General features: G+C 41.4%; 56 protein-coding genes. 19 read left to right on the plus strand and 37 right to left on the minus strand.

Annotated features, from left to right (window positions below; all coding sequences use genetic code 11):
• The coding region (locus CWB80_RS18640) for an HvfA family oxazolone/thioamide-modified RiPP metallophore (protein ID WP_502705015.1) at positions 1-231 on the minus strand (231 nt) is incomplete at its 3' end.
• A gap of 173 nt (positions 232-404) precedes the next feature.
• Here CWB80_RS18640 and CWB80_RS18645 point away from each other — a divergent pair.
• Both CWB80_RS18645 and CWB80_RS18650 read left to right on the plus strand, forming a co-directional pair.
• On the plus strand, positions 405-1,382 hold the full coding sequence (locus tag CWB80_RS18645) for a tRNA-dihydrouridine synthase (RefSeq protein ID WP_138601652.1): 978 nt from the start codon (positions 405-407) through the stop codon (positions 1,380-1,382).
• Positions 1,383-1,433: 51 nt separating this feature from the next.
• Complete coding sequence (locus tag CWB80_RS18650; protein WP_138601654.1) at positions 1,434-1,769, plus strand: TraR/DksA family transcriptional regulator; 336 nt, start codon at positions 1,434-1,436, stop codon at positions 1,767-1,769.
• Between the two features lie 14 nt (positions 1,770-1,783).
• Here CWB80_RS18650 and CWB80_RS18655 read toward each other — a convergent pair whose 3' ends face one another.
• The 10 genes from CWB80_RS18655 to pyrC all read right to left on the minus strand — a co-directional run bounded on the left by CWB80_RS18655 (position 1,784) and on the right by pyrC (position 10,903).
• Complete coding sequence (locus CWB80_RS18655; protein WP_138601656.1) at positions 1,784-2,788, minus strand: hypothetical protein; 1,005 nt, start codon at positions 2,786-2,788, stop codon at positions 1,784-1,786.
• Between the two features lie 56 nt (positions 2,789-2,844).
• A complete protein-coding gene (locus CWB80_RS18660; protein WP_054551555.1) occupies positions 2,845-4,104 on the minus strand; it encodes a tetratricopeptide repeat protein in 1,260 nt (419 codons plus the stop codon).
• 11 nt (positions 4,105-4,115) lie between these two features.
• Positions 4,116-4,733 carry an energy transducer TonB gene (locus CWB80_RS18665; RefSeq protein WP_054551556.1) on the minus strand — a complete coding sequence of 206 codons (618 nt, stop codon included), beginning with the start codon at positions 4,731-4,733 and terminating at the stop codon, positions 4,116-4,118.
• Positions 4,733-5,137: an ExbD/TolR family protein gene (locus tag CWB80_RS18670; protein WP_054551557.1), complete on the minus strand. Its 405-nt coding sequence runs from the start codon at positions 5,135-5,137 to the stop codon at positions 4,733-4,735. The genes CWB80_RS18665 and CWB80_RS18670 overlap by 1 nt, the downstream gene beginning before the upstream one ends.
• A 14-nt stretch (positions 5,138-5,151) precedes the next feature.
• Positions 5,152-5,676, minus strand: coding sequence for a MotA/TolQ/ExbB proton channel family protein (locus CWB80_RS18675; protein WP_054551558.1), 525 nt, complete (start codon positions 5,674-5,676; stop codon positions 5,152-5,154).
• Positions 5,676-7,040, minus strand: coding sequence for a MotA/TolQ/ExbB proton channel family protein (locus tag CWB80_RS18680; protein WP_054551559.1), 1,365 nt, complete (start codon positions 7,038-7,040; stop codon positions 5,676-5,678). Before CWB80_RS18680 ends, CWB80_RS18675 begins: the two co-directional genes overlap by 1 nt.
• 6 nt (positions 7,041-7,046) lie before the next feature.
• A complete protein-coding gene (locus tag CWB80_RS18685) occupies positions 7,047-7,817 on the minus strand; it encodes a DUF3450 domain-containing protein (RefSeq protein WP_054551560.1) in 771 nt (256 codons plus the stop codon).
• A gap of 466 nt (positions 7,818-8,283) precedes the next feature.
• Positions 8,284-8,898, minus strand: a complete 615-nt coding sequence (locus CWB80_RS18690; RefSeq protein ID WP_082389172.1) for a response regulator transcription factor — start codon at positions 8,896-8,898, stop codon at positions 8,284-8,286.
• A gap of 408 nt (positions 8,899-9,306) precedes the next feature.
• On the minus strand, positions 9,307-9,516 hold the full coding sequence (locus tag CWB80_RS18695; RefSeq protein ID WP_036967526.1) for a cold-shock protein: 210 nt from the start codon (positions 9,514-9,516) through the stop codon (positions 9,307-9,309).
• Positions 9,517-9,856: 340 nt separating this feature from the next.
• Positions 9,857-10,903, minus strand: a complete 1,047-nt coding sequence (gene pyrC / locus CWB80_RS18700; RefSeq protein ID WP_054551562.1) for a dihydroorotase — start codon at positions 10,901-10,903, stop codon at positions 9,857-9,859.
• Between the two features lie 191 nt (positions 10,904-11,094).
• On the opposite strand from pyrC, the gene CWB80_RS18705 reads away from it, so the two are divergent.
• Positions 11,095-13,467, plus strand: a complete 2,373-nt coding sequence (locus CWB80_RS18705; RefSeq protein WP_138601658.1) for an EAL domain-containing protein — start codon at positions 11,095-11,097, stop codon at positions 13,465-13,467.
• 58 nt (positions 13,468-13,525) lie between these two features.
• Here the strand turns inward: CWB80_RS18705 and CWB80_RS18710 are convergent, their stop codons facing one another.
• Positions 13,526-15,805: an acyl-CoA dehydrogenase gene (locus tag CWB80_RS18710; protein ID WP_138601660.1), complete on the minus strand. Its 2,280-nt coding sequence runs from the start codon at positions 15,803-15,805 to the stop codon at positions 13,526-13,528.
• Positions 15,806-15,973: 168 nt separating this feature from the next.
• On the opposite strand from CWB80_RS18710, the gene CWB80_RS18715 reads away from it, so the two are divergent.
• Entirely contained in the window at positions 15,974-17,824 is a 1,851-nt protein-coding gene (locus CWB80_RS18715) for a M2 family metallopeptidase (protein ID WP_138601662.1), read from the plus strand.
• Positions 17,825-17,881: 57 nt separating this feature from the next.
• On the opposite strand, the gene CWB80_RS18720 is transcribed toward CWB80_RS18715, so the two are convergent.
• The 11 genes from CWB80_RS18720 to CWB80_RS18770 form a co-directional block, all read right to left on the minus strand.
• The gene (locus tag CWB80_RS18720; protein ID WP_054551566.1) at positions 17,882-18,670 is read right to left on the minus strand and encodes a putative porin; all 789 of its coding nucleotides are present in this window, start codon (positions 18,668-18,670) and stop codon (positions 17,882-17,884) included.
• Positions 18,671-18,890: 220 nt separating this feature from the next.
• On the minus strand, positions 18,891-19,265 hold the full coding sequence (locus tag CWB80_RS18725; protein WP_054551567.1) for a PH domain-containing protein: 375 nt from the start codon (positions 19,263-19,265) through the stop codon (positions 18,891-18,893).
• A 2-nt stretch (positions 19,266-19,267) separates the two neighbouring features.
• A complete protein-coding gene (locus tag CWB80_RS18730) occupies positions 19,268-20,176 on the minus strand; it encodes an ABC transporter ATP-binding protein (protein WP_054551568.1) in 909 nt (302 codons plus the stop codon).
• Positions 20,173-20,991 carry an ABC transporter permease gene (locus tag CWB80_RS18735; protein WP_138601664.1) on the minus strand — a complete coding sequence of 273 codons (819 nt, stop codon included), beginning with the start codon at positions 20,989-20,991 and terminating at the stop codon, positions 20,173-20,175. The genes CWB80_RS18730 and CWB80_RS18735 overlap by 4 nt, the downstream gene beginning before the upstream one ends.
• 115 nt (positions 20,992-21,106) lie before the next feature.
• A complete protein-coding gene (locus CWB80_RS18740; protein ID WP_054551570.1) occupies positions 21,107-22,285 on the minus strand; it encodes a cystathionine beta-lyase in 1,179 nt (392 codons plus the stop codon).
• A gap of 19 nt (positions 22,286-22,304) precedes the next feature.
• Positions 22,305-23,222, minus strand: a complete 918-nt coding sequence (gene nudC / locus CWB80_RS18745; RefSeq protein ID WP_138601666.1) for an NAD(+) diphosphatase — start codon at positions 23,220-23,222, stop codon at positions 22,305-22,307.
• 114 nt (positions 23,223-23,336) lie between these two features.
• Entirely contained in the window at positions 23,337-24,131 is a 795-nt protein-coding gene (gene nagB, locus CWB80_RS18750) for a glucosamine-6-phosphate deaminase (protein ID WP_063705946.1), read from the minus strand.
• A 210-nt stretch (positions 24,132-24,341) separates the two neighbouring features.
• Entirely contained in the window at positions 24,342-25,472 is a 1,131-nt protein-coding gene (gene nagX, locus CWB80_RS18755; RefSeq protein ID WP_138601668.1) for a transmembrane glucosamine N-acetyltransferase NagX, read from the minus strand.
• Positions 25,473-25,535: 63 nt separating this feature from the next.
• A complete protein-coding gene (gene nagA / locus CWB80_RS18760) occupies positions 25,536-26,648 on the minus strand; it encodes an N-acetylglucosamine-6-phosphate deacetylase (RefSeq protein WP_138601670.1) in 1,113 nt (370 codons plus the stop codon).
• A complete protein-coding gene (gene nagK / locus CWB80_RS18765) occupies positions 26,648-27,562 on the minus strand; it encodes an N-acetylglucosamine kinase (protein ID WP_138601672.1) in 915 nt (304 codons plus the stop codon). Before nagK ends, nagA begins: the two co-directional genes overlap by 1 nt.
• 369 nt (positions 27,563-27,931) lie before the next feature.
• On the minus strand, positions 27,932-28,426 hold the full coding sequence (locus CWB80_RS18770) for a LabA-like NYN domain-containing protein (RefSeq protein WP_138601674.1): 495 nt from the start codon (positions 28,424-28,426) through the stop codon (positions 27,932-27,934).
• A gap of 155 nt (positions 28,427-28,581) precedes the next feature.
• Here CWB80_RS18770 and CWB80_RS18775 point away from each other — a divergent pair, with 155 nt between their 5' ends.
• Both CWB80_RS18775 and CWB80_RS18780 read left to right on the plus strand, forming a co-directional pair.
• Positions 28,582-29,196 carry a hypothetical protein gene (locus CWB80_RS18775; protein WP_171041557.1) on the plus strand — a complete coding sequence of 205 codons (615 nt, stop codon included), beginning with the start codon at positions 28,582-28,584 and terminating at the stop codon, positions 29,194-29,196.
• Positions 29,193-29,945 carry a DUF3307 domain-containing protein gene (locus CWB80_RS18780; RefSeq protein WP_138601678.1) on the plus strand — a complete coding sequence of 251 codons (753 nt, stop codon included), beginning with the start codon at positions 29,193-29,195 and terminating at the stop codon, positions 29,943-29,945. The genes CWB80_RS18775 and CWB80_RS18780 overlap by 4 nt, the downstream gene beginning before the upstream one ends.
• Before the next feature lie 42 nt (positions 29,946-29,987).
• On the opposite strand, the gene CWB80_RS18785 is transcribed toward CWB80_RS18780, so the two are convergent.
• The 7 genes from CWB80_RS18785 to aspS all read right to left on the minus strand — a co-directional run bounded on the left by CWB80_RS18785 (position 29,988) and on the right by aspS (position 36,667).
• A complete protein-coding gene (locus CWB80_RS18785; RefSeq protein ID WP_138599710.1) occupies positions 29,988-31,436 on the minus strand; it encodes a DEAD/DEAH box helicase in 1,449 nt (482 codons plus the stop codon).
• 203 nt (positions 31,437-31,639) lie between these two features.
• Positions 31,640-32,482 carry an isopenicillin N synthase family dioxygenase gene (locus CWB80_RS18790; protein ID WP_054551580.1) on the minus strand — a complete coding sequence of 281 codons (843 nt, stop codon included), beginning with the start codon at positions 32,480-32,482 and terminating at the stop codon, positions 31,640-31,642.
• Positions 32,483-32,650: 168 nt separating this feature from the next.
• Positions 32,651-33,385 (minus strand): alpha/beta fold hydrolase, encoded by a 735-nt coding sequence (locus tag CWB80_RS18795; protein WP_054551581.1) that lies wholly within the window; start codon positions 33,383-33,385, stop codon positions 32,651-32,653.
• On the minus strand, positions 33,379-33,963 hold the full coding sequence (locus CWB80_RS18800; RefSeq protein WP_054551582.1) for a GNAT family N-acetyltransferase: 585 nt from the start codon (positions 33,961-33,963) through the stop codon (positions 33,379-33,381). The genes CWB80_RS18795 and CWB80_RS18800 overlap by 7 nt, the downstream gene beginning before the upstream one ends.
• Positions 33,964-33,994: 31 nt before the next feature.
• Complete coding sequence (locus tag CWB80_RS18805; protein WP_235373734.1) at positions 33,995-34,585, minus strand: pentapeptide repeat-containing protein; 591 nt, start codon at positions 34,583-34,585, stop codon at positions 33,995-33,997.
• Positions 34,582-34,788, minus strand: a complete 207-nt coding sequence (locus CWB80_RS18810) for a hypothetical protein (protein ID WP_054551583.1) — start codon at positions 34,786-34,788, stop codon at positions 34,582-34,584. Before CWB80_RS18810 ends, CWB80_RS18805 begins: the two co-directional genes overlap by 4 nt.
• 109 nt (positions 34,789-34,897) lie before the next feature.
• Positions 34,898-36,667, minus strand: coding sequence for an aspartate--tRNA ligase (gene aspS, locus CWB80_RS18815; protein ID WP_054551584.1), 1,770 nt, complete (start codon positions 36,665-36,667; stop codon positions 34,898-34,900).
• 227 nt (positions 36,668-36,894) lie between these two features.
• Here aspS and CWB80_RS18820 point away from each other — a divergent pair, with 227 nt between their 5' ends.
• Together CWB80_RS18820 and CWB80_RS18825 are read left to right on the plus strand one after the other, a co-directional pair.
• Positions 36,895-37,743: a DUF72 domain-containing protein gene (locus tag CWB80_RS18820; RefSeq protein WP_054551585.1), complete on the plus strand. Its 849-nt coding sequence runs from the start codon at positions 36,895-36,897 to the stop codon at positions 37,741-37,743.
• A 22-nt stretch (positions 37,744-37,765) separates the two neighbouring features.
• The gene (locus CWB80_RS18825; protein WP_054551586.1) at positions 37,766-38,260 is read left to right on the plus strand and encodes a M48 metallopeptidase family protein; all 495 of its coding nucleotides are present in this window, start codon (positions 37,766-37,768) and stop codon (positions 38,258-38,260) included.
• A gap of 37 nt (positions 38,261-38,297) precedes the next feature.
• On the opposite strand, the gene CWB80_RS18830 is transcribed toward CWB80_RS18825, so the two are convergent.
• The 3 genes from CWB80_RS18830 to CWB80_RS18840 all read right to left on the minus strand — a co-directional run bounded on the left by CWB80_RS18830 (position 38,298) and on the right by CWB80_RS18840 (position 40,102).
• The gene (locus CWB80_RS18830) at positions 38,298-39,314 is read right to left on the minus strand and encodes a DUF5924 family protein (RefSeq protein WP_166339430.1); all 1,017 of its coding nucleotides are present in this window, start codon (positions 39,312-39,314) and stop codon (positions 38,298-38,300) included.
• A gap of 132 nt (positions 39,315-39,446) precedes the next feature.
• Complete coding sequence (locus CWB80_RS18835; RefSeq protein ID WP_138599711.1) at positions 39,447-39,749, minus strand: immunity protein TriTu family protein; 303 nt, start codon at positions 39,747-39,749, stop codon at positions 39,447-39,449.
• A gap of 74 nt (positions 39,750-39,823) precedes the next feature.
• A complete protein-coding gene (locus CWB80_RS18840) occupies positions 39,824-40,102 on the minus strand; it encodes a hypothetical protein (RefSeq protein WP_138599712.1) in 279 nt (92 codons plus the stop codon).
• Between the two features lie 343 nt (positions 40,103-40,445).
• Between CWB80_RS18840 and CWB80_RS18845 the strand changes: the two genes are divergently transcribed.
• The 4 genes from CWB80_RS18845 to CWB80_RS18855 all read left to right on the plus strand — a co-directional run bounded on the left by CWB80_RS18845 (position 40,446) and on the right by CWB80_RS18855 (position 42,418).
• A complete protein-coding gene (locus CWB80_RS18845) occupies positions 40,446-40,838 on the plus strand; it encodes a hypothetical protein (protein WP_138599713.1) in 393 nt (130 codons plus the stop codon).
• A gap of 258 nt (positions 40,839-41,096) precedes the next feature.
• Positions 41,097-41,222, plus strand: a complete 126-nt coding sequence (locus tag CWB80_RS23140; RefSeq protein ID WP_267237894.1) for a lysozyme family protein — start codon at positions 41,097-41,099, stop codon at positions 41,220-41,222.
• Positions 41,223-41,234: 12 nt separating this feature from the next.
• Positions 41,235-41,567: a hypothetical protein gene (locus CWB80_RS18850; protein WP_138599714.1), complete on the plus strand. Its 333-nt coding sequence runs from the start codon at positions 41,235-41,237 to the stop codon at positions 41,565-41,567.
• 149 nt (positions 41,568-41,716) lie between these two features.
• A complete protein-coding gene (locus CWB80_RS18855; RefSeq protein ID WP_138599715.1) occupies positions 41,717-42,418 on the plus strand; it encodes a hypothetical protein in 702 nt (233 codons plus the stop codon).
• Positions 42,419-42,556: 138 nt separating this feature from the next.
• Here CWB80_RS18855 and CWB80_RS18860 read toward each other — a convergent pair whose 3' ends face one another.
• Positions 42,557-43,237, minus strand: a complete 681-nt coding sequence (locus CWB80_RS18860) for a DUF3334 family protein (protein ID WP_054551591.1) — start codon at positions 43,235-43,237, stop codon at positions 42,557-42,559.
• A gap of 118 nt (positions 43,238-43,355) precedes the next feature.
• Between CWB80_RS18860 and cmoA the strand changes: the two genes are divergently transcribed.
• The 5 genes from cmoA to CWB80_RS18885 all read left to right on the plus strand — a co-directional run bounded on the left by cmoA (position 43,356) and on the right by CWB80_RS18885 (position 47,737).
• Entirely contained in the window at positions 43,356-44,081 is a 726-nt protein-coding gene (gene cmoA, locus CWB80_RS18865; protein WP_054551943.1) for a carboxy-S-adenosyl-L-methionine synthase CmoA, read from the plus strand.
• 27 nt (positions 44,082-44,108) lie between these two features.
• On the plus strand, positions 44,109-45,077 hold the full coding sequence (gene cmoB, locus CWB80_RS18870) for a tRNA 5-methoxyuridine(34)/uridine 5-oxyacetic acid(34) synthase CmoB (RefSeq protein WP_054551592.1): 969 nt from the start codon (positions 44,109-44,111) through the stop codon (positions 45,075-45,077).
• Positions 45,078-45,277: 200 nt separating this feature from the next.
• Positions 45,278-46,330 (plus strand): phosphoribosylformylglycinamidine cyclo-ligase, encoded by a 1,053-nt coding sequence (gene purM / locus CWB80_RS18875; protein ID WP_054551593.1) that lies wholly within the window; start codon positions 45,278-45,280, stop codon positions 46,328-46,330.
• Positions 46,330-46,977: a phosphoribosylglycinamide formyltransferase gene (gene purN / locus CWB80_RS18880; protein ID WP_138599716.1), complete on the plus strand. Its 648-nt coding sequence runs from the start codon at positions 46,330-46,332 to the stop codon at positions 46,975-46,977. The genes purM and purN overlap by 1 nt, the downstream gene beginning before the upstream one ends.
• A complete protein-coding gene (locus tag CWB80_RS18885) occupies positions 46,922-47,737 on the plus strand; it encodes a DUF3108 domain-containing protein (RefSeq protein ID WP_082389175.1) in 816 nt (271 codons plus the stop codon). The genes purN and CWB80_RS18885 overlap by 56 nt, the downstream gene beginning before the upstream one ends.
• Positions 47,738-47,752: 15 nt before the next feature.
• Here the strand turns inward: CWB80_RS18885 and CWB80_RS18890 are convergent, their stop codons facing one another.
• Entirely contained in the window at positions 47,753-48,517 is a 765-nt protein-coding gene (locus tag CWB80_RS18890; RefSeq protein WP_138599717.1) for a class II glutamine amidotransferase, read from the minus strand.
• A 336-nt stretch (positions 48,518-48,853) separates the two neighbouring features.
• Between CWB80_RS18890 and fadE the strand changes: the two genes are divergently transcribed.
• Complete coding sequence (fadE, locus tag CWB80_RS18895) at positions 48,854-51,310, plus strand: acyl-CoA dehydrogenase FadE (protein ID WP_054551597.1); 2,457 nt, start codon at positions 48,854-48,856, stop codon at positions 51,308-51,310.
• Here fadE and CWB80_RS18900 read toward each other — a convergent pair.
• On the minus strand, positions 51,307-52,401 hold the full coding sequence (locus CWB80_RS18900) for a DUF6136 family protein (RefSeq protein ID WP_054551598.1): 1,095 nt from the start codon (positions 52,399-52,401) through the stop codon (positions 51,307-51,309). The genes fadE and CWB80_RS18900 overlap by 4 nt on opposite strands.
• On the minus strand, positions 52,398-52,988 hold the full coding sequence (locus CWB80_RS18905; RefSeq protein ID WP_054551599.1) for an ATP-binding cassette domain-containing protein: 591 nt from the start codon (positions 52,986-52,988) through the stop codon (positions 52,398-52,400). Before CWB80_RS18905 ends, CWB80_RS18900 begins: the two co-directional genes overlap by 4 nt.
• 149 nt (positions 52,989-53,137) lie before the next feature.
• Between CWB80_RS18905 and CWB80_RS18910 the strand changes: the two genes are divergently transcribed.
• Positions 53,138-55,063, plus strand: a complete 1,926-nt coding sequence (locus tag CWB80_RS18910) for a S9 family peptidase (RefSeq protein ID WP_054551600.1) — start codon at positions 53,138-53,140, stop codon at positions 55,061-55,063.
• The last annotated feature ends 54 nt before the right edge of the window (positions 55,064-55,117 follow it).

Consider the following 55,117-nt stretch of genomic DNA (forward strand, 5'->3'; position numbering starts at 1 on the left):
TTTGACGACGCCGCACTTACCTTCACCGCACTTGCCTTCTTTTTCAGCTTTTTTATCGCCGCCACATTTACCTTCACCGCATTTACCTTCTGCGGCATCTAGTTGATAGCCTGCTTGCATTTGCTGAAATTCAAATGGGTTTGCACTCGCATCAGTTGCTACAAAACTTGACGCACCTACTACAACCGCACCTAATGTTAATGCAATTGAATTTTTCTTAACTGTGTTCATTCGATGACTCTCTTTTTTATAAAGGGTTATTAAACAAGACCCGAGAACTAAAAATTACTTTCAAAATTTTTATAATTATTTTCTGAAAGTGCCAAGAATGCAAATTACGATTTATAAAACAATCCAGAAAAGCTAGAATACGCGTCCTAATTTTTGATGAGTTAACAGGTATCATGCGACTAGTTTTAGCACCGATGGAAGGCGTTGTGGATTTTAAAATGCGACAACTCTTAACTGATTTAGGTGGATTTGATTTATGCGTAACAGAGTTTGTTCGTGTCGTTGAAGACACACTGCCCGAACGCGTGTTTCATCGCTATTGTCCTGAGCTAAAAACAGGTGGCTATACCCGTGCAGGTACGCCAGTGCGTATTCAGTTGCTAGGTCAAGTTGCTCATGCTTTGGCAGCAAATGCCGTCAAAGCAATACGCTTAGGCTCCCATGGCATTGACTTAAATTTTGGTTGCCCAGCTAAAACAGTGAACAAAAGTAAAGGTGGTGCGGTACTGTTAAAAGACCCTGATCACATGTACGAAATTATTAAAGCCGTACGTGATGCTGTTGATCCTTGCCATGAAGTTAGTGCCAAAATTAGGCTTGGTTTTGATGATGATAGTAATAGCCAAGAAATTGTTGATGCTGTTGTTAGCGCGGGTGCTTCAAGTCTTGCTATTCATGCCAGAACTAAAAGAGATGGTTACAACCCTCCGGCATACTGGGAAAAAATCCCCCCGTTAATCAAAGATAAAAATATTTCGGTCGTTGCTAATGGCGAAATTTGGCAAGTTGAAGATGCCATGCTTTGTCAAAAGCGCAGTCATTGCCAAGATTTAATGCTTGGTCGTGGTGCATTAGCGATGCCTGATTTAGCAAAACAAATAAAATCTCATGCAGAAAACGAGCATTACACTCCGATGTTATGGGAGCATGTGATATACCACATTATTCATTCATCTATGCACCAAGACGAGAGCAAATGTGAAAAGTATTTTGCTTCTCGTACTAAGCAATGGCTCGGCTATTTAAAACGCCAATATCCTCAAGCTAACGCACTTTTTGATGAGATCCGCCGCCTAAAAGCCAAAGACGAAGTTGCAGATGTACTAAGAAAGTACGCGAAAGCGCCGAGTATTGATACAAATCATAATTAGCAAATCGATTTTGTTTGATAATACCAGTATTGCCCACTTGGAAGAAAAGCGATGAACAATACTGAAATTCAAACAAAGTTATCTGCGGAACTTGCGCAGGTTCGACAACGTTTACTGGATATGCTGGCTAATTCTGATCAAGCCTATCATCAGCAACTGCTATCGCAACTCAAGGATCATTCCCCTTCAGACTGGTTAGAGCTGACAGCAAATAATCTCGGTTCTGAGTATCAAATATTGATTGCTCGAATAGAAAAGTTAGAAGCAGCACTATGCCAAATCGATATTGGGCAGTATGGCTATTGCTGTGATTGTGAAGAAAAAATTGATGACGAACGTTTACTTGCAGATCCTGCAAGCCAACGCTGTCGGCGATGCGCTCCATAGAGCGCAGCGCTGTACTAATTTATAAAAATAAAGCTCATCGCAGGATAAAGCACGATATCCTCAATTAACCAATCAGCTTGTTGCTGATTTACCCCTAGACGCTTCATCAAACTAACACGTGCTTGCTGTTCACTCCATGTGTGATAATGAATTCCTAAGTCGGTTTCCATCATAACTTGCCAGAAGTATTGCTCATCTTGTGTGAGTTTACGCTTACTTTTAAGCGGGTCGAGATAATCAAGCTGCCAATCAAGACCTGTGTGCTGATGACTTTCTACAAAATAGTTCATTACTAATGGTTTAGCGTGAGAGTCTGATACAGGTAATACAAAATCTGCATTCTGCGATTGCTTTAACGAAGCCTGGATTTCACTTAACCAAGTTAAAGGCGGCTTAGTCTCACCACTAAAGTAATTAAGTTTACTTTGATACCAATCTTTACCATTTGCCAAACCGACTAAACCAAGTTTTGTACGCGGTTTATATTGAGTTAAATATTGATTAAGTTTGTTTAGTGCTGCTTGTACACTGTCATCGCTATTATCAAGGTGCGATTTGACCATATTATGTAAAAGCGTTAATTCGATTTTATTTAATTTCAGATTGCTTTGCTCAGCTGCAATTAACTGCGTTTCAACTAACTCTAGCCAGTTAGCTAATTCATTTACCGAATAGTCATCTACTAAACGAGCTTGGCTAATAACATCACGTTGTACAGGCCACACAAAGTAACGTTCGGGATAACGCTCAGCAATGATTAAATAGTTCAATTGCGCCTGTTGTGACACATCTAACGTCGTCGTTTTTAGTCCTTGATAAGCCTGATGACGTGCTTGCAAATAACTTTCTGAGAAAGGCCAGCTAGCAGCTTCACTTTGCTGTTCTTGAGTCGATAATAAATTATTAATAGTTTGCAGCGCTTGCTGCCCTTCACTAAATGTTTTGAAACCTGATGTTTGCTCAGAGCAAGCTATCAGCATCACACTTGCGACAACTAATAATACGATCTGTCTTAGCATTTTAAAATTCCATAAAAAAAGCCCCAGAGGGGCTTTTTAATTTAAAACAACATCAATTAGATTTTTACACCGTTACGAGCGGCTTTATCTTTGATGAAGGTCGACCAGCTCTTCGCAAACTTGCGAGTGCGCGGATCGTCCATTGCTTTAGTGATAGCGTTATAAGCTTGCTTATACTTCTCTTGGTAGTAATAAGCTTCAGCTAAATCAGAGTAAATAGTTCCTTTTTTGTCAGAACCTAACTCTATTGCCTTGTTCAAACGAACAACGGCTGCACTATAATTTTGCGATTGTAAAAGTAATGAACCCGCTTTGCGGTAAAGCTCAGCATCATCATCAAATTTAGCCGCTTCTTCATAGTATTTAGCTGCTTTTTCAATATCTTTAGAACGGTGGTAGTTAGATGCCACTGCACTGATATTTTGCTTGTTACGCTTAACTTTTTCTTCGTTGATTGCCTTTTCAAGCACAACTGCTGCTTTGTAAGGGATATCATTTAACGAATAAAAGTTAGAAAGTACTTTGTATTCAACTTCGTTTTCAAAATAGCCATTTTTATAGGCAACTTCCATGGTCGCTAGACCTTTCTTGAAGTCTTCGGTTTGAAGGTAGTATTTACCTAAACCAACCCAGGCTTTTTTGTCTTCAGGCCAAACACGAACAATTTCTTCAGCAACACCTACCATATTTTTGTACTGTTTAAGTTCAAAATAGGCAGCTAGCTTTAATTGGTAAGCAGCCTTTGCAGGTTCTTTTGCCAATTCAATTGCTTTGTTTGCAGCAGGAAGTACGTCTTTGAAAAGTTTTAACTCGTAGTTTGCTTGCGCAATACGTGTATAAACCTTGTCGTCTTCCTCACCTGTGAAGTCCATCCAAGCTGCATAAGCTTCTTTCGCTTTTGCATATTGCTCAGTACCCGCGTACATATCACCTAGAAGTTTTAAGCCTTGCTCTTGGTCAGCAAAATTTAAAACGTCAGGCTGAACTGCAGCTGCGATATGCTTGATAGCCAATTGATACTGCTCTTTTTGAGCGTACATTTGACCTAAGTAACGATCGACTGTTGCCTTATCAAATTCATCCGAAGGATCGATTTCTTTAAGTAACGCAATCGCTTCATCAAGCTTCTCTTCATTGTACAAATCAAACGCTTTAATAACTTTTTTACCAACGCGCTCGCCCATTACTTTAGTTTTTGCTTTTTTACGCGCTTCAATCTTCGCGTAATCTGGCGCTGCTAAAGCAGGTGCAGTGAAAGCTACACCTGATAGAGACATAAGAAGCGCAAGTGCAGTTACTTTAGATAAATTTCTCATTACTCGCCTCCTTAGTTACCTTGGTTAAGTTTAAAGTCTAGTTGTACTTGAAGACCAAATTGCTTCTGTGGTTTGCCGTCAATGATTTTCGGACGGTACTTCCACTTACGTAGCGCACGTTTAGCTTCGCGGTCGAAGATACGTTTAGGATCGGCGTCGATCACTTCAACATCTTCTACACCACCCACTTCATTGATAGTGAATGAAAGTTGTACCCAACCTTCTTTACCATCACGCGCTGCTTGCGTAGGGTATTTTGGTTCAATACGAACGATAGGTGTCGCGTCACCATCACGTCCAAATGCACCTGGACCACTTAGGCCACCAGCTGTGCTACCCACATCGATGCTTGGCATATTAAATGACAAACCACCAGTGTTAGGGTTGCTGTTTTCCGGCTGAGGCGGCTGCGGTTTAGGCGGCTGCTTTGGCGGTGGCGGAGGCGGAGGCGGAACACGCTTCCTCTCCTGCACCTTAGATTCAGGCGGATTCGTCATAATTTCGACTACGATCTGTTCTTTTTGTTCAGTCGCACGGTCAGCTCCACCGGAGATGAGGTACGCCATGAAGTAGAACAAGCCGAAAGTAACTGCCCCACCTGCAATCAGTGAAAACAGAAAACGAATCATTACTGATCTCCAGCTATTGAAATTTTAAGGTTATCACCCGTCGCTTTGATCTGGTCCATAACTTTAACTACTACGCCGTGTTTTGCTTCTTTATCAGCTTGCAAAATTACAACTTCAGTAGGTTGTTCTGCTAATAAACTTTCAAGTTTAGCTGATACACGCTCAACGTCTACTTGTTGTTTATCAATCCAGATCGCACCGTCAGCGCGGATAGCAACAAAAATGTTTGCATTTTTTTGCTTCGTAGCTGCAGCTGCTTTAGGTTTATTGACTTCGATACCAGCCTCTTTAACGAACGATGTAGTTACGATAAAGAAAATAAGCATGATAAATACGATGTCAAGCATTGGCGTCATGTCAACCGCTGCTTCTTCTTCTTCACGAAAACGTTGTTTACGTGCCATATTTAATTCTCTCTCTAGTGATGAGGCATGCTATCTACAAGTTTAGCTTTCGCCATTCTCGCTCTCGCTTCAAGACGTGAGCTAAAGAATACTCCAGATAGTGCCGCAACCATTCCAGCCATTGTTGGGATTGTTGCCATTGAAATACCTGATGCCATTAAACGTGCGTTACCAGTACCTTGAGTAGCCATGGTTTCGAAAACCGCGATCATACCCGTTACAGTACCTAATAAGCCGATTAAAGGACAAACAGCTACTAATGTCTTAATCAACAACATACGCTGATCTAATTTTTCAGACGCTTCAGAAATCCATGCTTCACGGATTCTGTGTGCGTACCAAGACGTAGTGTCTTGGCGGGCATCCCACTGAGCTACAATGTTCTTCGTCATACGAGGAAACTCAGCTAGTAGGAACCAATAGCGCTCAATCATTAAAACCCACATAAGAAAGAGTGCTATCGCGACCACGTATAATACCTGGCCGCCTGTGCCAACAAAATCCCTGATAGATTCCCAGATCTCCATCAGGACTAGCATTAGGCTTTCTCCTTCTCCGCGTGAGCAGCGATGATACCAGCGCTTTGCTCATCAAGGACATGTAGAACCGACTTACTACGACCCGCAACAATTGAGTGAAGTAGGATAAGTGGTAGAGCTGCAATTAGACCTAACGCTGTAGTTACAAGTGCTAGAGAGATATTACCAGCCATGATCTTCGGATCACCTGTACCGAACAATGTGATTGTTTGGAACGTAAGGATCATACCGATTACCGTACCCAGTAGACCTAGTAATGGAGCGATTGCTGCCAAGATCTTGATGATGTTGATACCAGCTTCGATGCGAGGCGTTTCACGTAGGATTGCTTCGTCAAGTTTAAGCTCAAGGTTTTCAACGTCTTGATTCTTGTTGTCAGCGTAAACCTTAAGAATACGACCCAGTGGGTTGTTTGTATTCGGAGTAGAAAGGTTCTTAAGCTGGCTCTTAATCTTAGTGCTAGTAAGCGCAAGATCAATGAAACGAACGATGAAGATAAGTAGACCAACAACTAATAATAGTGTGATGATGTAACCTACTTCAGCACCTTGCTCGTAGTATTCCATTAGTGATTTCTTCTGCGTGTTGATACGTAAGATCGCGCCACGAGTCGGGTCGATGTATACGCCAGCGTAGTTATCTGCAGAAGTACCTTCTAAATCGCTGATACCCGCTAGGATGTAGCTATCAGGTTGCTTACCTAGAGGTTGAATCGCTTTAGTTTCTGGAGAGTAGATTAAATAACCGTCGTCAGTTACTAAGTTGAAGTTACCGATACGCGTTACTTTCTTCACAGAAGATGAACCGTCAAGACCTGCAACTTCAGTTTCGAAAGTTGAAACTTTAGCAGACTCAGTCATTTCAGTTTGAAGAGAAATCCAAAGCTCTTCTAGTTCACGAACAGTTGGAAGTTCTTTCGCAGCAGCTAGTGAGCGAAGTACTTCAGCACGTCCTGGTTTTTCAGCAGAAACAAGTGATGCTTCGATTGAACCGATTGCATCAGCAGCTGCACGACGTACAACACCGAACATCTCACCTAAAGTACCTTGAGCATTTAAAAGAGCTTGCTCTTTTTCTGCTAAAGTATTTTCGTTTTGAGCATATTCTTTAGCTAAACGGTCACCACGTGCTTTTTCAGCAGCTAGGTCGCTTTTAGCTTTGTTAAGTAACGCTTGCTTGTCAGCACGAGCTGAAAGGAACTCTTGTTCACGTTGCTTATTTAATTTGCCTTCAGAGATACGTTCTTGCTTAACTTGCTCAAGAATTTTGTCTAAAGCATCAGTGTTTGCGTGTGCATTAAGCGCGGTACCTGCAGAAACAGATAGTACTGCTGCAACAGCAAAACCTTTAAATAGTTTCTTCATTATTGATTACTCCGCGCCAAAAATTGGTAGTTTAACAAGTTCTAATGTCGCTTGTTTACGCGCCATACGGATAACTTCTTTAACAGGTTTTAGGTATTCTTCACCTAATTCTTTCCACTGTTTAGTGTTGTTATCCCACACCCACGCGTGCTTAAGGTCAAAAGACTGAGCTACGTAAGTGATACGACCTAAACGACCGAAGTCAACGTTGATGCTCTTACCATCGATCTCAAGAGTACCTTGAGAAGCAGTTACAGCTGAGCTGTATGCAGTTTCAACAGTGTAAGCTTCAAGAACTTGGCGGAATTTTTCAGATGTAGTAACTGAAGCTGACGCCATGATGTCACGAAGTCTTTCAACACGTGCTAGACGGTTTTCAAGATTGAACGGAACGTCCGCTTTGATGAATTGCTCAAGCGTATCGATCATGCGATACATCAAAGGCACAACGTTTTGTTTCGTGTTATCGATAGTTGCGATTTGACGGTCAAACGATTCGATTGAAGCGTTTTGGTCAGCGACCAAACGTGCTACGTGATCGTTGTAAACCTTCATTAGCTCAGTTTCGTCAACAACGCTACGGTACTCAGCGATTAGCTCTTGAGTTTGACCATATACATTGTCAATTTTAGTTTGAGACTTAACAGCAGCCTTTTGAATTTGTTGACCTGCATCTTGCACATCTTTCAAAGGATCTGCAATCACATTGCTGCTTGCAAATGCAAAAGCGCCAACCAACGCTGATGCTACAAGACTCTTTCTGATTTTAACAGACATAGTTCCCAACCAATTAAGTAATGTTACTTTTATAATTTAATTACCCTCCGAAGAGGACAACCCTGATATCTTTTAATAGATATCAACCCTCCAATAATGCTAAATGCATCTGAGTCTGTCAACTTGATGTTCGGCTTTCATCGGAAAAATTTGGTGACTCGTCGTTGATATGAAAATAACCAAAACAACGAATTAACAAAAATATAACAGCCACACATCTGTAAGGCTTCTATAGCCCTTTAGTAACAATCATCACATTCATATTCCGTTCAAACTTAAACATAAATGTAACATTTATTGAAATCAAAAAGCGGTAAAGAAAAATGAAAAAAAAATTCAGTTTTTTCATCTAAAAAATCTAATTAGAAGAATTTTTATGCATTTACAGGCAGGGAATGTTTAATAAGCAAGCAAACTGCTTACTAAACATTAAACGGGATTTAATCTTGACTTATAACTGCCGCCATTAGAACACGGCGCGGTCTTTTACTAGCTTAGCTAATGAGATAACTGAATCAACCTCAAGCTTTTCAAATATTTTTGTTTTGTAAGTACTGACGGTCTTGTTACTGATGAAAAGTTTTTCACCAATGTCTTTATTCGATAGCCCTTGCAATAGGTAATTCATTACGGCGAGTTCACGCTCAGTGAGTAACTCGTCAATGTCTTTTTCAGAAGCAATTAAATGCTCTTGCGGAAAAAAGGTGTAACCACGCAAGATCATTTCAACTGCAGAAGAAATATCTTCAAGGCTTTCAGCTTTGTTAACGAAGCCTTGCGCTCCCAACTTTGCTGCAGTGCGTATAATATGCTTATCTTGCTTAGCTGATAAGAATAACACTTTGCCAGTAAACCCTGCACTAACAGCCCGCTTGTATAAGCTAAAACCATCTGAGTCTTCTAACTCAATATCTAATATAGCTAACGCGACATTATTAGCTTTTAAAAATTGTAGTGCTTCTTTTTGACTTCCAACAGCTTGAACTTCGTTAACTAAGGTCGATTTGGATAAAACCATTTTAATTGCTGTTGCCACCATCGGGTGATCGTCTACCAAAAGTATATTATTTCCTATGCTCATCAATTAGCAAACCTTCATTATATCTATCAAACGAGTATTTTATTGCTCATTTAAATTACCGCTGTCTTATATATCACTAAGTTTAGCGGGAAATTCAGATGTTGGTAAAAAAATCTACAATCTCTGAAAATGAGTACTAAATTTTCTCGTTAGATCAAATTCTTCACTTACACAACGATCAATGTCATGTTTAATTAACTAAGTCTAAGAGCATATAGTACTTTAGATACCGAGAGTAGCTTTAAAGGAATAGTTGAGAAAGTTCTAGAAGAATTACCTATTAAAAAAGGCTAACACAATACTTTAGGTTTAAATAGGTTTAGGTACAACTGTATGATATTTGGGGAGTAAATGAATTTTGGTGAAACAGAAACTGTTTCACCAAAATGCTTAGGTTCACATAATAAATTATGCTACTTCTACGTTCTCAGCTTCAGGGCCTTTTTGACCTTGTTTGATGCCGAAAGATACTTGCTGGCCTTCGCTTAGAGTGCGGAAGCCTGTACCTGTGATAGCGCTGAAGTGTACGAATACATCAGGGCCATTTTCTTGTTCAATGAAACCGAAACCTTTAGCTTCGTTGAAGAACTTAACTTTACCAGTAACCGTGTTTGACATACCAAATTTTCCTGTAAGTCAATTATTAAAATTCAGCCATAATGGCTCTATCCTCCCTGAGTGAATGCCCAATAAACTTGGGGTAAAGTACAGGAAGAACCAATAACCAAACCGGTAACCGTACAGCCGCACATTATCCGTAAATTCAATACGCAAAAACTCAAAGCAATTTAAGACTAACACATTAAATAGCTTTTAGCTCTATTAATCGAAAATAATTTTAAGGTCAACCGCTCAAACAAAAATATATGACAGTACTATTTATAAACAATTAATTATAAATGAAAAAAGCCCATCAAATAGATGGGCTTTTTATTCTCGATTTAGACCTTGCTAAAACTTACTTAACTTGCCAGTCCATTTGTGCTTCTGCTTTGATTGGCACCACTTCTGAATCGCCTAGTTTATAGCTGGCTGGTACTGTCCAGCTCTCTTTTACTAGTGTAATGGTATCTTGGTTTCGAGGCATACCGTAAAAGTCAGGACCGAAGTGACTCGCGAAACCTTCAAGCTTGTCTAAAGCACCTGCTTCTTCAAACGCTTCAGCATAAAGCTCAATAGCTGCATGTGCAGTATATGCACCAGCACAACCACAGGCCGCTTCTTTTTTGTCTTTGTAATGTGGTGCAGAATCAGTACCTAAGAAGAACTTTTTGCTACCGCTTGTTGCAGCACCAATTAGCGCTTGCTGGTGAATGTTACGCTTTAGAATAGGTAAGCAGTAATAATGCGGGCGAATACCACCTGCTAGCATATGATTACGGTTATAAAGAAGGTGATGAGCAGTAATGGTTGCAGCAACATTCTCTGGTGCATTATTAACAAACTCTACTGCATCTTTCGTGGTGATGTGCTCAAGCACAATTTTAAGACTCGGGAAGTCATTTACTACATCCGCTAAAATTGTATCTAAGAAGACCTTCTCACGGTCAAAAATATCAATTGATGAATCGGTTACTTCACCATGTACTAACAGTAACATCCCTACTTCTTGCATTGCCTCAAGTACAGGGTAAATATTCTTAACTGATGTCACACCAGAATCTGAGTTGGTCGTCGCGCCAGCTGGGTACAGTTTAGCAGCAACAATTTTACCTGTTGCCTTAGCTTTTTTAATTTCTTCTGGCGTAGTTTTATCTGTTAGGTAAAGCACCATTAATGGTTCGAAGTTACCTTGTGGGCCCGCAGCTTTAATTCGCTCATAGTAAGATAATGCAGTGTCTGTACAAGTTGCCGGTGGAACAAGGTTAGGCATGATGATTGCTCGCCCCATGTAACGGCTTGCATCACGAACGGTATCAACGAGTTGCTCACCATCACGTAAATGAATGTGCCAATCATCTGGGCGTGTAATTGTTAGAGTTTGCATCGAATTTAAATCTGACATTGCTTGTTTCCACGGCTAAAGTTAGGGGGATAGCATAAACATTGAGCAAATAACCTCGCTTATTTACCCAAGTTCATTTTCAGGTGCCTAGTTTACACCAGTATACGTTTTTTTTGAAAATAACTTTGTGGATAGTTTGATAGTAGGTTAACGTAATAAATTAATACAACATTTTGGTTACCTTTTATTCTATGCCTAAGAGTTTAGACACGGCTTTTGCACTTGAAGTCAAAACAGACCAATTACATATTATTAATCAGTTCTCATCATCTCTAATGCAGTTAGATACAGTTGAAGAGTTACTCGAATATGTTACATCAGAGGTAGTGAGCCGCCTGGGCTTTATAGAGTGTGTCATTTACCTAGCAGACGATAAAACACGTACCCTAAAAGAAATGGCGTCTATTGGCACGGCAAGTAGCCATGATACTTACCATATCGACCGAACAGAAATTAGCTTTGATCAAGGTATTACGGGTTATGTCGCAAGCACTGGCAAACCCTTAATGATTGGCGATGTCAGTCAAGACCCGCGTTATATTGCTGATTCTCGCCCTGCGTTATCTGAGCTTTGCGTACCATTAGTTTACAAAGAAAAAGTACTGGGTGTCATTGACTGTGAGCACCCGCAAAAACATTACTACAATGATACGCATTTAGAGATTTTATCAACTGTCGCCCACTTACTCAGTGCCAAGATAAATCAAGTTCGCACCGTAGAAGACTTACAGCAAACTGTGATGCAGTTAAACGATGCACAAAAGCTAGAACGCTCGATGCTGCAAATCGCTAACTTAACCTATCAATCAAGCGAGCTAGATAGCTTCTTTGAATCTTTACACGGCATTATTACCTCTTTACTGAGGGCTGATAACTTCTTTATTGGCCTGTATGACAAGCAACTCGATGTGCTTGATTTAGTTTATATTATCGAAGAAGGCGTGCGTTCTAACGCCCATAAGAAAATATCGAAAGAACAACTAAAAGACACCGCATCTTATTATTTATTAAACATCGACCAATCTTTACTTTTTACGAAAGAAGAATTTCAACAACACATTGATGCGGGTCATTTTAAAATGGTTGGTCGTCAGGCCGAGTCTTGGCTAGGGGTGCCATTTAAAGTAAATGAGCGTATTAGTGGTGTTATCGCCGTACAAAGTTACAGTAAAAGCTATCACTATGACGAACATGACCGTGCCTTACTCACGTATGTGAGCCGCCAAATTAGCATGGCGATAGACCGCCAATTATCAAGACAAGAGCTTGAGCACCGAGCTCTTCACGACGAATTAACCGGCCTTGCTAACCGCTCGTTATTAATAGAGCGTATTAAACATGCGATCCTTCGTCTGGCAAGAGCAGATAAGCGCCACCAACATGCCCTGCTCTATCTAGACTTTGACCGTTTTAAAAGTATCAATGATTCATTAGGTCATGAGGTTGGTGACCACTTTTTGGTCAAAATCTGTGAGTTAATCTTAGGTACCATCCGCAATACCGATACCTTTGCCCGCTTAGGGGGCGATGAGTTTGCCATTTTTATGGAGAACATCACCGATAAACAACAAATTAAAGATGCCCTTGAACGAATTCAACAGGTTCTCGCTGAGCCTCTTGATATTGATGGCCACTTACTTCAGGCATCCACAAGTATTGGTGTTGCGTTTTGTGAAAGTAGTCGCGATCAAGCTTATAAGCTATTACAGCATGCTGATGCTGCAATGTACGAGGCGAAGTCATCAGGCCGCGGTAAAGTTAAGTTTTTTAACAATACCATGCGTAAAAAGCTCAAAAATCATGCGGATATAGAAAATGATTTACAGCATGGTATTGAACATGACGACTTTGAACTTTACTACCAGCCAATTTTTACCATTCAAGATGCACAGGTTGTCGGCTTTGAGGCGCTTGTGCGTTGGCACCACCCAAGTAAAGGCTTTGTCTCGCCAAATGATTTTATACCCGTTGCAGAAGACACAGGCCAAATTATTAACTTAGATTTACACTTGCTTGAACTCGCGGCAAAGCAAATCGCACTGTGGGCAAGTAAAGGTAAAGCGTTTGGCCGAATTACCGTGAATGTGTCATCACGTCATTTTGCAAGTCTCGACTTCGTCGCGCAAATCCATGCTTTGTACTCTAAATACAAACTCCCTTTAGGCTCGCTGTGCTTAGAAATCACTGAATCTGGGCTAATTGGTAATTTAGAGCTAGCAACAAAAATTATTAAAGGCCTTGAGCCTCTTGAAGTTAAACTGTGCTTAGATGATTTTGGTACTGGCTACTCAGCGCTTGGTTATTTACACCAATTACCTATCCATATTTTAAAAATCGATAAAAGCTTTATCGATCATTTAAATAAAGCACACAACCCCTTGGTGGATGCCATATTATCGTTAGCACAGTCGTTAAAACTCGATGTTGTTGCGGAAGGGATTGAAACAGAAAAACAATTGGCAATCTTAAAACAAACGCAATGTAAGTTTGGTCAAGGCTTCTTAAAAGCGAAACCAATGCCAGCCAGCGAAGCAGAAAAAGTCATCACTCACGGATTGGTATAAGCTAGTATAAAAAAGCCTTGCAAATGCAAGGCTTTATTTATTTCAACTTGGCAAGAAGTTACAGCTCTCCGGGGGCGAAATTATCAACGGCTATCGCTTGTTTACGTAGCTCATTGGCTTGATTCATACGCTCTGCAACGGTTTCGTTTATCAAGTTTTTCTCTGCCGCTGCGGCAATTGCACCCTCAAGTTCAAGGTTTTTGGCAATAGTGCCTTCTTTTTGCCATTTACGAAGCTGCTTAAAGTCTTCATGGGTGTCAATCATGGCTAAAAAGGCATTTTCCATGACACCCGTGCCTGCATTTTCATCAACATAACAAAGATGGGTTAATCTGTCTCTAAAGACCCCTGGTTTGCTCATGTGCTCACACATTGTTTGTGCTAACTCATCGCTTGGACGGTGGTAATGATTACCCAGAGGGAACACAATACGTTTTAGTAAAAAATTAACCACTGGGTTAGAGAAGTTTTTAAAGAAGCCATCGAATGCTTGACCAATGCAGAATAACGAATGCTCAACGGCATATTGCACAAATGGTAGGTCAGCTTGCTGGCGTCCTTCATCTTCGTAGCGTTTCAATACACATGAAGCAAGATATAAGTGGCTAAGCACATCACCTAGACGCGCCGAAATCATCTCTTTGCGCTTTAACTCACCACCTAATACTAGCATCGCAACATCAGTACAAAATGCTAAACCACGACTCATGCGGCTCAACTGTTTGTAGTAAACAGTGGTTGCGCCACACACAGGAGCTTTAGCGAAGTAACTGCGCGTTAAACCGTGCACAAATGCCATACCAGCATTACTGCCAGCAAATAAAATATGTTGCAGCAGTAATGAGTCAAATTCTTTTAAAGCAACATCTTGGTCTTCCATTGCTGCTGCTTCCATTTCTTTTAAAACAAATGGATGACAACGAGTGGCACCTTGACCAAATATCATCAAGTTACGAGTCAGAATATTTGCACCTTCAACGGTAATCGATACCGGGATCCCCATATAGCCATGGGCTAAATAGTTATTCGGCCCGACTTGAATACCTTTACCTGAATGAATGTCCATCGCGTCGTTCATAACTGTACGGCCCATTTCAGTCATATGGTACTTAGCTATAGCGGTAACCACAGATGGACTTAGTTTTAAATCAATCGCCCCTGCGGTCATTAGCCTCGCTGATTCTAAGGTGTAAGTTAAACCACCAATGCGAGCGAGTGCTTCTTGAACACCTTCAAATTGGCCAATCGACACACCAAATTGTTGGCGAACGGTTGCATAGGCTGATGTCATTCTTGAAGCCAAGTGACCTGTTGCCGTACTAAGTGCCGGTAACGAAATACCGCGGCCCGCACTTAAACATTCAACTAACATGCGCCAACCTCTACCTGCGCCCTTTTCGCCACCGATGATCCAATCAAGCGGAATAAACACATCTTTACCGTACGTTGTGCCATTCATAAATGCCATGTTTAACGGGTAATGACGCTCACCTGTTTGCACACCTTCGTGATCTGTCGGAATAAGTGCACACGTGATACCAAGCTCTTTTTTATCACCCAATAAACCTTCAGGATCGTACATTTTAAATGCAAGACCCAGTACTGTGGCGATTGGCGCAAGGGTGATATAACGTTTTGACCAGTTAAGTTTTAAGCCAATCACTTCTTCACCGTTATGCATGCCCTTACAAACCACCCCAGTATCAGGAATACTGCCTGCATCAGACCCAGCCTCAGGGCCCGTTAATGCAAAACAAGGCACATCATCGCCCTTAGCTAGGCTTGGCAACCAACGCTCTTGTTGCTCTTTGGTACCGTAATGAAGAAGCAATTCGCCAGGACCTAAGCTATTGGGGACCATAACGGTGACCGCAGCGGTTAAGCTCTTAGTGGCAATTTTCGATACAATGGTTGAATTAGCAATGGCTGAAAACTCTCGGCCACCAAATTCTTCAGGAATGATTAGTGCAAAAAATCCTTCTTTTTTTAGGTAGTCCCACACTTCTTTTGGTAGGTCTTTATCTTTTTGCACGATTTGATAATCATCAAGCATGGCTAGCAAAGTTTCGACTTGCTCACCCATAAATGCGCGCTCTTTTTCGCTGAGTTCAGGTTTAGGAAAACGATGCAGCTTTTGCCAATCAGGGTTACCACTGAATAACTCACCGTCCCACCAAACATCACCCGCTTCCATAGCTTCACGTTCTGTTTGCGATAACGGCGGCAAAACTTTTTTAAATAGTCTAAACGTAGGTCGTGTGACAAGATTGATGCGAATGTCTTTCACAGCAAAAATTACAATCACAGCAACTAGTAACAGAATGATTACGGTCGTCATTGTGCAATCCTTTTATTTTATTTAACTGGTTCAAGTATGACTGATCGTGCCATAAATACAACGTAAGCAGCGCTTACTTAGCTTGTTTTCAACTAGGCAGTTTGTTGTTTACTAAGACACTGCTATTATGCATGAGCAATAAATAACAATAAACTTCTAGGGAACGTTATGAAAAAGACTCCATTTAAGCTCAGCATCAGCGCGCTTATGGTCGCCAGTGCACTTGCACTTACAGGCTGTAATGATGACGCTGCGAGCACTAAAACAACGACTGCTGAAGTCAAAACAAGCCAAGTAACCGCACAAGATGCCGCTAAATTTATCGCCGATACTGAAAAAGAATTAAGCGCGCTTTATTTAGAAGCAAGCCGTGCTGAGTGGATTTATGCCAACTTCATCACCCATGATACTGCTGAACTATCTGCCGAAGTAAATCGCAAAATGACAGAAGCTGTGGTTCGTCTTGCTAATGAAGCCGCAAAGTTCGATAGTTTAGAGCTTGATTACGATGCACGTCGTAAACTCGATAAACTTAAACTCGCACTTACCTTACCTGCACCACAAGATGCTGAAAAAACAGCTAAGCTCTCACAATTAGTGGCTGAGCTAGGGGGTATTTATGGTAAAGGTAAATACTGTAAAGAAGATGGTAGCTGTTTAAGCCTTGGCGAGATGACTGCTAAAATGGCAACGAGCCGTGATTACAATGAATTGCTTGATTTATGGCAAGGCTGGCGACAAGTTTCAAAATCTATGCGCCCGCTTTATGAGCAACAAGTTGCACTCACCAATGAAGGTGCAAAAGAGCTAGGTTATGCAGATACAGGTGCTATGTGGCGTAGTAAATACGACATGCCAGCCGATGATTTTGCAAAAGAACTCGACCGCATTTGGGGCCAAGTTAAACCGCTATATGATTCATTACATTGTCATGTTCGTGCCAAGCTAGGTGAAAAATATGGCGAAGATAAAGTCCCGCAAGATCAACCTATCCCAGCTCACCTTCTAGGTAATATGTGGGCCCAAACATGGGGTAACATTTACGACGTTGTTGCACCAGAAAATGCCGATCCTGGTTATGATGTAACAGAACTATTAGCTGAACACGATTACGACGAACTTAAAATGGTACGTGGTGCTGAGAAGTTCTTCACCTCAATGGGCTTTGCACCACTGCCTGATACCTTCTATGAGCGCTCGCTATTCACTAAACCGCAAGACCGTGACGTACAATGTCATGCATCTGCATGGAATATTGATAGCAAAGACGACCTACGTATTAAGATGTGTATTCAACGCACAGGTGAAGAATTCTCTGTTATTCACCATGAACTAGGGCATAACTTCTACCAACGCGCCTACAACACACAGCCTATTTATTATCAAGAAAGTGCGAACGATGGTTTCCACGAAGCGATTGGTGACACCATTGCACTTTCTGTAACGCCAGGTTATTTAAAAGAAATTGGTTTATTAGACGACGTGCCTGATGAATCTAAAGATATCGGCCTGTTAATGAAAATGGCATTAGACAAAGTAGCATTTATCCCATTTGGTTTATTAGTAGACCAATGGCGCTGGAAAGTTTTCTCAGGTGAAGTAACGCCAGAGAACTACAACAAAGCGTGGTGGGAATTACGTGAAAAATACCAAGGTGTACAAGCGCCTATCGCACGTAGCGAAGCAGACTTCGATCCAGGTGCTAAGTATCACGTACCAGGCAACACGCCTTACACACGTTATTTCTTAGCGCACATTTTACAATTCGACTTCCACAGAAGTTTATGTGAAATTGCCGGTAACGAAGAAGCGATTCACCGTTGTTCTGTATACAACTCTGCTGAGGCTGGTGAAAAACTAAATGCTATGTTAGAAATGGGCTCAAGCCGCCCATGGCAAGAAGCACTTGCGACAATCACTGGTAAAGAAGAAATGGATGCAACAGCAATCTTAGATTACTTTGCACCGTTACAAAAATACCTTGATGAGCAAAATGAAGGCCGCCAGTGCGGTTGGTAATGATAAAAACGAAAAAGCCCGCATAATGCGGGCTTTTTTATATCATCAAATTAATGATTAAAACTGTAAGCTTAGGTTTGCAAAGTATGCATCGTAGTCTGAGTCATCCCAGTTGTTTGCATAACCAGCTTTTAAGCCAACGTTTTTATTAAAGAAGTGCTGAGCACCAAAGCTGTAGTCATCTTCTTTATTAAACGTTACAAATACTGATGTTGCTTTAGAGAAGTAGTAGTTAGAACCTAGTTCCCAAGAGCTACCACTATCATCAGTATCAGCAATTGTACCTTCAATCGTTAGGTAATTACCTTGTTGAAGATCCATAAAGTATTTAGCGCTAACCGCACGATAATCAAACTCGTCGTCTGCAGTGAACGTGAAACCTAAGTAATCAGTGCTGTTAATTTGATGATTGTACTTAAGGTCGAACATTACATAGTTATCACCATCTTCAACGTCAGTGAAAGTCGCTTTTAGAAGAAGGTTAGGGTTAAAGAAGTAACCCGCAGACACATTGAATAAATCAGTGTCTGAACCGTAATCGTAATTGCTGTAACCCGCACCGATTACAAAATCTTGTACGAAGTACTCACCGCCGATGTTAGTCACATCACCAAAGTCATCATCTGCGTACGAACCAAACACGTTAGTTGTTCTGTTGATGTATTCAAACTGGTCGTATGGACCCATCGTTTTCTTTGGTGCGAAGTAATAAGTTGAATCAACACTTACAGTGTCGTTGCCATCGGTGTCCTTGTATCCTAAATGGCTAATTGATTGGTAACTATCCGCAGCAGTCGCGGCAGTTGACAGAAGCATACTCGAAATAATAACTGCTAACTTTTTCATAAACAGATTTCCCTATTAACATTGTTTCATTGCTGTTGAAAACTAGCCTGATGGCTAAGTTGGGCACATGCTAACGTCAGAAAACTGAATGGAAACTTAACTAAGCGTTTGTTTTTACTTGATTAATTGTAATAAAGTGTCGGTAAATGTAAAGAAAAAGTTGGCCAAAACTTTCATCTTTTAGCCAACTTTTAATAAAAAAACAAGATTTGTCAGTACTTTATAAAGCAAATTGACTTATAATTCTATAAACCTCATTAATGTTATCTCCTGCTTTAAAGTCTTTACTGATTGGCGTTGGATCTGAACCAACCCAAATTTTCAGTTCAGCATCTAGGTCAAAATGCCCGGCACTTTCTTTACTAAACTTAGTAATTTTTGAGTAAGCAATACTCAGCATTTCAACTTTAGAACCGGTAACACCTTGTTTATCTATGATAATTAATCTTTTATTAGTAAAGATGAACATATCACGAATAACTTTATAGGCTTTTTGAACTGTTTCACCATCAATCAATGTATTAGCAAGCAGCTCTTCTAAGTCGTCGTTATCGACTTCACTTGCATTACCCATTAATCCACTTAATAGACCCATAACTAGCTCTCCTTATGAAAAATTTGATTTTCGAGTGTGTGACCATTTACCAGTTGACGATACTGCCAACCTTGCTGATAACAAAATTGTAGAAGATTGATGTCAAAAGGCTCAGCGGTTTTCTCAAACTCGATCACATATTCTTTTGCTTGGCTCATATAAACATGATGTACATGGGCAAGGCCAGCAAGCTTTGCTTCTACATCATCATAGTGTTGATTTAACTGCAGCGTAATAAAGTGTTTATTATCTTGCGTGCTAGAACGGGCTTGATGCTCACTTAACACCCCTTTATCGAGGTGTAAAACTTGTGAGCATAAACGCTCAAGCTCAGTTAAGTCATGGGAGCTTAAAATAAATGTTGCTTCGTTACTTAAAGAACTTACCAGCTCCCTTACCTCACGAGCATGAATTGGATCAAGGCCTGCAGTTGCTTCATCAAGCATCACTATTTCAGGTGAGCCAATTAATGCCTGTGCAATCGTCACTCGCTTACGCATACCATGAGAAAGATCATCTGGTCGTTGCTTAGCCACTTCTGATAAACCAACCAACTCTAAGACGCGAGCCGTTTCTTTTTTACGAACCGCACCACTGAGCCCTTGTAATTGGCCATAAAAGTTAAGTTGATGCGCAATACTAAAACGAGGATCAAGCTGGGCATCTTGCGGTAACGCGGTTAGCTTACCAAATAACGCCGCACTGCCTGGGGTATACCCCATTACCGATAGCTTTCCTGAGCTAGGTAAAATATAGCCACATAACAAACTGAATAACGTTGTTTTACCTGCACCATTAGGACCAACTAGCGCTACCGGTGCCCCTTTGTTTATCTCAAAGCTAACGTTATCGAGCGCTCGCTTAGCCCCGTAGTTTTTTGACAAGCCTTGTGCTTGAATTAAAACGGTCATAATGAGCTCCTTGCAAAAATTCGTTCACCAGCAACCAGTAGCACTGCCGTTTGTAAAAGTGGTAAACCAAGAGCCAGTGTCACACCTGCACGTTGACCTGCCATTAAATCAAGTTGATAGCCCGGAAATATGTAATTTAAAACCTCAAACGCAGGCCATTGCCATGTTAGTAAGCCAATCACAATATTACCGCCAGCAAAAAACAAAATAGCCAAAACAAACGCAAGACGCGATGAACGGGCAAATGTATTTAAAAAGCTCATCAAGGCATTAAATGGCATAACTGCAACAAGCAAATAAAATAACAACATAAAGCTTCGCGATAAGCCAGAAAGCAGTAAACTTGGCTCACGATAGCCAAGCATTGCAACCGTTGCCATCAAGGTAACAAACAACAATGCCGCTAAGATGAGTAGCTGTCCCAAAAAGCGGCCAATAATAATTTCTGAACGAGTCGCTCTTAGCGATAAAAAGCGTAACGTACCTCGCTGTCTGTCGCCCACTGTTTGGTCACTACATAAAAACAAACAAAAGCTTGGGAAACTAAATAAGGCAACCAGCCAATAAACGGCAAGTTCAGATTCAGGCCAATCAAGTAATTTACTGATACCAATGGCGCCAAATGCTTGCCTTGCAAAGTCGGCAAAATCAGGTGAGCTAATCAAGGTCACAGATTGGGCAATGGGATAGCGTAAAATAAGTAGCCAACAAATGGCAAAAGCGGCAACCGCCAACAAACCACGTTTGGTCAGAAATAGTCGTACCAGCTCAAATTGGGCAATTTGTGCAAGACGTTTAGGATGTAACTGCGTCACTCATAATCCTTAATGAATTTTATTATTAGAATTACACTAAGTTGAAACAGCTTGAATTACCAGAAAAAAAAGACCCGACAAGCGGGTCTTATGTAACAAAGTATAAACTTTTAACCTAGAGGTGGCTTTCGTACACTGCAAGCGCTTGGTCAAGATCGGCAAGTAAATCAGCCACATCTTCGAGACCAATGTGTAGCCTTATTACCGGGCCTTGTGACCAACCTGTTTCAGAACGAAGCCCTTTCATGCTCAGGTTTGCCGTGACCAAGCTCTCATAGCCGCCCCAAGAAAAGCCCATTTTAAAATGGTGCAGGCTATCTAAGAACGCATCAATTGCTTGTTGATTACCCTGCTTCATTACAAATGAAAATAAGCCGTTACTGCCATCAAAATCTCGCTTAAAGAACTCATGACCCGGGCACGTTGCAAAAGCAGGATGGCGAATATGATCAACCAATGGGTGTGTTTCAAGCCATTTAGCTACTTCGATGGCGGCTTGTTCATGCTGTTTTAAACGCACAGCCATAGTACGCAGACCACGCAGCGCTAAATAAGCATCATCCGCAGAGGTGCATTGCCCTAGTAGGTATGAATTTTCTCGAAGGGTTGGCCAATACTTTTTATTAGCGACCGCCACACCCATCATCACATCAGAGTGACCAACAATGTATTTTGTCGCTGCTTGAATACTAATATCTACGCCATGCTCAAGCGGTCTAAAATGCAGACCATTACCCCAGGTGTTATCTAGCATGGTCATTACACCGCGCTCATTAGCCTTAGCAACCATGGCTGGCACATCTTGTACTTCCATAGTGATTGAGCCTGGTGATTCTAAAAACAATACGCGAGTGTTATCTTTAATAAGCTCACTAATTCCTGCGCCAATTCCCGGTGGGTAATAGGTTGTTTCAATACCTAATCCAGCCAGTATTTTGTCGCAAAAATCACGGGTTGGCTCGTAAGCGGTATCCACCATTAAAATATGATCGCCTGTTTTTACAAACGATAGCAGCGCATTGCTTATTGCAGCCGCACCTGATGGATAGAGCGCACAGCCTTCGCCGCCTTCAAGTTCAGCAATCGCTTCTTGCAGAGCAAAATGTGTCGTCGTACCGCGACGGCCATAAAATAACGTTTTGTCGCCTCGTTTCTTCGCCGCTGCTTTTAAATCAGCCACTGAATCGAATACCACTGTTGATGCACGTTGCACCACAGGGTTCACAACCCCTTGTGTATATGCTTTTTTACGCCCTGCAGAGACGATTTGGGTATTTTTATTTGTCTTTGTCATAATTTGTCCAAGCTGTGCTTTACAGGTTGCGCCAGTGCTCAACCAAAAATCGAGAAATAGAATCTTGTCGGGTTAGTTTAAGGTGGCTGCCCTGCTCATGCCATTGGCCAAATTCATTAAGTTCAGCACGGCTAAACCATCTTGCATCGTCTAACTCGTCTTTATCTACCTGAATATCTTCTGAAACCGCTGTGGCCATAAAGCCAAACATGATTGATGATGGAAATGGCCAAGGCTGTGACGCGATATATTGAATATCTGTCACCGCAACACCGGCTTCTTCCATGACTTCGCGGGCAACGGCCTGCTCTAGTGTTTCACCTGGGTCAACAAAACCAGCAAGAGTTGAAAAAACACCGTCAGGCCAGCTTGCTTGACGGCCTAGTAAGCAGCGCTCAACTCCATCTGAAAAGGTTTTAGTCACGATCATAATCACCGCAGGATCAGTTCGCGGAAAAGTTTGATGCTGGCAAGTTTGGTTCTCACATAAACGTGAATGCCCTGCTTCAACCATGTTATTTTCATGACCACAACGACCACAAAAACGGTGCGTTGCGTGCCAAAAACACAAGCCCCTTGCCAGTGCGGCAATCGAGCCTTGTTTTAGCTCAACTTGTGGGCCTAACTTGCGAATATCAACAAATTCAGCGCCATTAAGCATAGGCTCAATGAGTGAGTCTGGAACATGGCTGACATCTAAAGCAAAATGCGCCACATCATCGTCGTCTAAACCCAATAAAATGCCTTTTGATAAATCGAGATGATCCACTTGAGATAAGCGTAAATAACACACTTCAGGACTGTCTTTAACAAATAAACTTTGATTGTTATTGACCAATAACCAGCGACTCTGAGAATTCATTTGAGCCTTTAACCACTTTGGATCTTTACGGCGATTTGATGCACGATCCAATGGCATTTGAGAGTAATTCAGCATGGCGTTCCTTGAAAATAGTTTACTCGCTAAAACTACCATAAGCGGATAATAAACCCAATTTATTACAGGCATAAAAAAAGCCCAAACTGGGCTTTTTTATTCTCTCTCACAATTTTACAAGGTCGCTAAATGCGCTTGTAGTTTTTGGTTCTCAGCTTCAATATGCTGATAGAACTCTAAATCTTCTAATTTACTCGCGGCAGCTTTATCAATGATGATCACCGCATCTTTATGAAGTTGCAGTGCTGAAGCTGGGCATTTAGCCATTAACGGGCCTTCTACCATGGCATGAACGGCATCCGCTTTACTTGCACCCGTTGCTAAAAGCACAACTTTTTTGGCTTCTAAAATAGTGCCAATGCCCATAGTGATTGATAAATGCGGTTGATATTCGCCTTCTGCAAAAAATCGTGCATTGTCTTCAATCGTCGCTTTCGTCAGTGTTTTTACACGGGTGCGTGATGTCAAACCTGATGAAGGTTCGTTAAAACCGATGTGACCATTACGGCCAATACCAAGTAGTTGTACGTCAACACCACCAGCCGCTGTGATTTTTTGCTCATATTCAGTACAAGCAACAAGCGGATTTACTGCATCACCCGGCGGTACATGGGTGTTTTGTTTGTCGATATCAACATGGTTAAACAGCTGCTCATTCATAAAGTAACGGTAACTTTGAGGATGCTCGCCAGTTAAACCTAAGTATTCGTCTAAGTTAAATGTTGTCGCTTGGCTAAACGAAATATCGCCAGCTTTATTTTTTTCGATCAGTTGTTGGTACAAAGCAACAGGTGTTGAACCTGTGGCAAGACCGAGTACCGAGGCTGGTTTTTTTAGTAATTGTTTAGCAAAGATGTTGGCACCATACGCTGCAACTTGGGCTGCATCATCAAGAATCACTATTTGCATATCGATTAGCTCTAATTATAAGTTGGAAAAAAATGGGACCTAAAACCCAACCCCACGTGCAATCGAGCTGGGTTTTAGATCAAACCACTGCCAGGATACGATGCAGTAGCTACAACCATTATGACAACGCTGTCATTATCACTTCTAGTTTTATCTTTGTAAAGTAAAAGTGAATAAAAAATTACTCTTTCTGTTAGTGTTTAATAATTATCAAACACTAACAAAGATCTTACGGCGATACATCCAATGCAATACCAGCATTTGTACTGCTAATAACGCAATCACCGCCATCAGGGGTTGCCATGCCGCTGGCACAGCTCGAACCACCCCACCAAATACGCTTTGGCTTACATAACCCCAATTCACTAGACTTGACGCTAAATAAATAATAATCGAGTTTGCACCTATGATCACAAATGGATACGCAGCGCATTGCCCCGGTAAAATATCAACCAGTGCATAAAATACGGCGAGCAATATGGCACTCCAGCCAACGGTTACAAGCACAAATGAGCTGGTCCAAAGTTCTTTATTTACTGGGAACTGTAAATCCCATAACCAGCCTAAGCATACACTTACCACACCTGCGGCGAACAATAAGGCGGTCATTTTCCACTCGCCAATTTGCTGAGCACGTGCCACTAATTGACCTGCAAACACGCCCATTAATGCATTAACTATCGCAGGGATATTCGACAACACACCTTCTGGGTCTACTACACGGTTTTGATAACTAATCCCCGGCAGTAAGTGTGCATCAAACCATGCATTCCAACTCCCTGCTGCTGAAAGGTCACCAGCACTGCCACCCGGCACTGGAACAAAACAAAGTAGTAACCAATAACCCACTAAAATAGCCGCAGCGGTAATAATTTGTGTTCGTAAACCAGTATGCCAAACCAACATTGCACAGAAGAACCACGCAATAGCGATGCGGCCAAGCACACTGGCATAGCGAATTTCATCTAACGCCATCGGCATCCCTGTGCCCCAGCCGTGGTTATACAAAATACCTAATAAACACAATAGTAAAAGACGTTTACCCGCCTTACGGTAATACACTTTGCGCTCATCAAACGGTAAATGGTCAATGCGTTTCGGGGCTAACCCCATCGCAACACCCGATAAGAATATAAACAATGGGAAAATCAAATCGTAAAATGTGAAGCCATGCCAAACGCTGTGCACTGTGTGTGCTTCAAAAACTTTCCAGCCAGTCCAGCCAGTTAAAACGAAGAGCGCTGCGAATAGTGACTGTCCGCCTAATATCCAAAACATATCCATGCCGCGCAGTGCATCCAGCGATGCCAAACGTTTTCTTGTTGGTTGTGTTGTTGTCATTGTATTACCTTAAATAGAAAAAGCCCCGCGATACAACGGCGGGGTTTTTACCAGGGAAGCTTGTTATAGCGCTTTTCCAGCAATAAAGGTGGCTTGTACATTTTGCTGTGCGTCTAACACCACAAAGTCAGCGTCAAACCCGCTCAGTAAGCGACCTTTTTTATGTAAACCTAAATATTGTGCAGGATAAAGTGATGCCATACGTAAGCTCTCAGCAAGGCTAACATCCAATGTGTTCACTGTGTTGCGCACCGCACTTGCCATATCAAGTACGCTGCCTGCTAATTCACCGGTCGTTGAATTTAATCTATCGCCAGTACGAATAACTTTACGGCCATCAAAGAAATCAAACTCCATATCATCAGTCCCCACAGGTGGCATTGCATCTGTGACTAACATAATTTTTCCGCGCTGTTTGCTGCGAATTGCTAATTTAGCTGATGATGGGTGTACATGGTGACCATCAACAATTAAACCGCACCAGCTGTTATCATCCCAAAGTGCAGCACCCACAACACCAGGCTCTCGCGATGTAAATGCTGACATAGCATTAAATAAGTGGGTAAAACCATCTGCCCCTGCAGCAAGTGCTGCATTTGTGGTCGCAAAGTCTGCATTGGTGTGGCCAATTGATACTTTTACACCACACTCAACCAAGCGCGCGATATCATCAGCACTGACATTCTCAGGTGCTAAGGTAACCATTTTAATGCCTAAGTCTTGGCGGGCATAAATTGCAAATTCTTGCTCTGTAATAGGGCGAATAAATTGCTCGCTGTGGGTGCCTTTTTTCGGCAATGAAAGGTGCGGTCCTTCGAAGTGCACACCCATTACGCCCGGAACACCTTCAGCAATTGCTTGTGCAGTTGCATCGGCCGCTTTTGCCATGACTTCGACTTGGTCAGTGATCAGCGTTGGCATAATCGCTGTTGAACCAAACTGACCGTGTGCTTTGGCTATTCTATCTAAGCAATCTGGCGTTTGTTCAGCGTTAAAAAACGCCCCGCCACCGCCATTCACTTGCACATCAATAAAACCGGGGGCCACTAACCCCGTTAATGCAACGGCATTAGCATCTGCTTCAACACGGTTAAATACACCATTATCGACGCTAAAATATACATCAGATAAAAATTCGTCCCCGGTAAACAATGAACTTGCATGATAAATCGTCATTACAAACTTACCTCTTGGTTTTGTTCAAGCACAGATTGCTGAGCAAAATACACAGCGCCCATTTCCGGTGGTTGAATAGGAGATTCAACGCGTTTCGCAATATCTTCTGCAAGCCATTTATTTAATGGCTCAGCTAAACCGCCAATCATAGATAAACGTGGCGGGTTATTCTCTAATAAGCGCTGCGCTAATTTACTAACGTAATCAGCCCCTTCTTTCACAATCGAAACCGCAACTTTGTCGTTGTTATTAGCTGCTTCAAATACATAGCGGGCTAATTTAGCAAAACTACTCGAAGGCTGACCTGACATTTGCTCAACAATCGCCATTGCATTGTCAGCTGCAAAATGCTCTGTGATCACGTTAGTCAGATTTGTTGCTTCGCCTAGGCCATCAAGGTCTAGTAATGTCGCTTTTATTGCTTCAAGACCCATCCAGGCGCCGCTGCCTTTATCACCTAAGGCAAAGCCATGACCACCAAAGTTAGTTGTGCGACCATTTACACATGAGAAACCACATGAGCCAGTGCCTGTGATGATCACCGCACCATCACTCCCTTCGTGTGCACCGATACAGGCTGTATGTAAGTCGGTGGTGAGGAACATTTGTTTGAATGGATGCTCCCATTCCATAATCTTGTCGTACAAACTTGGCAGGTTTACACCTGCTAAACCTAAGCCGGCATAAAGCTGATGAACGGTTTCAAGCGGTAAACCCGCATCACGAAGTGCTAATTGTGTTGAGACCATAATTGATTCGAGAGTACGTTCCAAACCATGTAATGGATTTGCAGGACCACCTAGGCCAGTTCCTAATACACCTTGTTTAACAGAGTAGATAGTTGCTCGACATTTCGTTCCGCCACCATCAATACCAATAAACAATTGGTCCTCATTCACACTCTTCGCCATCATTTAACGACCCCTAGCCTTCGTTTAGTTTTTGTCTAAATCGCATTATTTTGCTTATCAGAATGCGAAATCATCTCAACCTTTGTTGATTTAATGTTACACAACAAATGACAGCGTTGTCATTATATTTTTTATAAAAATTCGTATAACTTTCATATTTATTTTTAATTAATTGAATTAAAACGCTTTATTTAACAGACAAGAAAATTAGAAACCACATCACAATGTCCTATTACACCTTTATTTATGCTTTTTTGCATAATTTAGTGCGTTGTACGCGCCTATTCCTTTATTTATCATCAAGTGTAGTTAATGTTAGCTTAGCTGAAATAATACTTTAGTTAAACATTTTATTTTTATAGGAATATTTTTTTACCTTGATAACAGCAGTGAATCATCAATACAATGAAATTCAGCGGCGGCTTGCTTTAAAATATCTGCGGTGAGATGCTCTGCTCCATAGACATCACACGGTAGCTGATACTTATTCGCTAAGTGACCAAGTAATAAGGCAAAATCACCATCACCCGAAAGCAATACCAATTTATCGAGCTGCTTGGCATGCTCTAGCATATCAATGGTAATGCCAACATCCCAATCCCCTTTTGCACTGCCATCTTTGCGCTGAATAAAAGGTTTCAGTTTTACCTCAAAACCAATTGCGCGCAGAATATTTTGAAACTGCGATTGCTTTTCATCGCCCCGATATATTGCATACGCAATGGCGCAATCAATTTGGTAGCGTTCGCTCATTTGTGCCCAAAAGGCATTGTAGTCAAAATTTTTCTTGTAGCTTTCTCTACAGGTGTAATAAATGTTTTGTACATCTACAAAGATACCGACTTTTGGCTTATCAACTGCTGACATAACTTTTCTGTATTTAGTGATTTGTGTTCACTGTAGCATATCTAGGTTGATATTTACGAAAAAGTAACCTAAATTGGTTACATAAAACAAAGTAACCAAATTTGGTTACTTATCGCGATGTAACTAAATTAAGTTACTTAATCTAAGGGATCATAATGATTGCGGTGATCAGCGGTGATTTAATTAAATCACAAAAAATTCCACAGCAAGAATACGACGCCATGCTTTATCAGCTTGATCAAAGCTTGCGCTTTGTTGCTAAGCGCTTTAATGCAAGCTTTACCATTTACCGTGGCGATGCATTCCAAATACAGCTAACGGAGCCAGAACTGGTATGTCATGCAGCCATCTTGTTGTATTTGCAAATGAAAGCAGCCAATTACGAGCTGCGACAAAGCTTGGCCATTGGCTCACTCGATAACCCCCGCGCCGATATTAAAACAGCCACAGGCAGTGCTTATACCTTATCAGGCCGTGGTTTAGATAACATGAGCCAGCAACGCTTAGTGTTAAATATTGAAAATAACACCCTTGAAGAAGGCTTTGCGCTTAATATTGCGCTTATTGAAGTCCTGCTTGAAAAAATGAGTCAAAAGCAGGCTAATGCCCTGTTTTATTACTTAACCGCCGAGAACAACAGCCATGCAGAGCTTGCCAAAGAGCTTAATACGAGCCGAGAGAATGTCACTAAGTTACTCAACCTGGCGCATTATCAACTTATCGAGCGCTTTATAAATTACAGCCAAACCACACTCAAAGGATTGTTATGACCAGTTTTGCTCTATTACTCACCGCATTAGTATTGGGCCACTTACTTGCAGACTTTTATTGGCAGCCAATGAGCTGGGTACACGACAGAAACAACCGTCACTTTCGTGCCAGTAAACTCTATTTGCACGTATTAACACACGGCGTGACCTCTTTAGCTGTGCTCACACTATGGGAATACACTTACGGCTGGCAAGAGTTCTCTCGTGTATTGTTAGCAACGGTTGCAATTATGCTAAGCCACTATGTCATTGACTTGGCAAAGTCATATTCAAATAAAGGCGTAGTGCCGTTTTTACTCGACCAGTTGGCGCATCTTGTTGTGATTGTAATGCTAAGCGTTTGGCTTAGTGATAAGAATGAATTTTATAGCTTAGCGTGGCAAAAGCTGATTGCCCTCGATACTTTGTTTGTTATTGCAGCTTATTTATTGGTGCTTAACCCAAGCTCTGTGTTTATTCGCATGATGCTAGAGAAAATCAATATTCAGATAAACAATGAAGGCAGCATTCCTGCCGCGGGGCATTTTATTGGCTTGCTCGAGCGAGTGTTAATGTTGAGCTTTATCTTGTTAGGTGAATACGGCGGCGTGGGCTTTCTACTGGCGGCCAAATCTATCTTTCGATTCGGTGATTTAAAAGAAAGTAGCGAAAAACAACTTACTGAGTATGTCATGCTGGGCACTTTGTTAAGTGTCACCGTGACACTCTTTATTGGTGTCACCACCTTATATTGCATTAAACTCATTTAAAACAAAAAACGCGCAATTGCGCGTTTTTTGTTTTTACTGCTATTAACTATCCGCAGCGGGCTTACGTCTTGGGCGAGATGGCCCCGATACACGCTGACGATTACCCGCAGGTTTATTACCTGTTGGTTTAGTGTTATTTGATTTATTCCCGTTGTTAGCGCCTTTTTGGTTTTGGCCTTGCTCTTTACCCTTACCCTGCCACTTACCTTGTGAAGGACGCTTTTGCGATTTAGGTTTTAGCTTTTGTGCAGGTTTTGCTGCACCTTGACCATCTTGAGCTGGTGCTTTTGGCTTTTTCGGTTTCTTTGGCTTTTTCGGCTTGATAGGGCGCGTATCTAGCGGCTTTTCAGCAACCGGTTTGCTTGGCTCAAAACCTGCTTCGGTTGCACGCGGAATAAGCTCACCAATAAAGCGCTCAATACCATATAAATCGTCGGCATCATCTACTGTTACAAACGAAATAGCATGACCCGATGCACCCGCTCGGCCTGTACGGCCAATACGATGTACGTAATCTTCATAAATATTTGGTAGATCGTAGTTAACAACGTGAGGTAGCTCAACAATATCAAGACCACGGGCAACGATATCGGTTGCAACTAGTACGCGCACTTCACCCGATTTAAAGCCTTCGAGTGCTTTAACACGAGCGCCTTGTGATTTATTCCCGTGAATGGCAGCGCCGACAATATCATCGCGTTCAAGCTGCTTAACTAAACGATTCGCACCATGCTTAGTACGACAAAATACCAATACTTGCTGCCAATCGTTAGTACGGATCAGGTGGCTAAGCAATGCTGTTTTACGTGGTTTATCTAGCGCATAAACAGATTGAGTAACCGTTTTAGCCGTGGTGTTTTTTGCCGCAACTGAAATCTCAACGGGGTCATTAATGAGCCCTTTTGCAAGTTCACGAATTTCATCAGAGAACGTCGCTGAGAACATCAGGTTTTGACGTTTAGCAGGCAATTTAGCAATGATACGTTTGATGTCATGAATAAAGCCCATATCAAGCATACGGTCTGCTTCATCAAGGATCAGCACTTCTAAATCATCAAACTTAACAGCATTTTGATTGTGCAGATCTAATAAACGACCAGGTGTGGCCACTAAAATATCAATACCTTTACGAAGGCGCATCATTTGCGGGTTAATTTTAACGCCGCCATAAACAACAAATGAGCTAACATTTGAATGCTTAGCATATTGCTCAACATTTTCGCTTACTTGTAAAGCTAGCTCACGAGTTGGTGCCAATACTAATGCACGTACTTTATTGCCACCGGCTTTAGGGCCTTTTGACAAACGCTCGATTAACGGCAGTGTAAAACCTGCTGTTTTACCTGTACCAGTTTGCGCTGCGGCCATAACATCACGGCCTTCAATGATCGCAGGGATAGCTTGTGATTGAATAGGCGTTGGTGCTTCATAGCCCTTTTCTAAAACTGCATTTACTAAAGCTGGTGATAAACCTAACCCATCAAAACTCATACTATCTCTCTTTAAAAATTTCAGCCGATTCGGCGAAGTGCGCGCATTATACCTAGGATAGTCAATAATGCATGGAATTATTTGCAAACTAGCACTTAATAGCGAACTGAGCAGCCTAATTTCAGGCATAAAAAAAGCGGCTCAAATGCCGCTTTGTCTTATATACCCAAATCACCTCAAGGTGGTTCGGGTATAACCAATCTTTACTTGACACCAAGTTCGCGTAAACGCTCTTGTAAGTAGCTGTCTGCTGTGTAACGCTCAGAAAGCACAACATCAGGACGCGGGTGTAAGAATAGCGGTAACGAAATACGTGATTTCGTTGACGCTTTACCCGTTGGGTTGATCACGCGGTGAATCGTTGATGGAAAGTAACCACCTGACGCTTCTTGTAACATGTCACCAATATTGATGATCAGGTTACCAAAATCACATGGTACGTCTAACCAACCACCATCTGTTTTTTGTACTTGTAAACCTGGCTCATTTGCCGCAGGTAATACAGTTAGTAGATTGATGTCGCCATGCGCTGCTGCACGGATTGCACCTGGCTCTTCATCACCTGTCATTGGTGGGTAATGAAGAATACGCAGAAGTGTTTGCTCAGAGTTAGCAATCATATCTTTAAGGTCGATAGAGAACTTAGCGCGCACCTCTTCTGGTGCTTCAGCTTGAACCCAGCTTAATAATGTTGCTGCAAACTCATTCGCTAAACGGTAGTACTCACGGATTTCTTCTTCTAGCTGTGCTGGAACGCGGCCTTTTGGATAAACGTGGTAGTACTCTTTAATATCTTTAACGGTAAAGCCTTTTGCAACTTCTGACACTGATGGTGGGAAGTAACCATCTTGTGTTTCTTTTGAAAATAAAAACTCGTGCTTTTGCTCAGAATTAAAGAATTCTTGCCAATTTTTGTAAATAGACTCAACTAATGACTGAGGGATTGGGTGATTTTTTAGTACACCGAAACCTGTGTTTCTTAGTGACTCAACAAATTGAGCGGCCGCATCGCTCGCTTTATAATCAACGGTAGGTAAATGTTGCATTTGTCTTTTCCAGTGAATAAGGTTCAAGAAGTCTGTGCTAAGCATAGCATTTCTTCATTATAGCGCTTCGCGAGGATAGAGAAACACAGGTAAAAACATAAGGACTTATGTCCGCTCAACCTTGCTTAGCTCCTTAACTTTGATACAGATCAAGCAACAAATCATTTGCTATTTATTAGCAAGTAAAAATGCGTTGAGCTCTTTACTCATTCGTTCTACAAGCGCTTTTGGGCCACCATCATACATATCGTTATGGCGCGAATCTTTAAGCTTAATTTGCGTCACTGGGTACATAGCAAGTTCTTGCGGCGTTAGCAATACGTTGTCATCTGCTGGGTAATCGCTACCGCGTAGTGTCAGTACAGCAATATTATTGTTTCTTGGGGTCAGCATACGGCGATGATCAAGGGTGATCAGCTTAGCCACCTTAGCAGGATAAATAGCGGCATATAACGCTGCAATATCACCGCCATTTGAGTGCCCAAATAAAGTGAGCTGATTAAAGTCATACGCAGGATATCGCTTTGCAAGTTCTACAGCTAAAAACTCAAGGGTTTGTACACCGCGGTGCCAGTTTTCCATGCGTGTGGTCATGTAGGGTGGCTCAGGGTTTAAACTCGGATCGCCTTTTAACTCATGAGCCACTTCAACCGTTAAGTAACCATGCTGATGAAAGGCCTGCTGGGCAAATTGATAGTCTGTATGTGCCATACCGTAGCCTGCCCCAATAAACGCCACGGGGCATTTCTTTTTTATCGTGCATTTGCTATCGGCTGCTGTAATGGTCACCGGAATATGGCGTGCCCGCTCAGTATCAAACAGTGTCTCTGTTTGATTTGCAAAGGCTGTTTGCCCGCAAAGCGTTAAAGCGAGCAATAGCGCCGGCTTTTTAATATTTAACATGCTAATTTGAATTCTAAACTACGTTTAACCATAGGCCACTCACCATCAATAATTGAAAACACCACGGTGTCGCGTACGCATCCATCAGCCATTATTTGGTGATTACGAAGCACCCCATCTTGTTTCGCCCCTAAGCGAGCAATGGCATTGCGCGAAGCCTGATTATGCCAATGGGTACGAAACTCAACAGCAATCACATTAAGTATTTCAAATGCATAACTCAGTAGCAGTTTTTTACAATCAGTATTAACCCCAGTACGCTGAAAACGCTTGGCATACCAGGTATAGCCAATTTCTAAACGGCGGTTTTTACTGTCGATATTACAAAAGCGAGTTGAGCCTATCACCTCATCGGTGTGTTTATCGATGACAGCAAATGGTATTGCGCGACCAAGTGACTGTTGTTCAAACGCCATATTTAAATAATCGTCAACACGTTCTTCATTGGGCACTGAGGTAAACCAAAGCTCCCAAAGCTTTCCATCTGAAGCGGCGTTTACTAAAGCATCACGGTGCTCAAGCGTTAACGGCACTAATTTAACAAATTGACCTTCTAAGGTGATGGGGCTTAAATCCATAACTTTCCTTAACCTTAATTAGTAATAATATTTAATCCACCAGCTCTATATCGAGCCCTGCTAATAAATCCAAAGCGGCATAACGTTCAAATTTGGCCTTACTGATATTGTTAGCTGTTATATCAATGGCGAAATGACTGGCACCAATAAAATTAGCTTTACTGAGGTTGGTTTGTTGAAACAAACTGTCACGAAAGTCCGTATCAGTAAAATCAGCAGATGTTAAATCTGCATGTCTAAAATCAACATCTTTGGCAAAACAGCTACGCATTTTTAAAGCTTTTAAACTAAGTTCAAAAAAGCTGCTGTGGCTAAGTTCACAGCCAACAAAACTCACTGGAGCACGGCTGGCGAGTAGCGGCCAATCAACATCAGTAAAACGAACACTGGTTAATTTACACTGTTTAAAGCTTACTTCTTCAAGCGAGGTGTATCTAAGCCCAAGCGTAGCTAAATTACAATTTTTAAACTCACACTCTATAAACCGGCAGTTTTCAAACTGACTATTGCTAAAGTCACAGTCGATAAATTCACATTGCTCAAATTCGCAATGCGAAAATGTTTGCCCTGCAAGGTTTGCTTCAAAGGTATGCTCAAAATAAAGGGAATGGCTTGCAATCACGCGGTGGTCTCAATATCTTGTTTAAGCGCAAGTACAGCAATAAAAATAAGACCAAACAATGGAATTAGCCCTAGTAACCCACCAATAACGACCACCACGATTGGTGTTGAGGTTTTACGCTTACCTAAGAAATAGCTGATAGCGGCAAACAGTGGGAACAGAACAAGTACAAAATAACCTAAAAAAGTTGCACTGATATTCATACTCTTTCCTTGAAGAACATACCAAATATTCATTTAAGCACAAAAAAACCCTAAGGCATACACCTTAGGGTTATTATTCATTAAGCCTTATAATTCAGGTTATTATGAATTATTCAGCGTCTTTCGCTACAACATCAAGTGCAAGCTCAGTTAATGCATCTGCATTTGCTTTGCTTGGTGCATCTGTTAATAAACATGATGCTTGCGTTGTTTTAGGGAAAGCAATAACGTCACGAATGTTATCAGTACCGCATAACAGCATAACTAAACGGTCAAGACCAAACGCAAGACCTGCATGCGGTGGCGTACCGTATTTAAGTGCATCAAGTAAGAAGCCAAACTTGTCTTGCTGCTCTTGCGCTTCGATACCTAAAATTCTAAATGCTGTTTCTTGCATTTCTGCATTGTGAATACGTACCGAACCACCACCAACTTCGTAGCCGTTTAATACCATGTCGTATGCATCTGATAGTGCACCAGCTGGGTTTGCTTCAAGCTCTTCAGGAGAAATACCTTTCGGTGCAGTGAATGGGTGGTGAACCGCATGCAATGTACCTTCGTCGTCTTCTTCGAACATTGGGAAGTCAACTACCCATAATGGTTTCCAGCTATCAAGATCAGTAATACCTAAATCAACACCAATCTTAAGACGTAGCGCGCCCATCGCTTCGTTTACAACGTTACGCTTATCAGCACCAAATAAAATGATGTCGCCAGATTGTGCGTTAGTACGCTCAAGTAACTGGTTGATCACCTCTTCGTTTAAGAACTTAGCGATTGGTGACTGTACACCTTCAACGCCCGCTGCACGGTCGTTCACTTTCATCCATGCTAGGCCTTTCGCGCCATAGATACCGATGAATTTAGTGTAATCGTCGATTTGTTTACGAGAAAGCTCAGCACCGCCTGGTACAGTTAATACAGCAACACGGCCTTTTTCGTCATTAGCAGGACCAGAGAATACTTTAAACTCAACGTCTTTTACTAAATCAGCAACGTCTACAAGTTGCATTGGGTTACGTAGGTCTGGTTTATCAGAACCATATAAACGCATTGCTTCGCTGTATGGCATTACTGGGAAGTCGCCTAAGTCAACGTCTAGTAATGATTGCCACATTTCGCGGATCATTTTCTCAGTCATTGCACGCACTTCATCAGAGCTCATGAATGACGTCTCTAAATCGATTTGTGTGAATTCTGGCTGACGGTCAGCACGTAAGTCTTCGTCACGGAAACATTTAACAATTTGATAGTAACGGTCAAAGCCCGACATCATTAATAATTGTTTAAATAACTGTGGTGACTGAGGTAAAGCGTAGAAGCTACCTTTATGAACACGGCTAGGTACTAAGTAGTCACGGGCACCTTCTGGTGTTGCTTTTGTTAGTACTGGTGTTTCGATATCTAGGAAACCGTTGTCATCTAAGAAACGACGCACAAAGCTGCTCGCTTTTGCACGAAGTTTGATACGGTCGCTCATTTCAAGACGACGTAAATCTAAGTAACGGTATTTTAAGCGGCGCTCTTCAGAGTTTTGCTGATTAAAATCAAGTGGTAATGGCTCAGAACGGTTGATGATAGTTAAGCTTGTGCCTAAAATTTCAACTTCACCTGTTGCCATGTCTTTATTTACTTGGCTATCAGGGCGTGCGCGAACAACACCTTTTAACTGCACACAAAACTCTTGACGTAGTTTATTCGCAGTATCCATTAATCCTTCTACTTCAGGATCAAAAACAACTTGTACTAAACCTTCTCTGTCACGTAAATCGACGAAGATAAGACCACCAAGGTCACGGCGTTTGTTGATCCAACCACATAGTTCAACTTCTTGATCTACGTGAGATTTATTTAGCTGTCCGCAATATATAGAGCGCATAGTATTCCTGTCAGTTAAAGACTTATAGCCGCCTGCTCTTAAGAGTTCGCTATTTTGAGAGCAAAAGCCACTATACAAAGTAATCATTTAAGGCAGAGCATTATACCCAAACCATCGCAAAATGCGAGTGCCAGCAGTGCCTGTCGGGGGCTAAATATATACCTCGACTTCTGAGCAAACATTTCTTTTGATACACTAGCTAAAGTTTAAATTTATTGGTTGGTTTAATGCTGTATTTAGGTTGTCCGCAGTGGTCTAGCACCGCATGGAAAGGAAATTTACTCTCTAGTCACTGTAAAAGCGCCGACATGCTCAGTGAGTATGCGCAATCTTTTAATTCAGTCGAGGGCAACACCAGTTTTTATGCTGATCCAAGTCATGAGTCATTATTGCGCTGGCATGATGCGGTACCCGAAGACTTTAAATTTACTTTTAAGTTTCATCGGCGTTTTAGTCACGAATTACAGCTGACGAATATAACTAGTGAGCTTAATGCGTGGCTAAACTTATTTGAGCCAATTTTTGCTAAAACGGGGCAAATTATGTTACAGCTACCCCGTGCCTTTGAACCAGATGCCCTACCCCTGCTTGCAAATTTTATTGCACAACTCCCCAAACAACTTAGTTACGGTGTAGAAGTACGTCACCCCGGCTTTTTTAATAAAGATGATGCTGAAATTCGTTTAAATCAGCTGTTAATTGAAAATAATATAGATCGCATCAGCATGGATACCCGCGCTTTATTTGCTGTTCCCGCCGATACCGATGCACTCATTGATGCGCAAAAGAAAAAGCCTTATTTACCTGTGCATGCCATTGCAACAGGAAATCAGCCTATGCTGCGCTTTGTGATTGCCAGTCTTGAACATGAATACAAGTCGTATTACCAGCCATGGCTGAAAAAAGTAAAACAGTGGCTTGATGAAGGAAAATCACCCTATTTGTTTTTTCATACCGCAGATAATCGCCAGTCACCACTTTTAGCAAGACAGTTTTGCCAAGATTTAGGTTACAATCACCCCGTGCTTGCACCTTTTATAGGTGAACGCGAAGCAAGCCAAAGCAGTTTATTTTAGCGCCCGATTTATCAGAGAAAACATGAAAGATTACAGCCGTTATTTTCAAGGTTACCCGCCTCAAATCATTGAGCAAGTGTTACAGCTATTTAATGGCGACAGGGCCGCAAAATACCTTAAAGGCAAATACCCTGATGCGCATAGCATTACCAGCGATAAAGCTTTATACAATTACGCCACTGAACTAAAAAAGCGCTACCTTAAAAATGCCCTGCCTTTTGGTCGTGCCGCATTCAAAAAACAAGGCGATATGGTCACAAATGCCTTAGGCACCCATACTTTTCGTATGCAAGGTAAAACCCGAAAACACGATCTTGCCATTAATAGCGACCTGCTTCGCGCACCTGAACCACTTCTCAAAGCACTCGTCGTACATGAGCTGGCTCACTTTAAAGAAAAAGACCACAACAAAGCCTTCTATCAACTTTGCTGCCACATGGAGCCGCAATATCATCAACTAGAACTAGATTTAAGAATATTCAGTGTGTTGGTAGGTGAAGGGAAAAATCCGTATTAAAACTATCAGCTAAAAACTGACGGCTGAAAGCTGACAGCTAAACTTCTGAAACCTCAAACCTTCTTTGCCCTATCAGCTGCCCAGACTCGGTAACCACTTTGACGACCCATTTCCCTGCAGCATTAGCAGGGAAATTCGTTTTATGGCTCCACGCTCGATAGCCCTCTTTACGACCACCAGAAATATCCAAGGCTATACGGTCAACTTCTTTTCGATTATGCACCCAAACGTGGAAGATTTTCTCATTTAAACCTCGCGGTGCTTTTACCGCACTAAAACTATATAGACCGTTTTCATGTAAGCTCTGCTCAGTGAGTTCTGTTATTGGCGAAAGCGGTTTACGAGCTTGTGCATCTAGCTGATATGACATACTCATATCGGTTAAACGCAGTGCTGCAGGTGGCACAAAACTACGTAATTGCCAAAGCCCGGCACCTAATGAACAAAGCAATAACACCAACAACGGAAAACGCCACCATTTAGCATTAGGCATCAAATTGCCAAGACTGGGGACCGTTAAAATAACAGCTGTTATTAGTGCAATTTCAAAACTTTGGCTGGTCGTTAACTTTAATAAAATAGGCAAGGTAACCGACAGCACGACAAACAAAGAAAAGCTATGAAACACACTAAACCAGACACTGTGCCTTGCAAGCTTTTTATAATAGAGAGGATCAACAACAGAAACGAACGCACAAAGTATAATTAAAGCGGTAAACGCGGCCTGACCATGGTCCCAAGTAGTCACCGCTAAGAAAAATGGTAAAGCAAAAAACAAACTTTCTTGCTGCACAACTTGCAGCGCAAAGCGCATCACATTAGGCGACACCGCCACACCAAAACGCTCCTCTACCTTATCTCTTAGCCAGTTATCTATTAACAACCACAACCAAGTGACTAATAACAAAATAGAGATAAGCTGCGAAAACGATTCTTTTCGTTCAACAAAGACATAGCTTGCTACACCACTACAAAAAGCCAACACCGCCATCAACCCCGGCCGCTTCTGCATCATGAAAACAAATTTAGTTATAAAGTTTTTTAAGTAATTCATGCAATCATCAAATCCATTTAAGGCTTTATGAGTAAAGCATAAATTGGATGAATGTAGGCTTTAAAACGAGCTTTAAGTTCAAAGCTTTAAGCTGTAAGTTTTGAGCCAAGACTAATTACTCAACTGTATCGATTATGAAGGTTCGTAAATAACAATTTGACTCAACCACCAGTTAAGTTCATCGTCAATTTGCCATGCCTCACATGAATTCAGATGTTTTAAAATTACCTGCTTATCAGACTGACAACACATAGCTTTTAATACAAGATTACCATTTTCCCAAAGTGTTGCTCTTGCTATAAGGCCATTGCCTTTAATTTCGATGTATTGAGCTTTAATTGGCTCACCCAATTGAGCAGAGAGAACCACCTTGAGCTTTTCAATTGTCAAAATTTTAGATTTTGAATTTCTCCAATTATCTAATTCTTGCAGCATTATTTTCCTCAACATAAGAATGTAAGCAATTGCTACCAAGCACTATTTTTATACCGAGGTAGCTTACAAGGCTCTTAACCTAATGAGTCAAAGCAAATTTCCGTATAACTCTCATGTGAAATACCTAGGGTAAATTTGCCATACTCAGCTTGATCAGATTCGCTATATTCGAGCCAAAGTTGTTTTGCTTCTAACAAATCAGAAATATTATCAATCTCTCGGACTCCATTAAGTACAACATGTAGAGTCTCCGATTGAGTTTGGAATGTAACAAACACTTGAAACTCACTCCCAGCGCGTTTTAACTTCACTTCATTGACAATAACATCTTGGTATATGTGATTAAACTTCAATTCAATTGCCTATTGAGTTATTTCAGTAGATTAATTTATGTATTACACACCAAGACATTAACTTAATGAAAGCTGAAAAACCATATTTCAAACTTAGGGTTCAGTACCCTCAATTGAATTTCAGCGTTGAAATAAACTCAACATAGAACACTAAGTCTTATAGCCTTTTCAAAACAAAAAAACGCGGCCTGACCCGCACCTCTATTTTATCTGACGGCTGAAAGCTCATGTTAAATAAAAACACTTTTGACTATTCAATCAAACTTGGATAACTTCAGTCGAACACCTAAAATGCTTGAAATTATTTTTTCACAGTGGAGGGGTTGGAGAATAGAGGTAGATTATGCACGTTAAATTGAAATTCACTTTAATACTTTCTTTATCATTACTTTCTATTGGCTGCGCAAAAGCAGAGCAATGTGCAGAGTCAATGCAACTAGGTGAAACTACTTTGTATTCAGAGTGTCGAGGTGCTGAAGCAATTTCATCCAGTACTATACACTCATCAATGAGCCTAGATGAAGCATTCGAGATGATGTTGAATATTTTAGAGTCTAAGGGTGATATTCAAGCTTCAAAAAACGATTTATATGTTTCTATTTTTTCAATAATGCAGACAGAAAAATTTAATTTTAGAGTAACTTCTTTTCCTAACGGGATATTATTGGCTTCTGAGAATACTAGCGCAATTTATCTGAAAATAGATGAGAAAACATGGTTACAAAAGGTTCTGTAACGTACACATTAAAAAATGTTAAATTGCAACTTAAATCGCATTCCACCCTGCATTTATTTACTATTTAGCATTTTATAACAATACACATAACGCCTCCCATTTATTGATTCAACAAACCTCGCATTAATATCAAATTAATAACTGAACCCAATATAAGCCCAATATACAATTGAAAAGTTAGTTTCCAGTTAATATTTAATCTTGTTAATAACTGAAATTAACTCCTAATAAAATAAAAGGTAAAGAAAGGAATATCTAATGCCATTAAATGCAAACGTAAAAACAGAGGTTATTAAAAATACTGAGAAGTTTGAAGGACGAGTTCCTCATTTGTATCTTGATACCAGAGGATTAGATACTGTGGGAATCGGTCATCTAATTTAAAACAAAGCAGCCATGGCATCAGTTGTCATGTATAAAAATAATTCAAACAACACGCTTGTGTTAGCTTCATTAGCTGAGAAGCAAGCTGAGTATGACTCGATAAAAAAGCAACCCTATGGCTTTAGTCGCAATGCAAATTTTTACAAATTGCATACAACTTTAATTATGAAAGACCATGATATAGTAGCGCAAAAAGAAAAACACATTTTAAAATTCTATAGTGAACTTACTAAATATTACACCACGTCTAATGGCTTCGCTAAAAGCTTTGATTTAATGCCCTATTCAGTACTGAAAGCATTACTTGATATGGTCTTTAATTTGGGCTGCGTACGCAGTATGTAAAAATGAATAACGCCATTAAGAAAGAAGACTGGATTGTTGCAGCAGTTGAGAGTAAAAGGGTTGGCATTTCAAGTTCAAGAAACAACTATGTCAGCAACTTATTCCTTTCTGCCCAAAAACAGTCAATCACACCTTAAGAGGTTAAAAGCATGTCTCAGCAATTATTACGTTTAGGAATATACGTTAGTGTTATTTTTACCTTGTTAAGCGCTTGCTCTACAAGCAACCAACCATCAAAACAACAGCAAAACATTGAAACTGCTTGGCTAAACCCTTTGATATTTGAACAACAAATCGAGAATAATGACTCTTTGGAGGATATCAAATTCAATATTGAGTTTACAGGAACTGACAAAAAGCCATTTTTTGCTAAAGGGTGCTCTTTTATACTTCAAAGCGGCGATGATATTGTTGTGGACTGGGAGTATGACCGCTGGCAATGGCTTAAAGCCAACTGTGTGGGGGCAAATAGATACTTCAACGCACCAAAAACTGCCTATAGTTTCTGGCCTGAATTATTTGACTTCGAAACAATTAAGCACCTTCCTGCTTCGGCGATTCCCAATTTAGGAGGCGAAAGTTTAGAAGGGCGAACTGGTAGTTTATCATCTTACGATAAAAGCCTTACGTTCGTTGCAGCATCCCGTGAAAACAGTATTTCGGTAGAGGTAGATGGTTTAGAGGTGCATTATACTCAAGTTGCACGTGCAGACTTTAATCGTGATGGTTACCAAGATATTTTCATCCGTATGGATTGGTTTGTAAAAGATGCGTTTGGGAAAGGAACTGATTGGGTAGTACTAACTAAATTATCCTCAGTTGAAGATCCTATGTTGCTCTGGCGAAATTAGAAAATTAAATATGGATGTGTAATTTAGAATCTATAAACAAATCCACATTGAACTCAACAAACAATTTAAACACAAAAAAAGCGCGGTCTAACCCGCGCCTCTATTTTTATCTGACGGCTGACAGCTCAAGTCTTTGGGTTACAAACCAAGTTCTGCCATAAAATCATCATCTGCATCGTCTGCTTGTGATGATGCTTTTTGCTTTTCAGCTTTTTGTTTAGCTTCGTTTTCGATGATGTCATCCGGGTCAACCGCTTCTGAAATATCAAAGTCATGTAGTTTGATAAATTCAGTTTTATCCATGGCTAATTCTAGATAGAAGATATTTTGCTTCGCTGTGGTGAAGGTCACACGGCGTGCTTGTGGTCTATCCATAGTGGTATCAACAGAGATTTGCACCTGCTTATTAATTGCCATCATCTTAGGTTGGTTTTGCGTGATAGAAGTATGCAGCTGGTCGCGTACTTTTGACGTAAAGTCACCAACGATTTGGTTCATCAGTTCGCCGAGTACGTTTGCCACATCATCTGATAAATGGCTTTGTGCAATTTCTTCTTCTGGCATTCCCATGTTACGCATGTAGTCATGGTAAATTTCCATGGCAGCTTGCGCTGTGAAGTTTGTTACCACAAGACCGGTAAAGCCACCATCGAACAATACAAAACAGCCAATATCTGGGCGCATACAGGTACGGGTAATTTTTTGAACCATGGCAGAATAACTAATACTGTTACCGCTTGCTGAAGACAGAACTCCAGTCACTGAATGACACAGAGTTGATAAGATATCTTCTGTACTGATCACTTTGCTTTTTGTCATTAAACTTCTCTTTTTTGTACTTGTTATTGATAATTCTAGCCAAGCTACTGAATTTATCACTGACTATCCAGTTAAAAATGCTAAAATAGCGGTATTATTTTTTAAAGAGACTGTTCAAGTGACGCAAAAAGACAGTATTTATGCCACTGAGCAAGCGGTTAAAGACTTTAGCTTTGACCAACATGTAGTAGAAGTTTTCCCTGATATGATCCAGCGCTCGGTGCCGGGTTACGCAACCATTGTTAGCACCATGGGTAAGCTGGCTGGTGAGTACGCGCAAAGCAATTCAAACCTATACGACTTAGGCTGTTCTCTTGGTGCTGTAACGTTAAGTATGCGCCGCAATATTCGCACTGATAACTGTAATATTATTGCCGTCGATAACTCAGAAGCGATGGTTGAGCGCTGTAAATTACATTTACAAGGTTTTCGCTCTGACGTGCCGGTCACGGTTACACTGGGTGATATCAACGATTTAGCTATCGAGAATGCCTCTGTGGTCGCGATGAACTTTACACTACAGTTTATTCCACCTGAAAAGCGCCAAGCGGTGCTTGAAAAGATTTACGCAAATTTAAAACCAGGCGGTGTTTTGCTGCTGAGCGAAAAAATTAGAGGTGAAAATGAGCAATGCGATAATTTGCTCATTGATTTACACCATGATTTTAAACGTCACAACGGCTATTCGGAGCTTGAGATCAGCCAAAAGCGCACCGCTATCGAAAATGTCATGCGTCCTGATCATTTATCTACCCACTTAAACCGATTAAGTGAAATTGGTTTTAGCCAAACGCAAGTGTGGTATCAATGTTTTAACTTCTGCTCGATGATTGCAATCAAGTAATCATCACAACGATATAAAGAGTATTTCATGTCTCAATGGTTTAACCAATTTTACGCTGCGATTGCACAAAGCCCGCTTAGCCACTGGCTCGAAACTTTGCCAGGTCAATTAAAGCACTGGGAACTCGAAGCCAGCCACGGCGATTTACCGAAATGGCAAAAAGTGCTGAAAAACTTACCTGAGGTAAGCACAAACCATGTAAATCTTCAGGATAAAGTACAAATTGGCACCGGTGATGAGCTATCTGAAGGTCAGCAAAAACAGTTAACGCATTTATTAAAGCGCATGATGCCATGGCGTAAAGGCCCCTTTAGCTTACACGGTATCGAGATTGATACTGAGTGGCGCAGTGATTGGAAATGGGATCGTTTACTGCCTCATATCGAACCGTTAAAAGGCCGCACAGTGCTTGATATTGGCTGTGGCTCGGGTTATCACTTGTGGCGCATGCGTGGCGAAGGCGCAAATTTTGTGGTGGGTATCGATCCATCTGATTTATTCTTATGCCAATTCCAAGCGATAAAGCATTATCACCAAGATGAAAACGTGCATTTATTGCCGTTAGGTGTTGAAGCTCTGCCAGAGCTAAAAGCATTCGATACAGTTTTTTCGATGGGTGTTTTATATCATCGTCGTTCGCCTATCGACTTTTTAGCGCAATTAAAAGCGCAGCTTCGCCCAGGGGGTGAGTTAGTCCTTGAAACACTGGTTGTAGAAGGTGATGAGCACACAGTTTTAGTGCCAACTGACCGCTATGCAAAAATGCGTAATGTATGGTTTATCCCAAGCACCGCGGCATTAAAGCTATGGATGGAGCGCGTTGGCTTTAAAGATGTACAAGTTAAAGACTGCGCAATCACAACGCTTGAAGAACAACGTAAAACCCAATGGATGGAAAACGAATCACTGGTCGACTTTTTAGACCCTAATGACACCAGCAAAACCATTGAAGGTTACCCTGCCCCTCTGCGCGCTATTTTAACAGCGAAAGCTTAACAAATAGTGAGAAGTTTCGAGTTTCAAGGTTAAAAGTTCATTTGCTTGATACTTTTGCCTTGTAACTTGAAAACAAAAAACCGGACAACTGTCCTTGTCAAGTCGGTTAAAGTGATTTTTCAACTAGCCGCGCCAGTGCAATTGTTGTAAAATACGCGCGTTTCTAAGCAACCCACATGCAACTTTTTTGAGGAAAACCTGTGAGCGAACAAAAACAGTCTCTTAGCTATAAAGACGCGGGCGTAGATATCGATGCCGGTAATGCACTTGTTGAGCGTATTAAAGGCGTAGTTAAAAAAACCAGACGTCCTGAAGTAATGGGCGGTATCGGTGGTTTTGGCGCACTTTGCGAACTACCAACTGGCTATAAAGAGCCTGTACTGGTTGCTGGCACAGACGGTGTTGGTACAAAACTACGTTTAGCAATCGATCTTAAAAAGCACGACACAGTGGGTATCGACCTTGTTGCTATGTGTGTAAACGACCTTATTGTACAAGGTGCAGAGCCACTATTTTTCCTTGATTACTATGCAACTGGTAAATTAGACGTAGATACTGCGGCTGATGTTGTAACAGGTATTGGTAAAGGCTGTGAGCTTTCTGGCTGTGCTTTAATCGGTGGTGAAACTGCTGAAATGCCAGGTATGTACGACGGCGAAGACTACGACATGGCTGGTTTCTGTACTGGTGTTGTAGAAAAATCAAAAATTATCGACGGTACTAAAGTTGCTGCAGGCGACCAATTAATCGCCCTTGCATCAAGTGGTCCTCACTCAAACGGCTTCTCATTAATTCGTAAAGTTCTTGAAGTATCTGGCGCAGACACAAGCGCAGAGCTTGAAGGTAAAACACTAGGCGATCACCTTTTAGAGCCAACTCGTATCTACGTTAAACAACTACTTGAGCTATTCAAGCAGGTTGACGTACACGCGTTATCTCACATCACGGGTGGTGGTTTCTGGGAAAACATCCCGCGCGTACTTCCTGAATCTGCAAAAGCAGTAATCAAAGGTGATAGCTGGGAATGGCCTGTTGTTTTCAACTGGTTACAAGAAAACGGCAACATCACAACACACGAAATGTACCGTACATTCAACTGTGGTGTAGGCATGGTTTTAGTTGTTCCAGCTGACAAACTTGAGCAAAGCTTAACAATCCTTAAAGATCTTGGCGAAAATGCATGGCATATCGGTGAGATCCAAGATGCGAAAGCAGGCGAAGAGCAAGTAGAAATTTTAGGTGGTCGTGACTAATGACCCCTTGTCGTCTTGTTGTATTAATTTCTGGTAGCGGTTCAAACCTTCAAGCCATCATTGACGCGTGTGCGCGTGGTGAGATAAAGGCCGAAATCGCCGCTGTAATTAGTAATAAAGCCGACGCCTATGGCCTTGAGCGAGCAAAAAATGCAGGTATACAAACATGTGTACTAAGCCATAAAGATTTTGACTCGCGCGAGGCCTATGATGCTGAGTTAATGGACATTATTGACAATTTTGAACCAAATCTAGTTGTATTAGCTGGTTTTATGCGTATTCTTACACCTAGCTTAGTGCAAAAGTTTAAGGGAAAAATGTTGAACATTCACCCTTCTTTGTTGCCTAAGTACCAAGGGCTGAATACCCACCAGCGAGCGATAGATGCAAAAGATGAGGTTCATGGTGTTAGTGTTCACTTTGTCACAGAAGAGCTAGACGGCGGTCCCGTTGTTCTTCAAGCCAAAGTGCCGGTACTCGAAAACGATACCGCAGAGACACTCGCACAACGTGTTCATCAGCAAGAACATATAATCTATCCGTTGGTGGTCAAGTGGTTCAGTGAACAACGACTCAAGATGGAAGCAGATTATGCAGTTTTTGACGAAAAGAAACTTCCTGCACACGGCGCGCACTACCCAGAATAAAAATCTAAGTGCCCTACTCGCTTGTGTGGGCACTTTATTACTTCCTACCAGTGTATTAGCTGGCGACCTCACTCAATACGAAGCCAAATACGATGTACTTCGTAAAGGCGAAACCCATGGTAAAGCAGTACGCGAGCTGAAAAAAGCCGCAGACGGTAACTACGTGATCACTTATCACAGTGAAATCGAATGGATGATTTTTTCAGACTCACGAAAAGAAACATCCATGTTTACTTATCATGATCAGAAAATTTCTCCGCTAAGTTACACTATGGAGCGTTCGGGCACCGGGCCTGATAAAGAGTACAGCTTAAAATTTGATGCTACGCAAAAGCAAGTTCAAAGCAGCCAAAGTAAATACCCTCTTAAAATTGATTGGTCAGATGATTTTCAGGATTCACTGTCTTATCAAGTGCAAGTACGCGAAGAGCTAAAACAAGGTAAAACGCAATTATCGTATCCACTGATTGATAAAAAAGGCAACCTTCGTAATTATGACTTTGAAGTTGTCGGCACAGAAATGATTTCGCTACCTATTGGTAATGTAGAAGCGATTAAAGTAAAACGATTATACGATAACGATAAGCGTCAAGCGCTTGCTTGGTTTGCCCCAGAAATGGACTACATGCTAGTTCGTATGTGGAAAGGTGAAAAAGGCGTAGAGCAATTTGAAGTGCAGCTCAATTCATTCACCGTGACCACACCTGTTAGTGTTCCAAATGAAGTGCAACAAGAAGTGAGTAATGAAGCGCCTGAGTAGCGCTTCATCTTTTATTTAAATCTTTTCGCCCATTTTAAACAGTGCAAACTCACCTGGCTCCATTTTCTGCCAGCGTTCATCATTGGTGAGCGGCCTTGTTGCAATCACAGTAACCACATCGTTCGGTGTGGTTTCTTTTTGAAAATCAACCACCATGTCTGCATCAATTAATGTCGCTTTGCCAAACGGCGCACGGCGTGTGATCCAATGTAGATTATTTGTGCAATAAGCTAGAACATAAACACCATCGGTAAGCAGCATATTAAATACGCCTTTTTCACGCAGTGTGTGGGCAAGCTTGGCAGCATAACGAAATACAGACGCCATATTTGATGGGCGTTTAGGGTATTTTTCGCGAATTTTATCGAGCAGCCAGCAAAACGCCAGTTCACTGTCTGTATTCCCCACAGGTCGATAGTAATCTGGTTTTAAATCATGATAATTCGATAGTTGCCCGTTGTGAGCATACGTAATTTCGCGTCCCCATAACTCGCGAGTAAATGGGTGGGTATTTTCAAGACACACTCGGCCACGATTACCTTGGCGAATATGGCTTATCACCGAAATACTTTTTATTGGATAGGCTTTAACTAGTTTGGCAATTTCTGATTGGCAACTTGGCTCAGGATCTTTAAATGTACGACAGCCTTTGCCTTCGTAAAAAGTGATGCCCCAGCCATCTTTATGCGGGCCAGTATTACCACCGCGTTCTAATAATCCTGAAAAACTGAAACAAATATCCGTTGGTACATTGGCCGACATGCCAAGCAACTCACACATAGAACTCTTAACCTATAAAACTAATCGAAGGAAGGCATGATGGGCTGATCCCTGCCTGCGCTCATTGTTAAACATACCGCTAAGGATGGCAACTGCTATGCTGAGATTTTCAGAACTATCTGAGCAATTCACAACTAATCGTAAGTATAACGGCGCTGATTATAAGTAATTACTCAACAATTCCTCATCTGCTGTAAATGTTTTTGCACTGATAGCCATTTTTAAAATAATAAAACTCACCAAACAAGCCGTTTTAATCCTTGTTCCCCTCTTGATAATTCGCTTTTCTAGCGCTACTCTAAAAGAGGTGGTCTGACCTCTATTAAGGAATAATCAATGACTCTCATATTTTTACTTGGTTTACTCGTGCTGCTTAGTATTGCGAGTTACCATAGAGCAAGCTGGAATACCTGCTTAGGTATTGCCGTTGCGACTTTACTTGTTGGCACATTTGCTGGCGCGTTTGGCGCAATTAGTTGGCTACTATTCTTACTTATCGCTGTGCCACTTTCTGTGACTGGCGTTCGTCAACAATACATCATCAAACCTATCTTCGCTGCTTTCAAAAAAGTAACCCCGACGATGTCGGATACTGAAAAATCAGCAATCGATGCCGGTACGACGTGGTGGGAAGCGGATCTTTTTTGTGGTCGTCCTGACTGGAACAAATTGCACCAATACCCAGCACCTAAACTGACTATCGAAGAACAAGCGTTTATTGATGGTCCAGTTGAAGAAGTGTGTAGCATGCTAGATGACTGGCACGCAACTCACGAACTAACTGATTTACCGCAAGATGTTTGGCAATATCTAAAAGATAATAAATTCTTTGCCATGATCATCAAAAAAGAATTTGGCGGTTTAGAGTTTTCTGCTTATGCACAATCATGTGTACTGCAAAAGCTAACCAGTAAATCGACGCTACTTTCTTCTATCGTAGGTGTACCTAACTCATTAGGTCCAGGCGAATTACTTCAGCACTATGGTACTAAAGAGCAAAAAGATCATTACTTACCACGCTTAGCAAGTGGTCAAGAGATCCCATGTTTTGCTTTAACATCACCAGAAGCTGGTTCTGACGCAAGTGCAATTCCAGATTACGGTGTTGTTTGTAAAGGTCAATGGAACGGCGAAGAAGTTGTTGGTATTAGCCTAACGTGGAACAAGCGTTACATTACTCTTGCTCCTGTTGCGACTGTACTTGGTCTTGCATTTAAACTACAAGATCCAGACGGTTTACTAGGTGATGATAAAGAACCTGGTATTACCTGTGCGCTGATCCCTACAGATACTCCAGGGGTCGAAATTGGCCGTCGTCACTTCCCGCTAAACGTACCATTCCAAAATGGTCCTACTCGCGGTAAAGACATCTTCGTACCACTTGATTACATCATTGGTGGCCCGAAAATGGCTGGTCAAGGCTGGCGTATGCTTGTTGAATGTTTATCTGTTGGTCGTGCAATTACATTGCCGTCTAACTCAACAGGTGGCATTAAAACAATTGCGCTTGCAACAGGCTCTTACAGCCGTATTCGCCGTCAATTCCGTTTACCAATTGGTCAAATGGAAGGTGTTGAAGAATCAATGGCAAAACTTGCAGGTTACGCATATAGCTCTGATGCTGCAGTGAGCATGTCTACAGGGGCTGTTGACCTTGGTGAAAAACCATCGGTTGTATCTGCGATTATCAAATACCACTTAACTGAGCAAATGCGTGAAGCAACGATTCACGGCATGGATGTTCATGGTGGTAAAGGCATCATGCTTGGTCCAAACAACTACTTAGGTCGCGGTTACCAAGGTGCGCCAATTGCAATTACCGTTGAAGGTGCAAACATCTTAACGCGTAACATGATCATTTATGGTCAAGGTGCAATTCGTTGTCATCCATTCGTGTTAACTGAGCTAGGTGCTTGTGCTATTGAAGACCGTGAAGAAGCGCTAGCAGTATTCGATAAAGCGTTAATGGGTCACGTTGGCTTTACTATTTCGAACCTTGTTCGTACTAAGTGGTTAGCATTAACAAATGCTCGCTTCACAAGTACACCGTACAAAGACGAAACAGCTGAGTTTTATCGTGTTGCGTCACGTTTCAGTGCATCATTAGCATTAATGTCAGATATCAGCATGGCGGTATTTGGTGGTTCATTAAAACGTAAAGAGCGTATCTCTGCACGTTTAGGTGACTTACTAAGCTACTTATACCTTGTATCTGCAACACTTAAACGTTACAACGACGAAGGCCGTAAAAAAGAAGATTTTGCGCTTGTTCAATGGAGCTGCCAAGATCACCTTTACCACTGCCAACGTGCACTCGCTGACTTAATCAATAACATGCCATCTGCACCACTACGTGCGATGCTAAAAATCATGTTATTCCCATTCGGTCGTCCAGTACGTAAGCCTACTGATAAGCTTGAGCACAAACTTGCTCACTTATTACAAGTACCAAGCGAAACTCGTAACCGTTTAGCTAACTACATTTATCTTAAAAACGAGCCACTTAACCTTGTTGGTCGTCAAGAGCAAACGCTTAAAGACATCCTTGAAGTTGAGCCTCTGTTTGACAAGGTATGCCGTGAAAAAGGCGTAAAACTGCCTTTCTTCCAGCTTGATAAAGTAGCGCAAATGGGCCTAGAAGCAGGCATTTTAAGCCAAGCTGAAGCCGACAAACTAGCTGCTGTTGAAAAAGCCCGTCTTGACGTTATTAACGTTGACGACTTTGACCCAGCAGACTTAGTTGCAGGTAATGTTGCCCGCGGCGAGAGCGATAAAAAAGCAGACGCCGCTTAAGCTAGCAAAACAATTCCAATTGTTATGAAAAACCAAACCAGCGCAAATTGCGCTGGTTTTTTTTGCGCTAAATATTGCTGCAATACACACCACACTGCCCCAATAGGGATGTAAATCAAGTTAGTGCCAAGCATGCTTATAACGACAATGAAAGCCACAGAAAAAAATATAAAGCTCGGTAAAAACTGGCTTATATAAAACGGCTTATCTTGGTTATTGCTTTGAAAGAACAGCCGATATTTTTTAAAAACAGCCAAGCAATCGAACTGCAGCGAGCTTGTTAGCAACACGCATACTGAAAAAGCCAAAGCCAGTACCAAGTCGCTAAAGTCATTACGCACTGCAATTAGCTGTAATAAAGCGAGCAAGCATGCTAGCAAGACTGAACCACGCCATATTAAGCTCCAGCTATGCTGTATAAAGTAACTAAGCCAAAACAAAGCAAGCGAGTGTACTTTTAACTTATGACTTATTCTTACAGGTGGGAGTAAAATCGAACAGCCGAAAATTGCAATAAAACTTAGATAGTATTGCAGTGAAGTTAAACTAGCAGGCAGTAATACCAAGATAGAACTGAGTAATAAACTATAAAAAAGTGCACGTGGCCTATAAAGAACAAATACTCCACATAGCCACTGCAACAGCATAAACAGTATAAAATGAGGCACTTGTAGCCATTGCTTTAACGATAGGTCGACTGCTATTAGTAAACTGGCAATAAGCCAAGCATTACTTAACAGTAGTAACTTGCAGTCAACACATACTCGCCAAGAGGATTTATATAGACTTCGCTGAAATGCCCTATTTTGCTCATTTTTAATGGCTGGTGCCATGGCCCATAACATTACTGATTCAAGTAAAAGATAAATCACTGCTAATTTTGCACCGTAACCAGGTGCTGCATGGCTATCGACTATTTTACCAAGTCCTAAAAACAACAATAAAACCATACCAAGAAAAGCTGGGCCCAGTACCAGTGCAAACAACAAGCTAAAATTCTTTAACTGAGACAGCATGCTCTTGAGGGTGGTCGTATATGCTAAGTATCGAAAAGAAAGGAATGAGAAGTAACTTGCAAAGGAATTTATCATAGTGATGTGCACTCAAAACCGTGCTGTATAAACACCTCTGGTTCGTGGCTTGTAATGATAATTTGCCCATTAGGTTTATTATCAAGGTAGTCATCAAGTAAGGTCAGCAAAAATTTTATACTTGTTTGATCAAGTGCAGCACTCGGTTCATCTAATAGCAAAAATGGAGCTTGCTTTAAAAAAGCAGTGATAAGCTGACACTTCTTTTGATTGCCACTCGACAAAGCACTAAAGCGAGTATTGAGGTGCTCTTTAAAGTTAAATCCAGTAATGAGTTGCTCAGGCATATCTTTCTTTAACGCCTTGCAACTAAGTTCAATAACTTGTCGCGCAGTTAAAAAATCTGGCAGAGCAATACGGTCGCTAGCAATTGAAACAATGTTTTGCGGCGATTTTAATGCTTGATTATTATATAAAACCTGCCCTGATTGCGGCTTTTCAAGGCCAGCTAGCATCATCAATAATGTTGTTTTTCCTCTGCCATTGGCTGCCTGTAAACAAACTCGTTTACCTTGAAATTGCTTATTATAGTTTTCAAAAACGTGGGCTGAAGCAAAGCGCTTATTGAGGTTGTTAATTTCAATCATGTTTATTCCTTTAATAGTGAAAAAATAGTAACACACTCATATCTCTTATTAGTTACATGATTTGTAACAAATATCGAACGGGTAAAACTTGCGTTTAGATTATGAACAGGCAACACTTTAAAACGAAAAATTAACAAGGAATAATTACAATGAAACCGAGTTTTCAACTAGCAGCTGTTGCATGCGCACTTAGCCTTGCACTTGCAGGATGTTCACAATCAACCTCACCAACGAGCAGCACCGAAAGCGTGCAACAAAGCCAAACTGTTAAACAGTATGACGCTGAAACCTTTTTTGATACAACCTCAATCATGGGCAGCAGCTTTTCACCAAAAGGCGACAAAATACTCGTTAGCAGTGACGAAAGCGGTATTTATAGCCTTTATGAAGTAGATATAAAAACCGCCAAAAAAACCCGCTTAACAGATTTTGAAGACAGTACGTATGCTGTGGCTTATTTCCCTAAAGATGAGCGCGTACTATTTACTAAAGATTCAGGCGGTAACGAGCGTTATCACATCTACGTTCGCGAAACAGATGGTACAGTTAAAGATCTTACGCCAGGTGAAGAAACCCGTGCAGGATTTGCAGGCTTCACAGAAGACGGTAAACACTTTTTTATAACCAGCAATCAGCGTGATGCTAAGTTTATGGACCTATATCGTGTTGATGCTAATAGCTATGAAGTAACGCCTGTTTATCAAAATACCATGGGGCTAGATGTCGGTGCGATCAGCCCTGACGGTCGATTTATTGCTTTATCGAAAAACAATTCGAACAAAGACAGCGATGTATTTATTCTCGATACGCGTAAAAAAACACTGAAACCAGAGCTCATTACCCGTCATGACGACGACGCTAAGTATGGTCCAGAAACCTTCTCAAGAGACAGTAAATCATTATATTACTCAACCGACGCCAAAGGTGAGTTTGCAGAAGTGTGGCGCTATGACTTAACGACCGGCGAGCACAGCCCTGCCCTCAAAGATGAGTGGGATGTGAGTTTTATCTACTTCTCTAAATCTGGCCGTTATCAAGTAAGCGGTGTTAATGCTGACGCAAGCACTAAAGTGTCGATAATTGATACCACCACAGGTAAAGGTATTGCCATGCCATCGCTGCCTGCTGGTAACTTACGTGGTGTGAACTTTTCAGCTGATGAAAAGACCATGGCGTTTTATTTAAATTCAGATACCTCGCCAAGTAACCTATTTGTGTGGCAACTCGGTGAATCAAAAGCTAAACAATTAACCAACACATTAAGTGATGCAATTAATCAAAATGACTTGGTTGAAAGCACAATTGTGCGCTTTAAAAGCTTTGATGGTTTAGAGATCCCCGGGGTTTTATATAAGCCTAAGCAAGCTAATAGCAACAACAAAGTACCAGCTTTAGTTTGGGTGCACGGCGGTCCTGGCGGCCAAAGTCGTACAGGATATAGTGCAATGCAGCAGCATCTAGTCAATCATGGTTATGCCATTTTTGCAGTTAATAACCGTGGCAGCTCAGGCTATGGTAAAACCTTCTTCCATTTAGATGATAAAAAACACGGCACTGACGATTTACAAGATATTGTTTACGGTAAAAAACACCTGCAAAGCCTAGATTGGGTTGATGCTGATAAAATTGGCATCATGGGGGGCAGCTATGGTGGCTTTATGACCGCCGCAGCTCTTGCCTTTGAACCTGAAGAGTTCAAAGTAGGCATTAATATATTTGGTGTAACAAACTGGGTTAGAACCTTAAACTCGATTCCACCATGGTGGGAAAGCTTTAAAAAGGCGCTGTATGATGAAATGGGCGACCCAGCGACAGACGGTGAACGTCACCGTGCCATTTCGCCACTATTTCATGCTAAAAACATCACCAAGCCATTAATGGTGATCCAAGGTGCTAACGACCCTCGAGTTTTACAAGTTGAAAGCGATGAACTTGTTGCCGCTGTAAAGGCAAATGGTGTGCCTGTCGAATATGTATTATTTGATGATGAAGGCCATGGTTTTACTAAAAAAGAAAACCGCATAAAAGCCTCAAATGCATACCTTGAGTTTTTAAATACCTACTTAGATAAATAGCAAAATTGCAAAGATAAAGAGCCGGTATGATGCCTAATGCTGATCAGTTAAGAA

Source organism: Pseudoalteromonas sp. S1650 (assembly GCF_005887195.1).
In the GTDB taxonomy this organism is placed as follows: Bacteria; Pseudomonadota; Gammaproteobacteria; order Enterobacterales; family Alteromonadaceae; genus Pseudoalteromonas; species Pseudoalteromonas simplex.

Bases quoted from the DNA above. Each gene is read 5' to 3' on its own strand.
- CWB80_RS18645 (WP_138601652.1), top strand. From the start codon at position 405: ATGCGACTAGTTTTAGCACCGATGGAAGGCGTTGTGGATTTTAAAATG.
- CWB80_RS18650 (WP_138601654.1), top strand. From the start codon at position 1,434: ATGAACAATACTGAAATTCAAACAAAGTTATCTGCGGAACTTGCGCAG.
- CWB80_RS18655 (WP_138601656.1), bottom strand. From the start codon at position 2,788: ATGCTAAGACAGATCGTATTATTAGTTGTCGCAAGTGTGATGCTGATA.
- CWB80_RS18660 (WP_054551555.1), bottom strand. From the start codon at position 4,104: ATGAGAAATTTATCTAAAGTAACTGCACTTGCGCTTCTTATGTCTCTA.
- CWB80_RS18665 (WP_054551556.1), bottom strand. From the start codon at position 4,733: ATGATTCGTTTTCTGTTTTCACTGATTGCAGGTGGGGCAGTTACTTTC.
- CWB80_RS18670 (WP_054551557.1), bottom strand. From the start codon at position 5,137: ATGGCACGTAAACAACGTTTTCGTGAAGAAGAAGAAGCAGCGGTTGAC.
- CWB80_RS18675 (WP_054551558.1), bottom strand. From the start codon at position 5,676: ATGCTAGTCCTGATGGAGATCTGGGAATCTATCAGGGATTTTGTTGGC.
- CWB80_RS18680 (WP_054551559.1), bottom strand. From the start codon at position 7,040: ATGAAGAAACTATTTAAAGGTTTTGCTGTTGCAGCAGTACTATCTGTT.
- CWB80_RS18685 (WP_054551560.1), bottom strand. From the start codon at position 7,817: ATGTCTGTTAAAATCAGAAAGAGTCTTGTAGCATCAGCGTTGGTTGGC.
- CWB80_RS18690 (WP_082389172.1), bottom strand. From the start codon at position 8,898: ATGAGCATAGGAAATAATATACTTTTGGTAGACGATCACCCGATGGTG.
- CWB80_RS18695 (WP_036967526.1), bottom strand. From the start codon at position 9,516: ATGTCAAACACGGTTACTGGTAAAGTTAAGTTCTTCAACGAAGCTAAA.
- pyrC (WP_054551562.1), bottom strand. From the start codon at position 10,903: ATGTCAGATTTAAATTCGATGCAAACTCTAACAATTACACGCCCAGAT.
- CWB80_RS18705 (WP_138601658.1), top strand. From the start codon at position 11,095: ATGCCTAAGAGTTTAGACACGGCTTTTGCACTTGAAGTCAAAACAGAC.
- CWB80_RS18710 (WP_138601660.1), bottom strand. From the start codon at position 15,805: ATGACGACCGTAATCATTCTGTTACTAGTTGCTGTGATTGTAATTTTT.
- CWB80_RS18715 (WP_138601662.1), top strand. From the start codon at position 15,974: ATGAAAAAGACTCCATTTAAGCTCAGCATCAGCGCGCTTATGGTCGCC.
- CWB80_RS18720 (WP_054551566.1), bottom strand. From the start codon at position 18,670: ATGAAAAAGTTAGCAGTTATTATTTCGAGTATGCTTCTGTCAACTGCC.
- CWB80_RS18725 (WP_054551567.1), bottom strand. From the start codon at position 19,265: ATGGGTCTATTAAGTGGATTAATGGGTAATGCAAGTGAAGTCGATAAC.
- CWB80_RS18730 (WP_054551568.1), bottom strand. From the start codon at position 20,176: ATGACCGTTTTAATTCAAGCACAAGGCTTGTCAAAAAACTACGGGGCT.
- CWB80_RS18740 (WP_054551570.1), bottom strand. From the start codon at position 22,285: ATGACAAAGACAAATAAAAATACCCAAATCGTCTCTGCAGGGCGTAAA.
- nudC (WP_138601666.1), bottom strand. From the start codon at position 23,222: ATGCTGAATTACTCTCAAATGCCATTGGATCGTGCATCAAATCGCCGT.
- nagB (WP_063705946.1), bottom strand. From the start codon at position 24,131: ATGCAAATAGTGATTCTTGATGATGCAGCCCAAGTTGCAGCGTATGGT.
- nagX (WP_138601668.1), bottom strand. From the start codon at position 25,472: ATGACAACAACACAACCAACAAGAAAACGTTTGGCATCGCTGGATGCA.
- nagA (WP_138601670.1), bottom strand. From the start codon at position 26,648: ATGACGATTTATCATGCAAGTTCATTGTTTACCGGGGACGAATTTTTA.
- nagK (WP_138601672.1), bottom strand. From the start codon at position 27,562: ATGATGGCGAAGAGTGTGAATGAGGACCAATTGTTTATTGGTATTGAT.
- CWB80_RS18770 (WP_138601674.1), bottom strand. From the start codon at position 28,426: ATGTCAGCAGTTGATAAGCCAAAAGTCGGTATCTTTGTAGATGTACAA.
- CWB80_RS18775 (WP_171041557.1), top strand. From the start codon at position 28,582: ATGATTGCGGTGATCAGCGGTGATTTAATTAAATCACAAAAAATTCCA.
- CWB80_RS18780 (WP_138601678.1), top strand. From the start codon at position 29,193: ATGACCAGTTTTGCTCTATTACTCACCGCATTAGTATTGGGCCACTTA.
- CWB80_RS18785 (WP_138599710.1), bottom strand. From the start codon at position 31,436: ATGAGTTTTGATGGGTTAGGTTTATCACCAGCTTTAGTAAATGCAGTT.
- CWB80_RS18790 (WP_054551580.1), bottom strand. From the start codon at position 32,482: ATGCAACATTTACCTACCGTTGATTATAAAGCGAGCGATGCGGCCGCT.
- CWB80_RS18795 (WP_054551581.1), bottom strand. From the start codon at position 33,385: ATGTTAAATATTAAAAAGCCGGCGCTATTGCTCGCTTTAACGCTTTGC.
- CWB80_RS18800 (WP_054551582.1), bottom strand. From the start codon at position 33,963: ATGGATTTAAGCCCCATCACCTTAGAAGGTCAATTTGTTAAATTAGTG.
- CWB80_RS18810 (WP_054551583.1), bottom strand. From the start codon at position 34,788: ATGAATATCAGTGCAACTTTTTTAGGTTATTTTGTACTTGTTCTGTTC.
- aspS (WP_054551584.1), bottom strand. From the start codon at position 36,667: ATGCGCTCTATATATTGCGGACAGCTAAATAAATCTCACGTAGATCAA.
- CWB80_RS18820 (WP_054551585.1), top strand. From the start codon at position 36,895: ATGCTGTATTTAGGTTGTCCGCAGTGGTCTAGCACCGCATGGAAAGGA.
- CWB80_RS18825 (WP_054551586.1), top strand. From the start codon at position 37,766: ATGAAAGATTACAGCCGTTATTTTCAAGGTTACCCGCCTCAAATCATT.
- CWB80_RS18830 (WP_166339430.1), bottom strand. From the start codon at position 39,314: ATGAATTACTTAAAAAACTTTATAACTAAATTTGTTTTCATGATGCAG.
- CWB80_RS18835 (WP_138599711.1), bottom strand. From the start codon at position 39,749: ATGCTGCAAGAATTAGATAATTGGAGAAATTCAAAATCTAAAATTTTG.
- CWB80_RS18845 (WP_138599713.1), top strand. From the start codon at position 40,446: ATGCACGTTAAATTGAAATTCACTTTAATACTTTCTTTATCATTACTT.
- CWB80_RS23140 (WP_267237894.1), top strand. From the start codon at position 41,097: ATGCCATTAAATGCAAACGTAAAAACAGAGGTTATTAAAAATACTGAG.
- CWB80_RS18850 (WP_138599714.1), top strand. From the start codon at position 41,235: ATGGCATCAGTTGTCATGTATAAAAATAATTCAAACAACACGCTTGTG.
- CWB80_RS18855 (WP_138599715.1), top strand. From the start codon at position 41,717: ATGTCTCAGCAATTATTACGTTTAGGAATATACGTTAGTGTTATTTTT.
- CWB80_RS18860 (WP_054551591.1), bottom strand. From the start codon at position 43,237: ATGACAAAAAGCAAAGTGATCAGTACAGAAGATATCTTATCAACTCTG.
- cmoB (WP_054551592.1), top strand. From the start codon at position 44,109: ATGTCTCAATGGTTTAACCAATTTTACGCTGCGATTGCACAAAGCCCG.
- purN (WP_138599716.1), top strand. From the start codon at position 46,330: ATGACCCCTTGTCGTCTTGTTGTATTAATTTCTGGTAGCGGTTCAAAC.
- CWB80_RS18885 (WP_082389175.1), top strand. From the start codon at position 46,922: ATGCAGTTTTTGACGAAAAGAAACTTCCTGCACACGGCGCGCACTACC.
- CWB80_RS18890 (WP_138599717.1), bottom strand. From the start codon at position 48,517: ATGTGTGAGTTGCTTGGCATGTCGGCCAATGTACCAACGGATATTTGT.
- fadE (WP_054551597.1), top strand. From the start codon at position 48,854: ATGACTCTCATATTTTTACTTGGTTTACTCGTGCTGCTTAGTATTGCG.
- CWB80_RS18900 (WP_054551598.1), bottom strand. From the start codon at position 52,401: ATGATAAATTCCTTTGCAAGTTACTTCTCATTCCTTTCTTTTCGATAC.
- CWB80_RS18905 (WP_054551599.1), bottom strand. From the start codon at position 52,988: ATGATTGAAATTAACAACCTCAATAAGCGCTTTGCTTCAGCCCACGTT.
- CWB80_RS18910 (WP_054551600.1), top strand. From the start codon at position 53,138: ATGAAACCGAGTTTTCAACTAGCAGCTGTTGCATGCGCACTTAGCCTT.